Raw genomic sequence first — 57,671 nt, forward strand, 5'->3', positions numbered from 1 at the left:
AAAGGCTTCTCAATTAGTGCTGAAGCACGCTTACTGGATGCGGATACCGGCAGTAATACATTGCTGGGTAGTCTGAATCCTGAGCGTCAGCTATCGCCAGCGTCTGTCACCAAAGCCTATATGTCTGCTGCGGCACTCAATCGTTTTGGGCCCCAGCATCGCTTTACTAGCCAGCTTGTCAGCACAGGTAGTGTGGAAAATGGTGTATTGCGTGGCGACTTGGTATTTGAAGGTGGGGGCGATCCAGGCCTTACAACTGAAGACCTTTGGCGGTTAGTGCAACGTCTGCAGCTGGCTGGTGTGCGCGAAGTGGATGGCGCGCTGGTGGTCAGTCAGTGGCGCTTTGGCCCTGTTGAGTGTATTACCACGGACCGCTGTAATGCGCGTACCCGAGTCACCAATGCTTACAGTGCGCCGCTCACCTCGGCAGGTGTCAATTTTGGTAGCTGGTGCGCCAATATAGCCCCTGCTGCGGCAGCGGGAGAGCCTGCCCGTGTGGGGTTATGCGATAGCCAGGCGCCGTTAATTGCTATTGATAACCAAGTTATCACGCGCCCAGCTAATAGTGGCACTGACATCAGTGCAGAACGGATTACCGATGAGCGCGGTGATGTTCTGCGTCTTACCGGGCAAATTTCAACCAATGCCGCGGCTCGTGATGTTTACCGTGGCGCTGGTGATGCGGCAGAGAAAACGGCTCAAGTATTGTTAAGCATGCTAAATCAGGCGGGTGTCAGCGTGCGAGATCCCTGGCGGGTTAGCTCCACGCGTCCGCCCAGTAGTGCACAGCGTTTGGCAGCCGTTGACAGCAAGCCGCTGCAGGAGCTGCTGCTGCGTACCATGAATTACTCCAATAATTACATGGCTGATGTGCTGGCGCTGAACCTGGTGGAAACACCCCAAGCGCAATTGCGCCAAGCGGGGGAGGCGATAGAAGCCTATGTGAACAGCTTGTCGGGCCATGGTCCGTTAACCTTATACAGCGGCAGCGGACTGACGACTGATAACCGTACCTCCGCCCACGGCGTCAATGTGATGTTGGAGGATATGTTCCGCCAGAGCGCCTTGTTCCCCAGTTTTGTCGCCTCTTTCCAGTCGCCTGCCAATGGGGTCATGCGCTTTATTCGCCGTGGTTCTCCAACGTTTCAAAATAACGTGATGCTGAAAACAGGCACGCTCAATCAGCCGTTTGCTGTTCGCGCCGCGGCGGGCTATTTCCGTACCGCCCAGGGGCGCTGGGGCGTTTTTAGTGTGCTGGTTAACGGCACTGGCAGTACGCCTTATCTTAGCTGGCCCGAGGTATTAGATCCGCTGTCGCTGGATTTAGATGCGATGATATTGGCTAATTAATCTTAATCTTACCGCTGAGGCAACAGGCATGAAGCCAGGACATACGGGGTTAACCCATTTAATGCACTCAACGCGCTATTCATGGAAAGGGCTAAAAGCCGCTTTTAGAAATGAAGCTGCGTTTCGCCAAGAAGTGGGTATTACAGCGGTGTTGCTGCCGCTGGCTTGGTGGATTGGAGAAGGGCCCATTAGCTGGTTGCTGCTGGTTGGCAGCCTGTGCCTTGTGCTGATTGTGGAACTGCTTAATAGCGCTATAGAGAACGTTGTTGATCGTATTGGCACCGAGCATCACGAGCTCTCAGGGCGTGCTAAAGATATTGGCTCGGCGGCGGTTATGCTGTCATTGATCATGGCAGGCTTAACCTGGGGGCTGTTAGGCTGGCAAAAATTGGTGGGCTAAATTGCTTTTATTCAGCTCATGCAGCGACCCGCTTTATCAACAAACATAATAGACGCTTGGCAGAGAGGTGGTTATGCAGTTAGACGACGCGTTTTTCCCCCAAGTTGGGCTGCCAACAGCGCTTAAGCCCGCCGCTCAGCGCGCCTGGCAGCGATTAAGTGAAGCGCTTAGCCAAGCTGATAATATTGCCTCAATGACCCAGCAGTCGTTGCCTTCCAGTAGTTGGGAGGCACTTTCTGATGCGCGTCGTGAAGCGTTAGCCAACGTCGTAACCGTCTCAAGCTTCGCTCTAGATACCTTGGCACGCTTTCCACACTGGCTGATTGATTTAGATGTAGCTGGCGAGCTGGATGCGATAGCAAGTAAGGAGTCGCAAGCGAGTTGGTTAGATGATGCGCTGGAAAATGCCGATGATGAAGAGGCAATGCATCGCGCTATTCGCCGTTTCCGCCGTGCCCGCATGCTCGGGATTGTGTGGCGCGATCTTAATCGTCCTGATGGCTACACCATGTGGGACACTGCTCAGGCAGTCTCGTGGCTGGCGGAAGTCTGTATTGAAGCCGCGCTCAGCTGGCTTGAGCGTTTTTACGCCCCACGCTGGGGATTACCTGCGGCCCGCAGAGATGGCTCGTCCCAGCGGTTGGTGGTGCTGGGTATGGGTAAGCTCGGCGCGGGTGAGCTGAATCTTTCCTCAGATATTGACCTGATCTTCGCCTTCCCTGAAAAAGGTGAAACCGAAGGCGGGCGTAAGCCCCTTGAGCACCAAGAGTACTTCACCAAACTAGGTCAGAAACTGATCGCCGCTTTAGATGCCATGACGGCCGACGGTTTCGTATTTCGCGTTGATATGCGGCTGCGCCCACTGGGTGATGGTGGCCCACTGGTGGGCAGTTTCTCGATGCTCTCCAGTTACTATCAGGATCAGGGTCGTGAGTGGGAGCGTTATGCCATGCTCAAAGCGCGTCCCGTCGCAGGAGATATCGATGGTGGGCATGAATTGCTCGCAAGTCTCAGGCCGTTTGTTTACCGCCGCTACCTGGATTTTGGTGCGATTGAGTCGCTGCGTGAGCTAAAGGCGATGATCAATCGCGAGGTGAAGCGCAAGGGCATGCAAAGCAATATCAAGTTAGGGCCTGGTGGAATCCGGGAGGTTGAGTTCGTTGTCCAGGCATTTCAGCTGATTCGCGGTGGACGTGATACCGAGCTTCAAGTGACCTCACTCAAGACCGCCCTTCATCGATTGCCTGAACTGGGGCTGTTGCCTCAAGCGGTTGTCGATGAGCTGCTACCCGACTATGCGTATCTTCGTGACATGGAACACGCTATTCAGGCGCTAGAAGACCGTCAAACCCAAACGCTACCCGTTGATGATGAAGATCGGGAACGGGTAGCGTTTGCTTTGGGACATGAAGATTGGCCTGGGCTTATCGCGCGGCTGGAGGAAGTGCGCGAACGCGTTCGTCAGCACTTTGATGCGGTGATCGCTGACCCCGAAGAGGATAGCGATGCAGAGAGTAGCGACGATAACCTTGGCCTGTCTCAGTGGCGGTTATTATGGCGCGGCGAGCTAGAGCAGGAAGAGGCGGCAGCACTGCTAACTGATGCTGGTTTTATAGAACCAGAGAAAGCGCTTAAACGTCTGCAGAGCCTTTACCATTCTCGCCAAGTGCAAAGCATGCAGCGTATCGGCTTTGAACGGCTGGATGCGCTGATGCCGCTACTACTGGTTGCCGTTGCCGAAAGTGAATTGCCGGATAACGCGCTTAGTGGTGTCCAGCCGCTGATCGAGTCGGTGCTTAGGCGAACCGCTTACCTTGCGCTGCTGCGTGAAAATCCACAGGCGCTTGAGCACCTAATGAAGCTGTGCTCGTCCAGTCACTGGATTGCAGAGCAACTTGCGCGTTACCCGATACTGCTGGATGAGCTACTAACGCCGGATACGCTTTACACCCCCGCTGACAAGTCACGCTTGGCAGACGAGCTACGCCAAACATTGAGCCGCTTGCCAGAAGATGATGATGAGGCGCAGTTGGAAGCGCTTCGCGTGTTTAAGCATGCGCAGATGCTTCACGTTGCTGCATCGGATATCGCTGGAACACGCCACTTGATGAAGGTGAGCGACTACTTAACGTATATCGCTGAAGTCATTCTAGATGCCGTGCTAGCGATGGCCTGGAAACATGTCACGCGGAAACATGGTGTTCCAGAAGGCCTCAATACACGAGAGCCAGCGTTTTTGATTGTGGGGTACGGCAAGCTGGGGGGCATTGAACTTGGTTATGGCTCTGATTTGGACTTGGTGTTCCTTCATGATAGCGACGGAAAAGGCACTACCGATGGTGCTCGGCCCATCGATACAGCGGTCTTTTTTACCCGTCTAGGCCAGCGCATTATCCACCTCTTAACCGCAGTAACGCCTGCCGGCAGCCTTTACGAGGTTGATATGCGCCTTCGCCCTTCGGGCAATGCAGGCCTGTTGGTGACCTCTTTAGATGCTTTTGCGGATTATCAACGCCAAAACGCCTGGACCTGGGAGCACCAAGCGCTGGTACGCGCGCGCGTTGTCGCCGGTAGTAACGCGCTGGCGAGTAAATTTGATGCGATCCGTGGTGAGATGCTGTGTCGCGAGCGTGACCCGCAAGCCTTAAGAGACGACGTTGTCAGCATGCGTCATAAAATGCGTGATCACCTTGGTTCTAAAGGGCAGGGTTCAAAAGGGACGGCCTCTAAAGGGCAGCCAGGTAGTGCGGACGGAGAGGTGTTTAGTCTAAAGCACGATGTGGGTGGCATGGTCGATATTGAGTTTCTTTGCCAATACGCGGTGTTATCACTAGCTCATGACACGCCTGCATTAATCACGTATAGCGATAATATCCGCATTTTAGAAACCCTCGCCAAGAGTGGTCATATTACCGAATCAGAAGCGGAGCAACTGCGGGAAGCGTATCTCGCTTATCGTAGCCGTACCCATCGTGCGGCATTAACCGGGGAAAAAACTGTCGTTGATGCACAGGCATTCAAAGCCCATCGCGATGTGGTTATTGCACTTTGGCAGCGTTTTCTTGAACCTTGATTGGCGAGATGAGTGTTTTTAAGTAGCATCGATAGGGAAGATAGCCTGATAACAATAAGGAAAAGCTCCCTATGCATGCAACAGTTTGTCTCTGCGCCCGCCGCTTGGCGGAGGGCGTATGATCGGTCATATTCTCGCAACGCTGTTACCCGTGTTCTTAATTGCTGGCTGTGGTGCGGTTTACGGGCGTTATCGAAACCCTGATATTCGCAGCCTTAACACGCTCAATATGGAGCTATTTGTTCCACTACTGGTATTTGCCGTGTTGGCTGATCGCCAAGCGCCTTTGGCGGACTATGCGTGGCTTGCCACTGCGGCGGTGGCCGTCGTGCTAGGGTCTGGTCTTGTGCTTTGGCCGGTTGCTAAATGGCTATCGCTGGACACAAAAGTGTTCTTGCCGCCGATGATGTTCAATAACTCTGGCAATATGGGGGTACCGCTACTGGTGCTCGCCTTTGGACCAGAGGCCCTGCCGGCTGCAGTGGTCGTGTTTATTGTTGAAATGCTGCTGCATTTCTCAGTAGGTCTTTATATGTTGGACCCGCGCACGTCACTTTGGCGACTGTTACGAATGCCCATCGTAGCTGCGAGCCTAGCAGGGCTAGTCATCAACGTTGGAAATGTACCGTTGCCGAGCTGGCTGTTAGAAGCAATGCACATGTTAGGGGGAATCTGTATTCCACTGATGCTCTTTGCATTAGGTGTTCGATTGCTGGAAATTGATTTTAATGACTGGCGAGCAGGCTTGTTGGGAGCGCTCCTCTGCCCACTTTCTGGCTTAGTGATCGCACTACCGCTCATGTGGTTACTACCATTGAATCCGCTACAGACAGCCGTGCTACTGGTATTTGCTGCACTGCCGCCTGCGGTATTGAACTACTTAGTGGCCGAGCAGTATAAACTGGCACCTCAGAAAGTCGCTTCGTTGGTGCTCATCGGCAATTTAGGGAGCTTAGTCGTTATGCCACTGACGTTAGCAGCAGCGTTCGCCTGGATTCAAGCGCCGCTTTAACAGCGGCGGTAGTCAGCAACTGATTAAGACCGGTGGTGGTCGTCTTTCACTTCGTAACTACCTTCTATTGCGTCGTGCTGGCTCGTAGAGGTATCCCTGTAAGCATAACCGCCACCAACATCCTGAGCGTTGTCAGCGCGCATCTGCTCCATGCGTTTTTTCATTTTATGGCGGACAAAGGGCATCATTGCCCAGCCAATGAGCAGGAAAAAAAGTCCGAGTACAACACCGACGATCATCAGTGCACCAAACGCTAACCACGTCAGTAGCAGTTTAATACTGCCCATCAGGCCGGTCGGCTGGGTCTGGGCTGCCCGAGCACGCCACTGGTTAGCAGCTTGCCACGCGGCATTGCGTTGATCACGATTCATTTGCGGCATGAAAGCCTCCATCGTTCATATGCGTTCCATTGGAACACAGGCTGGGTATCAAGTTCCTGCTCAGAGTTAACATTTCTTCATTCTGGCCGTGAAGCAGTTTTGTACGAATATGTTAGGTTAAAAATCATGCCGTTTAATGTTCAGTACAAGATCTGGATTTCAAAAAAACTGCATTTATCGGTACATTTTACGCTGTTACACACAATGCTCATTTAACAGGATGGTTATATGGCAAATCATGGCGGTAAGTCGGTATTTGTCGCCTCTGCGGTGATTATATTCGGCTTGGTTGTTATTGGCGCTGCATTCCCAGAAGGCTTTGGTAATGCAGCCCAAGCAGCGCTCACATCAATTACGGAACTGTTTGGCTGGTTCTACTTATTTTCAGTGTTTGGCTTTGTAGTTTTTCTGGTTGGCTTAGCATTGAGTAAGTATGGAAAAGTGCGCCTTGGCCCTCAGGACAGTACGCCCAGCTACAGTTTTTTCTCGTGGATTAGCATGCTGCTGGCGGCTGGGTTCGGCGTTGGGCTGGTGTTCTACGGTATGGCTGAACCAATGACGCACTATATCAACCCTCCCTATGGTGACGTGCCTGCTGAAACTGACGCTGCTGCGCGCTATGCAATCCAATACAGTTACTTTAACTGGGGCATCCACCAGTGGGCAGCATTTTCTGTTGTGGGCTTAATTATTGCCTACTTTCAATTTCGGAAAGGGCAAGCAGGGCTGGTGTCTTCAGTACTCTCTTCAGTGACGGCTAAGCATCCCCGGGTCCGTCCTTACGCATCATGGCTAGATGTTTTTGCTGTGGTCGCCACCGTTATGGGGGTTGCCACCTCGCTTGGCTTAGGTGTGCTGCAAATGAACGGTGGGCTTAATGCGGTGTTTGGTTTGCCGGAAAATGGCTTTTGGCAGTTTGTCATTCTGTTTGTCATGTTTTGTGCTTACATGGCATCGACATGGTCAGGCTTGGATAAAGGCATTAAGCGGTTATCAAACCTAAACATGATTTTATGTATTGGCTTGATGCTCTACGTATTAATCACCGGCCCTACTATTGCTATTTTAGAGACTATTACCCTGGGTCTTGGCGATTACCTGCAAAACTTTATCGGTATGAGCCTACGTATTTCGCCCTATAGCGATAATGAATGGGCGAGTAGCTGGACCATTTTTTATTGGGCATGGGTCATTGCCTGGTCGCCGTTTGTGGGTACCTTTGTGGCGCGTGTTTCCCGCGGCCGCACGATCAAAGAGTATGTCTTTGGTGTGTTGTTTGTGCCACCCCTATTAGCCTGTTTATGGATAGGTGTTTTTGGCGGTGCCGCGCTTAATTTGGAAATGTCGAGCAGTGATGCTGGATTGGCTGCCGCCACTGAAGCCAATATTACCGTAGCGTTGTTTGAGATGTTCGAGCTGATGCCCTTTACCGGTGCATTATCGGTAGTTGCTATGTTGCTCATCTTCATTTTCCTGGTGACGTCGGCAGATTCTGCTTCCTACATCGTGGCGCAAATGACCGACAATGGCTCCATCAATCCGCCACTTTATAAGCGTATTATTTGGGGAGTATTGATCGCCGCCATTTGTTTAACACTGATTGTGGCGGGTGGACTTTCTGGCCTGCAGTCAGCGGCGGTGCTTTCGGCATTACCGTTTACCTTTATTTTGTATATGATGATTGTAGTGCTGGTTCGTGAGCTGCGTGTTGACCGTAAGGCGATGCTAACGCAGCTATATCGTCGCCACGGGGAAACGCCGGTTGGTGCTGATGCATTTGAAGCTGAGCAGTTAGGCGAGGAAGAACGCCTACGCCGTGCTCCAAGTGTCGTCAATCGCCGCATTAATAGTTAAATTATTCGCTGATTTATGGGGAATGCACACATGGATAAGGCGTGCTGATGGCCCGGCAAGGACACCACGGCGCCACGCGAAAACAGCCCAAAAGGGACGTTTTTGATCGCTGGCTGGATCGCCTCGTCACCATCGCTGTTATAACAGCGATGGTGGTGGGTATTGCGGCAGTGGTAGCGCACTGGTTGCTATGAATCAGAACGCCAAGGATGGCAAAAGCAATAATGTTCAGCGTTTCACGCTCGGCTATGCCGAGCGTTTGCTTTTTTAAGGTCCCGTCTGCGGTTAAGCCGCTTTACTGAATAATCACCTGCCCTATTATCGTCATGAATTAGCTGTCCTTAATAGGGTAATGACGCTACTACACACTTTTTTGAGAGAGCCTGCATGCTGCCTGCTAACCCCGCCAAGGTTGCTCCCACCTACGCATCGCGACGTGAAATATTTGGTTGGGCAATGTTTGACTTTGCCAACCAGGCTTACACCTTGCTCATCATCACGGTCGTGTTTGGAGAACTGTTCACGACGGTAATCGTAGGTGATCGAGGTGATGGCTTTCGCCTAGCGAATTTTTTGTGGAGTCTCGCGCTAGCATTGAGCTATCTAATGGTCGTATTAACTGCCCCGCTCTGCGGTGCCGTAATGGATTATCGAGCAGAAAAAAAGCGCTTTTTATTGATCAGTTATCTCGCCACTGTGGCGACAACCGCCATGCTTTACTTTGTCGAGCCTGGTTACGTAGTCGCGGGACTGCTGTTAATTATACTTTCAAACTATGCTTACTCGATGGGCGAGTCGTTTATTGCCGCTTTTTTACCGGAGTTAGGCCCCCCTAATGCGCTGGGTAAAATTTCTGGGTTTGGCTGGGCGCTTGGCTATATTGGTGGCCTCTTTGCCGCTGGTTTTACGCTGATGGTGCTAGGGGAGGCGACCGCCGATAACTTTGAGCGCATACGTTGGGTAGGTCCTTTTGCGGCTGGCTTTTTCTTAGTAGCGGCGCTTCCCACCTTCCTATGGATGAAAGAGCGAGGTATGCCTCAACCCCATGCTGTTTCCTATCGACGTATTGCTTTACAGCGTGTTCGCTCAACATTTACTGAGCTGCGCTACTTTAAAGACTTAACTGTCTTTTTAGTGTCGCTGTTATTCTCAATGGCAGGTGTCTACATCATTATTGCGTTTGCTTTTATTTATGGCGCTCAGGTGATTGGTTGGGATGAGAGCGTGCGCAATATTATGTTTATTATTGTTCAAATAACGGCAGCGGCAGGCGCATTGGGCTTTGGTTTTTTACAGGATAAATTGGGCGCCAAGCGCACGTATCAAATGACACTAGCGTTGTGGGTCATCGCTATTGTATCGATATGGGCGACGCCAGAGCTGACTGACTGGGTTAACAGCCATTACGCCGTGCAGTGGCAAGCACAGTACGTTTTTCTGGTGGTCGGCTGTCTGGCGGGTCTTAGTCTAGGGTCTAGCCAATCAGCTAGCCGAGCGCTGGTCGGCGTATTTTCACCACTGGAGAAGTCAGCTGAATTTTTTGGCTTCTGGGGGCTCGCCAACAAATTGGCAGGCGTATTCGGCATTGTCATGCTGGGCATTTTGCAAACGTTAATTGGTTTGCAAGCGTCTATCCTATTATGTGTAGCACTGTTTGTTATCGCGATGTTGATATGCGCTGGCGTGAATGAACAGCGTGGGCGTGATGCTGCACTTGCCTGGAAAAGGAGCGCTTAGTTCGGAGGTGGCGTATGAAAACCCTCGCTACGCAACGAGGTGGTATTGTCATAATGCTACTCTTTTGGGTGCTGCTATTGGCTGCTGGCACATGGCTGTTGGATGGTGGTTTCGAGAAGGTAATGACGCCGAATGCCCATGTGATGTACGCCTCCGCCGATGACGGATCTGTCAATTTGACGCGTAATCGTGCTGGCCATTTTGAAGCACCTGGGAAAATTAACGGGAAGCCGGTGACCTTTTTGTTAGATACCGGGGCGACTTATGTTGCAGTACCGCGCAATTTAGCTAGCGAGTTGGGGCTAAAGCCGGGACGCAGTGCTTGGTTTAACACCGCGAATGGTCGCGCAGAGGGCACGTTGACACAGCTAGATGAAGTTGTGTTAGGCAACATACGTATGAATGGCGTGCAAGGGTCTATAAGCCCTGGTATGGAAAACGATACCGTACTACTTGGCATGAGTTTTCTTAATTTATTGGTGATTGAAATACGTGGCGGGGAAATGGTGCTGAGCCTGCCTGCGGAGTGAATGTTACTTGTCTGCATCGAAGCAGTGTGCTTAGCTAAAAATTCATGGAAGCAAACACGCTAAGGAGTAGTTATGGGTATTGAAGTAGGTGGACTGCTAGGGCTTATCTGGCTCATCATTGTTGTCTGGGCCATTGTTAAAGTTGCTAAGAGTTCAGCCGGTGGGCTGGCAAAGCTGTTATGGATCTTGGCACTATTATTTTTCCCGTTAGTTGGACTGATCGCGTGGTTTCTATTTGGCCCTAAAGGGTAGCGGGCAACACACTATTTCTAAAAAATAAAAGGCGGGCCACCTCTGTGGTCTGCCTTTTTAGTAATCTAGCGATCGGGTTACCTAAGCGTCGTGAAGCGGCTAATAGCGTGAACCGTTTTATTCTCTTGGTGGCGCTTTGTAATGCCCAGGAATCGTCAGCTTCTCTCCATTAGGCAGATCGCGCACTTGAGTGGGTACGTAAACGCGCTTGATAACACTTTTTGTTTTGCTGTTTCCCATAATGTCCTCCTTCTGCCAGATTATCGACAGTTAGCGAAGTCACATTAGCGTTTGGCGGTGCGAGAATCAAGGTGTCTAGCAGGCAAACCATTACATAGGGTATGGGGAAAGAAGTAAGGGGGGCAGGCGTTTGAACGGTTTTGAGGTATCCTGGAAGATATTGCAACCTGCGGTTACATAGGGTGAGCGGGTGATAACACAAACTGCCTAAGCGGAGTGAATATAAAGGATGGTAGACCACTTGGAACAGCAATTTCAGGCGCTTGGGGCTCAAGACGCCGCCACACTTGGCTATCCCGATCAAGATCATGTGTTGATTATTGAAGATGACCAGCGCTTGGCAGAGCTGACCCGCGAATATCTGGAGGCAAATGGCTTTCAAGTGACGCTAGAGGCGGATGGTGCAAAAGGCGTGGATCGTATTTTAACACTTCAGCCTGACCTGGTGATTTTGGACTTAATGTTACCAGGCGAGGATGGTTTGGCTATCTGCCGTCGTGTTAGGCCCAACTTTGCTGGTCCTATCATGATGCTGACGGCCCGCACTGATGATCTTGACCAGGTGCTGGGTTTGGAAATGGGGGCCGATGACTATGTTCCAAAACCGGTTCAACCCCGCGTCCTATTAGCACGTATGCGTGCGTTACTTCGTCGTGCCGATGCACCAGCGCCTGGTGGTGAGATGCGCCTGCGCTTTGAAAATCTAGAGATAGATAACGCAACACGTGAAGCCTGGCTTTCCGGCGAGCGTATTGATCTCACCAGCGCGGAGTTTGATCTGCTGTGGCTGTTGGCGAGCAACGCAGGGCGTGTATTAACCAGAGAAGAAATTTTTAATGAGCTGCGTGGCATTAAATACGATGGACAGGATCGTTCAATTGATGTGCGGGTCTCGCGTATTCGTCCCAAGGTAGGCGACGACCCTAACCAACCGCACCGGATAAAAACAGTGCGGAGCAAAGGCTATCTTTTTGTCAAAGACAGTTAACTAACAGAGGTTAACCGCATGCGGCGAGTGCTGGGCCACGGTTCTTTTTTAAGGTTTTATCTTCTGCTAGGGCTAGCACTATGCGTGGTATTTTTTATTGCATTGGGCGGGCGTTCTTTTATCGAGCAGATTCGTCGTGAAGATTATCGTGAACAGCTCGCCGCATTGCCTATGTCGCTAATGACGCAGCAGTTAGCGTCAAGTCCGGTGGCTGAAAGAGAAGCCATGCTTGCTCGCTTCTCGGAACGGCTGGGTATGCAGCTCTCACTTAAGCGCATTGAGAGTGTGGGGCTTAACTACTTTGAACAAGCTCGTATTGAGCGAGGCACGGTATTAGTTGCCGAAGAGCCCTGGCGGTTACGGCAACGCATACCCAACGATGAGTGGATGCTGGAAGCAACGTTCGCCGTCTGGAGCGAGCGTCAGTGGCAGGGCAGCATGATACTACTCGGAGAGTGGCTTGCTAGCATGCCTCATGAGGCGAGGGCCGATGCCATCGCCTTGCTAGACGCGGGTAGCTGGCCACTTGTCCTGCTTTCAACGCCGCCCTCTGACCTTACTCCAGAACAGCAATTTCAACTCGCTCAGGGAGGCGTGCTGACTCGGCTAGTGTCGGATAAGCTCTCACTGATGCTGCTTTACCGGGTGCCTGGTGATAATCAGTGGTTGCAAGCGGGGCCGACCTCTCGTGGTGATACGCTGCCGGTTAATTTGCACCTACCTTTGTTGGTAGGCTTGATGGTGGTGCTTAGCCTGATTATTTACTTAATTATGCGCAGCATTGAAGCGCGTATGGCGCGTTTAGAGCTTGCTGCGACTAGAATCGCCAGCGGGCGCTTAGAAACCCGGGTGAAAGTGGAAAGCGGAGACTTTTTAGGTCGCCTGGGCATGGCATTCAATGGGATGGCGAATCAAGTTCAGAGCTTGCTAAGAGGCCAGCAAGAGATGATTCGCGCGGTCTCTCATGAATTACGCACGCCAGTTGCCCGTATACGGTTTGCGGTGCAAATGGTCGAAGATATGACCGACCAACCTGCGATTCGCCGTCAGCTTCAGGGTATTGATGCTGATATTTCTGAACTAGATGAATTGGTAGACGAAATTCTCACCTATGCCCGCTTGGGGGGGGAGTCGATCAATGGCGTTGAATTAGAAATGGCGTTGGTTGAGTGCCGAGCAATGGCTGAGCGAGTCATCGACACGCTGTCACCGTTGCACCAAAGCCTATCGTTAACGCTGGATGGTAGTGCTGAAGTTGAGCTGTACGCCGAACCCCGCTATTTACAACGAGCGTTGCAGAACCTTGTTAGCAATGCCTGTCGCTATGGCAAGTCGCAAGTAGTGATTCGCCTATGGGATGAGCCTCACCTTGTACGTATTGATATTGAGGATGATGGGCCCGGCATACCACCCGAGGCGCGTAGTGATATCTTCAAGCCGTTTGCCAGGCTTGACGACAGTCGAGCACGTAGCTCTGGGGGCTACGGGCTAGGCTTATCCATTGTGCAAAAAATTATGGCAGGCCATGGCGGTAGCGTCACTGTTGATACCAGTCCTACATTGGGCGGCGCGCGCTTTACGCTGCTGATTCCTCGTCGCGAGTTGCCGGTTTAATACCTGACAGCACCGCAAATGACGTCTCTTTAGCGGTGCGCAAAAAATCCTGCATCCAAGGCGCTTCTATATTTTCCTCCCGAATGGCAGCATAAAGTGTGCTCCAAATGCCGTTCTCGCCCAGTTTTACGGCGCTAACGTAATCCCGCTCTAAATACTCGGTGAGTGCCCAGTTGGGTAGCGCGCAGACGCCTCTACCGCTGGCAACAAGCTGCATCATCATGATGGTCAGCTCTGCGGTGCGAATTTCCTGTGGTCGTACATTGGCGGGAGACAAAAACTGGGTAAACACATCTAGCCGAGAGTGTTCGACCGGATAGGTAATTAGCGTCTCCTCGGCTAACGCTTGTGGTTCGATAAATGGCCGGCCAGCAAAGGCATGCTGTCGAGCAACTGCCAGCAGTCCCTCATAACGAAACAGCGGCACGTAGTGAACCCCTTCCAGTGGCTGAGGGTCGGCGGTAATCACCAAGTCTAACTGCTCTCTAGCAAGTGCAGGGAGTGGATCGAAGTGGTGACCACTGGGGATATCAATTTCCACCTCTGGCCAATGGTCGCGAAAATAATCCACCGTTGGCATCAGCCACTGGAAACAGCTGTGGCACTCGATAGCCATATGTAATCGCCCCTGTTCGGTACCTGCCAAGCGAGCTAAGTCGCGCTCAGCTTTACGTACCTCGGGCAAAATCTCATCTGCCAGGGCCAATAGGCGAAGCCCCGCCCGAGTGAATTCTACTGGGCGCGTTTTACGTACAAACAGTGCGCTGTCAACGCGGCCTTCCAAGTCTTTTAACTGATGGGAAAGTGCCGACTGCGTTAGGTGAACCCGCTCAGCAGCCTCCACTAAAGAGCCAGTTTCCCGGAGGGCGAGCAGCGTGCGCAGGTGGCGTAATTCAATCATTGTGAGTATTTTTCATGGTTAACATTAAAAACTTTAGTTTGATTCATCTTTATGGGGTGAGCAGACTGTGCGAAATCATTCACGTTGAAAGGTTTCATCATGACAGTTTCTCATATTCTCGGCTATCCCCGAATTGGCGCTCAGCGCGAACTTAAAAAAGCCACCGAAGCCTATTGGAAAGGAGATATATCACGGGGAGACCTTGAAGCAACAGGTCAGGCGCTCAGGCTTTCTCATTGGCAGATCCAACAAAATGCAGGACTCGACTTTATCAGTGTTGGCGATTTTGCATTTTATGACCAGGTACTTAATGTTTCCGTCATGCTGGGAGCGGTGCCCGCGCGTTTTAATGCTCAGCACGAAATTAGCGCAGGCAACGTTGATTTGGATACCGCGTTTCGCATGGCCCGTGGCCGTGCCCCTAGCGGGACCCCCGCAGTTGCTTGCGAAATGACCAAGTACTTTGATACTAACTATCACTACTTAGTGCCTGAGCTGCATGAGGGGCAGACGTTTACGCTAGCGTCTGACCGCTTATTTAATGAAGTAGATGAAGCTTTACAGGCAGGCTTTACGCCGAAAGTGACGCTAACCGGCCCACTTACTTGGCTATGGCTGGGTAAGGCTAAAGGTAGTGAGTTTGACCGGCTGAGCCTGCTAGACAGTGTAGTAGATGTGTATAGCGAAATTCTGGCACGCTTAGCCACTCAAGGTATTGAGTGGGTGCAGCTTGACGAGCCTGCTTTGGTGCAAGACTTGCCGTTGGCATGGCAGCAAGCGTATGAGCGCGCCTATCATCGCCTGCAATCGGCGCCGCTGAAGTTACTCGTTGCCACTTACTTTGGTGCGCTGGGTGATAACCTTTCGCTAACCACTCGCCTGCCAGTGGCTGGGTTGCATATTGATGCTGTGCGTGCGCCGGGCCAGGTAGAGAGCGTGATTGATCGTTTAAGCCCTCATCAAGTGCTTTCAATTGGCTTAGTCGATGGCCGTAATATTTGGCGTGCTGATTTGGCAGCCCTACGTGAGCGTTTGCTGCCCTTAAAAGTGCGTTTAGGGCAGCGGTTATGGCTGGCGCCCAGCTGTTCGTTGCTGCACGTGCCGGTAGACTTGTCCCAAGAAACCGAGCTAGATAGCGAGCTGGTGGGCTGGCTAGCATTTGCTCGGCAAAAACTAGATGAGGTGGTGACCCTCGCTCGGCTCATTGATAACCGAACAACGCCCATTGATGAGCAGCGGGTGAGCGAGGCAACATATGCTCTGGATAAGCGTCGGGAATCAACCCGAATTCATCAGCCTGCTGTCAGCTCACGTCTAGCAGCAATAACGCCTCAAGAGAGCCAGCGCCAATCACCTTATGTTGCCCGCGCAGCAACACAGCGCAGAGCGCTTGTGTTACCGCTGTTTCCCACCACCACCATTGGCTCTTTTCCACAAACAGATGAGATACGCGCTGCTCGTCGGGCATTTAAAGCCGGTGAACTGAGCCAAACGGATTATGAAGCCCGCATGCGTGAAGAAATTGCCTTCGTCGTAGAGCGCCAGCAAGCACTAGGGCTTGATGTGCCTGTCCATGGTGAGGCTGAACGTAATGACATGGTGGAGTACTTTGGTGAGCAGTTAGAAGGCTTTGCCTTTACGCGCTTTGGCTGGGTACAAAGTTATGGCTCTCGTTGTGTGAAACCACCGATTATTTTTGGTGATGTCACCCGACCAGTACCAATGACAGTGAAGTGGAGCGAATATGCCCAATCGCTCACGGATAAGCCCATGAAAGGCATGCTGACAGGGCCAGTGACGATTTTGCAGTGGTCGTTTGTGCGTGATGATCAACCTCGCGCAACCACCTGCCGCCAGATCGCCCTGGCGCTGCGTGACGAAGTATTGGATTTGGAAAAAGCCGGTATTCGGATCATTCAAATTGACGAGCCTGCGCTACGTGAAGGCTTACCACTGCGCCAGCACGAGTGGCAAGACTATTTAGCTTGGGCGGTGGAAAGCTTCCAGCTAAGCGCTGCTGGCGTTAAAGATAGCACCCAAATTCATACCCATATGTGCTATTCGGAGTTTAACGACATCATTGGTGCCATTGCTGCGCTAGACGCGGATGTGATTACTATTGAAACCTCACGCTCCGATATGGAGTTGCTGTACGCTTTCCAGGATTTTGCATACCCGAACGAAATTGGGCCAGGGGTTTATGATATCCACACACCCAACATTCCGGATGTTGCGTGGATGGTGGCGCTGATGGAAAAAGCGCTAGAGAAAATCCCTGCCGAGCGGCTATGGGTGAACCCTGATTGTGGTCTGAAAACCCGTGGCTGGGCAGAAGTGGAGCCTGCGTTGGCGAATATGGTGGAAGCTGCCAATCAACTGCGTCAGCGTTATGGGTAAAACAAGAGTAATAAAAAGATAGGGGCTATATTAATTGGCCGCTCACTAGAGATGTCTGTGTTGGCACTATCTAACGCAGGCCTCTCTATCTAATTTAGACCCCTCTAGAGTTTTTAAATTAAGCCTCGTTGTGTAATGAACTGCCCTTTAATAGCAGGGTGGTTTGCTCAGTTGATGCTCAAGGCCTGCGTCCATGGCACAGGACTCAGGCTTTTTAGTTTATTGATGCACTCAAAGTGGTAATAAAAGATGTAATCCCCAGCCCTTGCTGCAACTACTCGCTATTCTCTTATTAAGCTCTGCTGTTGAACCTTAAAGGTTGACAGTTACATATGGTTTCGTGTCAGGTTCAAGGACTCAGGGGATTTTATATTATAAGATAAGCATCTATTATCGCCGCTGGTGAGCTAATCGAAAACTCGATCGCTTCCAAATAACAAAAGGGAACATGCGATATGGGAGCTGGATTTTGGAAAGGTCTAGCGAGCATCAAAAGCGACCGATTTTGCTTACACTCGCTGGCGCCTATTGGAGTGGAGCCAAAAAAGGGTGGCTTCAACTCCGCCACTGTGACCGGTACTTTACTCGTTGACATTCTGTTCGGCACAAACATCTTGCCGCAGATCTGGTTAATCGTCTTTATCTTTCTTTTATTCGCCATTGGCCGTTCGGTGCAGGCTATAGTCCGAGGCTACGTTCAGGAATATCAAACATCTAAAGAGGTGAGGCAATGATTCTGGCTGCTTTCGGCCGCAGGCTCTTGAAGGGTGGGGAAGGTTGCTCGCTTCTTCCTAGGTTAGCAACCTTTCTGACACCAATGATACTTGCGGGGTGCTCTATGCATGCGCATTCGCCAACAATGTCCCTGTACGGATCGTTCTTCCCAGTCTGGCTGATTGCAGCCCTGCTCGGTGTTATTTGCTCGGTCATCCTACGGCTGCTGTTCATTCGAGTTGGGCTGCACGAGCACCTACCGATGTCGCCGTTGACCTACCTTAGCGCAGCAATTTTTAGCGGTATCATGATCTGGGCGCTCTGGACTGGAGCACTGACAATATGAGTAACCAGAACGATAAAAGTAACCCGAGCGATATGAATAACCCGAAAGACATACCGGTTCAACGCGAACCGGGTATGCGGATATTTGTCGCGCGGGCCATTGGCTTCGCGCTGATTGCTAGTGCCATTGTTGCTATCGTCTTTGCGGCCATGCAGCGTGGCACCAACTTGCGTACTGACCATGCTGCGGTGAGTGCCACGATCGTGCCAATATCGACCAACGTGCCGGGGCCTGTCGTAGAGGTGTTTGTCGAGGATAACGTCTTCGTAGAAGCTGGAGATTTACTGTTTCGTATTGATCCAGAGCCTTATGAGCTTCGTGTGGAACAGGCGCGCGCGATGCTACGCACTGCCGAAGCCGAACTCGAGACGGGGGGGCGTTTGCTCTCCGTCCAGCAGACCAACGCTGAGATTGCCAGTCGTCAGATTGATCGCGCCCGCAATCACGTTGACCTCACCCGTCAGTCGCTTCAGCGACTTGAAAACCTGCTACCACGTGGCATGGTGACCGCCCAGCAAGTTGATACTGCGCGCACGGTTCACGGGGATGCTTTGATCTCGCTCGACGAGTCATTAAGTCAGCAACTGGCGGCGCAAACGATGATAGGGACCCTCGATGCCCCTGAGTCCCAAGTGGATCTAGCACGAACCAATCTGGCGCTGGCCGAACGCGAATTACGAAGGACCGAAGTGCGAGCCCCCATCTCGGGCCGCATCACTGGGCTTGACCTAGGTGTTGGTACGTATGTGGTGACCGGTGTTTCGCTGTTCTCGCTCATCGATACCGAAGACTGGGTGGTCACGGCCCTGTTTCGTGAAACCGAATTACCACGCATCCGGGTCGGTGCGCCCGTCGATGTCTTTGTAATGTCGGCGCCGACGCAGCGGCTGAGTGGTCGTATCCAGAGCCTTGGCTACGGGGTTCGAACCACTGATACTATCAGTGTTCTCGGGCTACCGATTATAGATAGCTCAGTAGACTGGGTTCGGGTCGCGCAGCGCTTCCCTGTGACCATCCGTCTCGAAGAGCCACCCGAAGAGCTTATGCGCGTTGGTGCCTCCGCTTCCGTCATTATCCATTCGGCTGAAGAGCATGAGTAGCCACGCCAGCATGTTGCGGGCGGTTATCGACGACCTGCGCCCCTATGATGGGCGTTTGGAGATGACGCTGCACATTGCTTTGCTGTGCGGACTGACAGCGGTTGTTGCAATGACCCTGCAGGTGCCATTGGCGTTGCTCTCCTGCTATCTGATTTTCCTGATGTATCGAGACAATGCGGGCGAGAACATCGGCATTGGTGTCGGCCTGATCCTTGCGGCGACCGTCATCATAGCTTTGAGCATCCTGCTTATGATGTTCGTTGCCGATGCGCCTGCATTGCGGTTAGCGATGATGGGCGCGGTCACTTTCGGCTTTATGTGGCTGGCTCGGGCTAGCAAGCTGGGTGAACCCGCCGGTCTACTAGGGTTCATTATCGTATTTATCCTGACGTTCTACGACTACATATCTATGCCAGAATTGGTACTGCGTGGCCTGGCCTGGGTATGGATGGTGGTCTTCGTGCCGATGGTACTGCTGGTGGCTCTTAACGTGTTTGTTGGCCGCAGCCCACTGCGATTGGTGCGTGAGCGGGTGCGCGAACTGCTACGCGAGACGGCGCGCCTCTCCGAAGGAGGAGATCCTACCCCGACCGACCGATTACTACGGGAAGGCAACGAAGTGGCGGAAAAGCATGCTGGTATGGCACGCCTGCTTGCTCTGGTGTCGAAAGAGGAACACGACCGACTCGTCGCGGAGCTAGCGGCGAGCTTCAATTTGCTCGCTACAGCCCAGGCGGCGACTGCCGCAGGCCGACCCGAGCCCGAACTGGCTCCCTTGCTGCGCCGGTTGGCTGAAGAGGGCTCGTCGCCGCCCTTGCCTGAGGGTGGTGGTTTAGTTGCCGATGCCGTCCGTACCTTCGTTGCCGCTCGAAATGTCGCTACTGTAACTGTACCCACATCATCTGAGGCTAAGAGTGGATTTTTGAAGCCAGATGCTTTCGAGAATCCTATTTATATCCAGTTTGCGCTCAAGGTGTTGCTTGCTGTCTTTCTGACCTATGCCTTGTACACCAGCATCGGGTTGTTTGAGATCCACACGGCGATGGTCACCTGTTTTGTGGTAGCGCTGGGAACCTCCGGCGAAACGTTCCATAAGAGCATCTTGCGTATCATTGGCTGCCTGATTGGGGCAGCGATGGGAGCCTTCGCCGTTGTCTTCGTGATGCCACACTTGGATGATCCGGGTCACCTTTTCCTGCTCATCGCCGCGGGTAGCCTGATCGCTGGTTGGGTAGCGACGGGGTCGTACCGAGTGCAGTATGCTGGCTTTCAGATGGCACTCGCCTTTTTCATCTGCGTGCTGCCCGGATCACCACTGGACTTTGGACCGAACTACAATCTCTCAGACGCGGGCTATCGCGTACTTGGCATTCTCGTGGGCATCGGCATCATGGGGCTGGTGTTTTCGTTGGTCTGGCCGGAGAGTGCAAAAGATACCCGTGATAGCGAGGTCGACGCCGCGCTTGTGGTAATGGCCGAGGTACTACGCGGCGAGGATCGTCTTGATGACATGTACCGACATATTGGTGCTGCACACCATGCTCAGGAAGTTATGCGATTCGAGTGGGCTGGGCCAATTGCCAGGGAACAGGGCGAAGGTGTCCGGCGACTTGCGGCAATCGATGAATTAGCACGACTATTGCCATTGATTAGCGTGAAGAATGCAGCTCCACTCGCGGCCGCTTTAGAGGCAACCACTGAACACACGTCGGCAGTTTTAGATTTAAATGATGCAGGTGATAACGTCTACAAACGCGCACGAGTTCTGGTAGGGATACTGACAGGGGAAAGTGAATGAGAGTTGAACTTCATCGAATAGTGCTTGCCGCGATCTGTGCTGCGACAGCGGGCTGCGCACAGCATCCACCCCATGCAACATCACCCGACGCCTCGACACCCCTGGGGTTGGCGCAAACGGCAACCGGTGCCATGGATTTTTCCCTACCCGCCGATCTATCGCGGGCAGATGATCAGGTATCCACCCTCGTCAGTCAGCAGCTCACGGACGAACTGTCTGTCGCTATCGACTCGGAGCGAATTTACACCTTACCGGAGCTGATCGACATCGCCCAGCGTACCAAGCCCGCTACCCGCGCTGCTTGGCTGCGTGCCCGTGAAGCGGCTCTTGCCGTGAATGTTGTCGAGGCCTCCTATTTGCCACAGCTGTCAGCCAATGTGCTAGCGGGTTACGAAACGGTATCACGTCCCGAACAGGCAATTCCCGAGCTTGGAATCGGAACAGGGCGTCTGACAGCGACAGGTTACCATGTGATACCTAACCTTACCGTAGAATGGCTGCTGTTCGACTTCGGTGCGCGAGATGCCGCTATGGAGATTGCTGAGCAGGTAGCCATCGGTGGCAATATCGCTTTCCACGGTGCCCACCAAAGGGTCATCTTCGAAGTCAGCGAGGCCTATTTTCAATACTCTGCAGCACGTGCGGAAACACGCATCGACCGAGAGCGGGTGGAGGACGCCCGAACTTTGCGCAGAGTTGCTGAAGGCAGACTTCGAGAAGGCTTGGCTATCAGGGCTGAAGTCGCCCAGGCACGACAGATCGAGGCTCGAGCCCAGTTCGATTTGACGCTGGCCGAGAGTCGAGAGGAAAACAAGCGGACGGCGTTGATGCACGCCATGGGCCTCTCACCAGCAACCACAATAGGGGTAGCGGAGCTCTCAGATAGGCAACTGCCGGAAGAGGTGCCTATGCCGCTCGACGAGCTGATCGAGAAATCACTGGCTCAGCGGCCCGATATTCAGGCAGCGTTGGCTCGGGTCCGAGCAGCCCGTTCAGAAGTGAACCTAGTGGCAGCGTCATCTAGGCCAAAGATCGCGGCGGTGGCTGAAGTTGGGCGAGCAATTGGGGGAGTGAGCCTCAGTGATAGTCGCTTCGACGGGAGTGCCTCAATGAATAGGACGCTTGACGAGGCCGTAGCTGGCGTTGTTTTCACCATGCCCCTTTTTGACGGCGGACTACGCCAGACTCAGAAGCGGCAGGCCCGCATGCAGGCTGAAGCTGCTGAACAGGATCTTCTTGAGATCCGCAATTTGGCTGCACAGGAGATCGTTGAAGCCTACAGTCTGCTGCACAGCAGCCTAGCTGCCTACACGGCCTCCGGTCCACTGCTTGAGGCTGGGCGAGAAACCTATGAAACTGCGCTTGGACTTTACGAAAATGGCCTCGCGTCGCTGTCTGAAGTCAGTCAGTCAAAAATCGGTCTAAACGACGTCCGTTTAATCCATGAGCAAGCCTTTGCCGACACCTTCGCTGCCGCGACAGCTCTTGCCTTTGCGACCGGTCGTCTCACTAACAGCGATGTTCCGGCCGGATTGTGACGTGAATCAAATGCAACGGCGCCCACCCGCCTTGTACTTTCATCTATGCCTTCATCTCAGGCAATAGAGGTCGATACGGATGACCTCATATCTATCATGCCAAAAATAAAAAAATTCATCGGTAAAGGCATAATAGCTGTACGCCATGACAACACCCATTGCACTAACGCCGAAAGCGGCAGTTTCATCATATCGAGATGATTGTCTGTAGAACCTAATATGTTGACAGGTTTGTAGCAGTGTGATTAGTTGACCGAAGCCTAAGGTGAGTTTGTTTCAAGAGCGAGGGAGCGACATGCGCAACTCTTCTTTTTTGCTAAGTGCCTCAATAAGCGCCAGATTTAGTGTGCTTTTGGTCGCTGGACTACTCGCCTTAGGCATTGCCACGCACGCGCAAGCTGAGGGAGCAGGAACAGCAGAGAGCGGAACCCTACGAACCTTTGAGCAGGCGAGTGAGCGGGCCCTCGGCAGCGTCTTCGAATTCATCGAGCCGGTAACGGAGCGTGGTATCGAAGGTGTCTTTGCCTTCCTTGACGCGCAGCAATGGGTATTTATTTTGCTTGCGCTTGCCATCGGATATCCTCTCGGGCGACTCAAGTTCGGTCCTATTTCTCTTGGTTCAACTGCCAGCACGCTACTTGTCGCCGTCGTGATCTCGATGACGGCGCAAATCGCTTTTAATATGACTTATGCGATCCCGGGCATCGTCGCGACCATCTTCCTGTCGCTCTTCATGTATGCACTGGGGCTCGGGGTAGGCCCCAAATTCTTTGCTGGTCTGAAATCCGGTGGTTTGGCGGCGATTGTTTGCGGGGTGATTATCTGGGCACTGAACTGGGTGATTTGCGTTGGCGGCGCGCATCTTGTCGGGCTTGAATCAGGCTTTGCGGCTGGCCTGATTTCGGGCAGTTACACGATTACAGCCGTCCTTGGTGTCGCGGAATCAGCCGTGCAAAGCGGCTCGGCAACGGTACCTCCGGGCATGACCGCCGATGAGATTGGGGCCAATATGGCGGCGGGCTATGCCGTCAGCTATATCTTGTCGAGCGTCGGAATCATCTTGCTAATGCGCTATCTGCCCGCGATGTTTGGGCACGACCCTGCCGCAGATGCGAAAAAGGCTGAAGACGCCTTTGCTGGTTCAGGCACCCATCCGCTTCCGGGCACACCGCATGCGTTCCTGCTCGGCTACATGCCGTTCGATATCCGTGCCTATAAGGTCGAGAACGAAAACCTAGTCGGAAAGAGCGTTAATGAGCTTTTTGAGGCCCATCCTCAGGCCCCAATTCTTCGTGTAGAGCGTGATGGTCAGGTAATCGATGCGCTCAATAACCCGACAATTCGCAAAGGCGACATCGTAACTGTGCGCGCGGATGTGCACGACATGATTCTACACGGCAACGAGGTCGGTCCAGAGGTAGACGATCCGGTTGCTCGAGATATAACCATTGAGTCTGCAGATATCGCAGTATCGTCCTCCGAGATTGCTGGCAAGACTATTGAGGAGCTTGCAAGGACCTCGCTGGCCTATGGTCTTCGTCTGATCGCGATTTTTCGGGCGGGGCAAGAGATTCCTATCGGGCCGCAAACCGATATTCGCGTGGGTGATGTAGTGCGCCTTACCGGGCCAGACAGTTGTATCGAACGGGCGGGAAAGGCCCTGGGCAGCAGGGTTATTACAGAGCAGACCCTTGCGACGACTGAAGTCATGTATATGGCGATCGCCATGGTAGTCGGCTTCATCGCAGGGACGTTGAGTGTCACGATCGCAGGCATTCCCTTCGCACTCGGCACTTCGGCTGGCTGCCTACTTGCCGGTATCATCGTTGCATATTTACGTAGTCGCAACCCGCAATTTGGCGGGCCGGTATCTGAAGGTGCGCGCAGTTTTTTGCAGGATATCGGCCTTAATGTATTCGTCGCCGTGCTGGGCGCGAATACTGGGCCGAAAATAATTTCGGCGCTAGGCGGCGACACGGTCATCTGGCTCGCCCTGATAGGTACCATAGCGGCCCTTCTGCCGGTAGTGGTAGCCTTTTTCGTTGCTGACAAATTCTTCAAACTGAACTCTGTGATCAACGCAGGCGCATGCGCGGGCGGGCGCAACTCGACGCCAAGCTTGAATGCGGTGCTTGAACAGTCTAAAAGCCAAGTGGCTGCGGTGCCTTTCCCTGTATCCTACGCCATAACGACGGTGCTTGCCCTTGTCGGTGGCTACATCGCGCAGATCTTGTCTTGACATGTCTACTATACGTAATTCGCGGGAACGGCCGAGACAACCGAGCTATCCGTGCGGATAGTGGCTCATCTCATGAACTATGTTGACTGCCTCGCAGCATCACTCTCGATTATCCCGGCTAAGAGGGCAGTTATTCGGAGCTGCGCTTAGCGAACTCGATCCCCTGTTGAGCAATCAAGTGAAACCCTGGAGAAAGGCAAAACCTGCCTGATTTTGCCTGCGCCGAGCGACGCCGGAGGCGTGGCCACTACCATAGAGTGGAGATGAGCAATGACAAATCGTTCCCGAAACATGAATGATGAAATCTACGGATCCAGCACGTTGGCGAAGCCACTTCCCAAATCCGGGTTCCCCGATGATGAGCAAGCACCACGCTGGGTCTGCGCTGCCGTGCGCGACGAATTGATGCTGGACGGTAATGCACGCCAGAACCTCGCGACCTTCTGCCAGACTTGGGAGGAGCCCGAAGTGCATGAGCTGATGGATGCCTGCATCGATAAGAATATGATCGACAAGGACGAATATCCACAGACTGCCGAGATTGAAGCACGCTGCGTACGTATGTTGGCTGATCTCTGGAATGCGCCCGAAGGGCCTGCGACGGGGTGTTCGACGACAGGCTCTAGCGAAGCCGCAATGCTAGGTGGGCTAGCCATGAAACGCCGCTGGGAGGCCAGGCGCCGTGCGGATGGTAAGCCAACTGACAAGCCCAACCTCGTGACTGGCCCAGTACAAGTTTGCTGGCACAAATTTACCCGCTACTGGGATGTCGAACATCGTGAGATCCCGATGGAGCAGGGACGGCTGCTGATGACCCCCGAGGAAGTTCTGAAATACTGCGACGAGAACACAATTGGCGTGGTTCCGACCCTCGGTGTGACCTTTACAGGCGAGTATGAGCCTGTAAAAGCTGTCAGCGACGCGCTCGATCAGTTGGAGCGCGATACCGGTCTTGATATCCCAATTCATGTGGATGGTGCCAGCGGAGGATTTTTAGCGCCATTCTGCGCACCGGATCTTGAATGGGATTTTCGCCTTCCGCGGGTGCGCTCGATCAACGCGTCAGGCCACAAGTTCGGCCTAGCGCCGCTCGGTGTCGGATGGGTACTATGGCGCCAGGAAAGCGACCTGCCTGAGGAAATGATCTTTTGGGTCAATTATCTGGGCGGTAACATGAAGGACATTGCGCTTAATTTCTCGCGGCCTGGTGGTCAGATTGTTTGCCAATACTACAACTTTGTCCGGCTCGGCCGCGAAGGCTACGAAAAGGTGCACGGAGCCTGTTATGACAGCGCGGCGTTCCTCGCCGCTGAGATCGCCGCATTGGGGCCGTTCGAGATTGTTTTCGACGGAGAACGCAGCCGTGGTATCCCTGCGGTCTCATGGAAGCTGAAGGACGGCAGTGATCCTGGCTTTACACTTTTTGATCTTGCCGACCGTTTGCGGGTACGTGGCTGGCAGGTGCCAGCTTATACACTGCCAACCCATTGTGAAGATCAGGCGATTCAGCGAATTCTTGTGCGCAACGGCGTCAGCGGGGATTTATGCGCGCTACTTATTGATGATATGAAAGCAGCATTGTCGCATATTGCGGCCCATCCCAAAAAGGTTCCTTTGGCAGAAGAGGATGCTTCAGGGTTCCATCACTGAATGCACCATTCTATAGCTCTGGTGCTTTGTGCTGCTGTCGAAGCCTGCTAATTATTGAATACACTATCTATGATGCGGACCGCAGATGTTCTGCGGATCCGCTTCAGCGTAAAACCTGGCATGCAGGTGACTGAAAAAGAGCATTCAGTAGACCCATGTTGAAGACCTGCATGTCTTCAACGGCATGCCAAGCTTGATGGTCTACTGTTTAGCCTGTGTTGCAGCTGCAATTAGCTGCCTTTCGCGCTCGATAGTGAGAAATTTCAATGTGCCGGTGTCGACGAATTTGTCGCTTACTTCGCCAGCAATGCCACACTCGACAGTTAGTTCATTCACGAGGTCTAGCTTCAGCTGGGGGGCTCCCTCGGCTAGGTTGAGGTCACTCAGGTCTACCCAGACAATGTTGGGGCGGGTGGTCGATTCGAAGACGTAGCGCCGATTAGTTAGGTCGGTGACAGTCTGCCAAAGCGTCTGGGATGCATCAGGTTTGCCGGGATCTGGGATACGGAACGGTTGGGCGACATTGCGGATGACACTAAACATAGCCGCGATGGCCTGTAGCTGCGTCTGGGGCTGATCGAGACGGCTCACGTAGTATGCAGCACGAGCGAATCTGTCGCTTGCTAGTGTCGACCCAGGAATGGGCTGGTCGCCGCCAAGTCCGCTGATGGTTTGGACTAGCTCGAGTTGCTGGTCGTACGTGGGTGAGTTTGTCATCACTCGGTAATCGCGGCTATGGTAAACCTTGGGTTTCCCCTCGCTATACTCGATGATGCACGAATCGCCGGTGGCGTCATCGAGTGCTAGGTGGATTGCCGGCGGTGCCCCTCCGGTAGGATCCATCATCTGGACGACTTGAACGTCTGAAGTTTCAATCCACTCGACGGCTTCTGCGACGGTGGCGTAGTTGTCGAGGAAGTACTGCATCCAGATGGCCTGACTCAGCTGAGTGCGACTGTCTTCTGGGTTGCCGTAGTCTGACTCTGCAAGCCATAGTACGTGACCAGCCAAGCCAGCCTCATTCAGACCGTCGACTGAAATCATGTCGAAGGCTGTCGCAACGACGCTCCCGTACTTCGATGTCCATGTCAGCGCTCCCTGCACCCCGTCGTCGCGTGTGATGCCTTTCGGCTGCGTCCATAGGTTGGTCATCAGGTCTTTGTGAAAGTCCATGTTACGGCCAACGATGACGGCTCCGTTGGCGTCCGGCCAAACTACTCGCGTGCACATACGGCTCTCCTTTCGCTAAGTTGCAACCAACATACTGCCAGAATAGGTCTGACATTATTCTCTTCGTATATCAGCAGTATAAATCACTTTCTGGCCGCTTAGTTCAAAGGATCGGCCCCAGCATCGCGACGGTATTATTGATTAATCGGCGGTGGCGGGGCCAGTTTGCAACCTCATTGGGGTCAACGCGCACCGAGCTGTTGAGGTAGTGCTGCTGACGTTGGTGGATCTGTTGGGCCAGCTCTGAGTCGTAGGCCAGGATATTGTTCTCATAGTTGAGTTCGAAGCTGCGCCGGTCCATGTTGGCGGAGCCGATAAGACTGATCTCACCATCCAGGGTGAGCGACTTGGTGTGCAACAGGCCACCGACATACTCATAAATTTTTACGCCGGCGGTGAGTAGTTCGGCGTAGTAGCTGCGGCTAGCAGCGGCTACTATGCGGCTGTCATTGCGTTGAGGAAAGATAATAAGAGTCTCCACGCCGCGACGTGCGCTGGCGCAGAGCGCGGCCTGTAGAGGTTCGTCCGGCACATAGTAGGGTGTAGTGATAACTAGGCTTCGGCGGGCGCTGTAAATCAAGGCCTCGAACATCTCAGGCATGGCCGAGTAGCGCACGGTGGGGCCGGTGCCGATTACCTGTGTACATATGCCAGGCCGAGTGGCGGGGAGGGGGCGGTGCAGCAGGGCACGGATATCGTCGTTGACATGCGACATCCAGTCGCTGATGAACAGATGCTGATTTTGGCGTGCGATTGGCCCTTCAAAGCGAATCATAAGATCGACCCAGGGCGCATACTTCGCCTTGACCCGAAACTCAGGATCAGCGCAATTCTGGCTACCGCAGTAGGTAATGTGGTCATCAATGACGACAATTTTGCGGTGGTTGCGCAAATCGATACGGCCGCCAAGCATGCGCAAGATCGGATTGCCAATAGGCAGGGCGCGTGCAAGTTGGACGCCAGCAGCTTGCATCGCCCGCCAGTGCTTGGAGTGGATCATGGCGCGCGCACCAAGGTCATCTGCCATCGCTCGGCAGGCAACGCCGCGCGTGGCTGCTCGCATCAGCGCCTGGGCAACTTTGAGGCCGTTGTTATCGGTCAACCAGATGTAAAATAGTAGATGGACGTGATCTTGTGCAGCGTCAATATCGGCAACAAGTGCATCAATGACGGCGTTGGAGTCTTTTAGTACTTTTGCGTGGTTGCCACCGACCGGCTCGAACCCGCTGATGGAATAGCCCACCTGAAACAAGTGCTGATAGTGCGCCGGAATCTGCGGTGCGAGGTTGGTTGAATCAACACCAAGAGTGGTCTCTGGTGTTGATGTTTGCGCAAGTACCTCACGCATCCGTTTGGCGCGTTTGTTGCCGATGTTAGTCTCACCGAGTAGTAAATAGGTAATGATGCCAACGATAGGTAGGGCGATGATGACCACTATCCAGGTCAGTCTGGCCCTAGGGTCGCGGTGCGGTTTAAGTAGAACGCGGATGATCAGCAGCCACTGAATCACCAGGTGCAATGCAGCGCTGAGCGCAGTGAGAACGGTAGAGTCGCTAATGCCATTCATTAAAAGTGTGCTTCCTCATGCTGATACGGCAGGTCAATCATGGCTAACCGTCCCCAACCCTCCTTTCTACTCAGCTAGCTTTTTGATGCGTAGGCATAGAGCAGTGTTTCCTGAGCGCTGATCGCGTCGCCATTGCCAGGATCCTGGAGGTGATAACTACCGTCGCTTTTTAGTAACCAGCTTTGGCAGTTATCGACGAGGTAGGTCTCTAAATCTTTACGTACCCGCGTGGCAAGCTTTTTATCCAATAGCGGGAAGCAGGTTTCTACGCGATGGAACATATTGCGTGACATAAAATCAGCGCTTGAGCACCATGTTTCTGGTTTGCCGTCATTGTGAAAATGGAAAACGCGGGTATGTTCTAAAAAACGCCCAATAATCGACCGGACGCGGATATTTTCTGAAACACCCTCGATACCGGGTTTCAAACAGCACATGCCGCGAATGATTAGGTCGCACTCTACGCCTGCTTGCGAGGCGCGATAAAGCGCTTTGATAAGCTTGGGCTCTGTTAGCGAATTGCACTTAATAATGATGTGCCCGCGCTTACCTTTAAGCGCCACCTGAGCTTCACGGTCAATCATTTCGACTAAGCGCTCGTGAAGCGTAAAGGGGGCGTGGAGCAACGTGTCGATCTTGCGCGCGCGGCCCATGCCAGAAAGCTGCTGGAACACCTTGTGCACGTCCGCGCATAGTGCTGTATTGGCAGTTAGCAGGCTGTAATCGGTATATAGTTTCGCTGTTTTAGAGTGGTAGTTGCCGGTGCCTAAATGTGCGTAGTGGCGCAGCTCGCCCTTCTCACGTCGTACGATATGTAGCATTTTGGCATGGGTTTTATAGGCCATGATGCCGTAAATCACGATGGCGCCGGCTTCTTGCAGGCGTGATGCTAACTGAAGATTGTCGGCCTCATCGAAACGCGCCCGCAGCTCGATAACAACGGTGACTTCTTTGCCTTGGCTGGCGGCATCGACCAGAGCACTCACTATCGTTGAATCTGCGCCCGTGCGGTACAGAGTCTGCTTGATTGCCAGTACGTCCGGATCGCGTGCGGCCTCGCGTAGTAGGTCTTCAATAGGTGAAAAAGACTGGAATGGGTGATGAAGCAGGATATCGCTTTTGGCAATAGCGCTAAATAGGCTGCCACCCTTTAATGCTTTTGGCACGCTAGGCGAATAGGGGCGATAGAGCAGTTCCGGTCGGTCAACATCACCGAGTACAGCCATCATGCGGGTCAAATTTACCGGCCCTTGAACACGGTATAAGTCGCTGCTTTCTAGCTCAAACTGGCGCAGCAAGAAACTGATCAAGTCATCTGGACAATTATCAGCGACTTCAAGGCGAACACCACTGCCATAACGGCGGGCTAATAGCTCGCCACGTAGCGCTGAGGCCAAGTCTGAGACCTCTTCTGGGTCGACGGTCATATCGGCATTGCGAGTCAGCCGGAACTGATAACAACCGCGCACACGCATACCGGGGAAGAGTTCCTCTGCATGAGCGTGAATCATCGATGACAAGAAAATATACTCAGAGAAACCTTCTGCACACAGAGCTTTAGGCAGTGCCATCAAGCGAGGCAGTGAGCGAGGCGCTGGCAGTATTGCCATGCCACCAGCCCGACCAAAGGCGTCCTTTCCCTCTAGTTCAACAATGAAGTTGAGGCTTTTATTAACCAAACGTGGAAACGGGTGGGAAGGGTCTAAGCCAATGGGGCTGATGACCGGCATGATTTCGTTATCAAAAAAACCTTTAACCCACGCTTTTTGCTCGTCGGTCCACTGATCGCGACGACGAAAGCGTAGCCCCTGAGCTTCCAGCGCGGGCAGCAGTGTTTCGTTCAATATTTGATATTGGCGGGCAATTTGCTGATGCGCGATATCCGAGATTTCTGCCAGCACAGCCTTAGGTAAGCGGCCGTCGGCGGCGGTGGTATCGTCACCTAATGCCATTTGGTGTTTAAGCCCAGCAACTCTTATCTCAAAAAACTCATCCATGTTGGATGAAAATATCAGCAGAAACATCAGCCGGTTAAGTAGCGGATGTGCATCGTCTAGGGCTTGTTCAAGCACCCGGATATTGAATTGCAGATGAGAAAGCTCGCGATTGAAGTAAAGCTGCGGGTCGTCAAGATCCGCTTCCAAGTGAGCCTCTTTCGCGTGAACTCCGGTGGGGGTACGATTGATACGCAATGGCAAAGCCTCTCCCTCGCCACTTACCGTCTCGTTTGCAGCGTTCGTTGACTCGCTAGAAAATGCTGGCGTGGAATCTGCTGATTGATCGTCCATGGCTGCCCCCCGGTGGTGGTTCATACTCATCATAGCGTGATAACTACTGTTAATAGGAGTATGCCGGGAAAAGATGACAAACAAGTGTCACCGGTTTGTCATCTTTGAAGGTTTGACCCCTGAAATTAACGCTGTAACAAGCGTGCTGCTTCTAAGGCAAAATAGGTTAAAATCCCATCTGCACCTGCTCGCTTGAAGCACATCAGTGACTCAAGAATGACGGGTTCGGCCTCAAGCCAGCCGTTGTCGAAAGCGGCGCGATGCATGGCGTACTCACCGCTGACTTGATAAGCGAATGTCGGTACTTGGAGTTCGCTTTTTACACGACGTACGATATCCAAGTAAGGCATGCCAGGTTTTACCATTACCATATCAGCGCCTTCAGCGATATCCATAGCGACTTCATGCAGTGCTTCATCACTATTGGCGGGATCCATCTGATAGGTGCGTTTGTCCGCCTTGCCAAGATTGGCGGCAGAGCCGACTGCATCACGGAAAGGGCCGTAATATTTAGAGGCGTACTTAGCGCTATACGCCATAATACGCACATTATGCAGGTGTTCCTGCTCCAACACTTGGCGTATGGCGCCGATGCGGCCATCCATCATATCGGAAGGTGCCACGACATCGGCGCCTGCTTCGGCGTGGGAGAGTGCCTGTTTGAGTAGCGTATCCACTGTGCGGTCATTTTGCACATAGCCGTGCTCATCAAGAATGCCGTCCTGTCCGTGGCTAGTATAGGGGTCAAGGGCGACATCGGTAATAATGCCAAGCTCTGGTAGTGCTTCTTTTAGCGCCCGTACACTACGCTGAACCAGACCATTCGAGTTGTAAGCCTCTTCTGCTAACTCGCTTTTTTGCTCAGCGCTGACAACGGGGAAGAGAGCTAAGGCAGGAATACCCAGCGCGTAGGCCTCACGTGCCTGCTCAATCAGCAGGTCGATGGAAAGACGCTCAACACCGGGCATTGAGGCAATCGCTTCGCGCTGATTTTCGCCTTCCAGTACAAAAACCGGCAAAATCAAATCATTGGGTGTTAGCGTCGACTCCTGCATTAAGCGACGGGAGAAATCGTCGCGACGCATACGGCGAAGTCTGGTGGCAGGGAAGTGACGGGGAGCAGAGGTGTTCAACGGCTTTCTCCAAACAATCGCATAGTCAATCGAATAGTGGGTGCCCTAAAAGGCCTAACGTGAGTATATCAGTCCTGCACTGCAGCGAAAGCGGGCTTGTGATAGCTGGCTTGTAGTGGCTTTATAGACTGACTAAAGTGAGCCACTCAGCGACGCTAAGTGGCGACGATTTAACAGCGATAATAAGCGCTACGATAAGGAGATAAGCATGACCAAACAGGTAGCAATCGTATTAGCAGGCTGCGGCGTTTTTGATGGTTCTGAAATCTATGAAACAACGCTAACGCTGCTGCGCCTTGATCAGTTAGGGATTGGCTATCGCTGCTTTGCGCCGGATGTCGCTCAGCATCATGTGATTAACCACTTAACCCAAGAGCCTGTCGAGGGCGAACAGCGCAATGTACTGCAGGAGTCGGCGCGCCTTGCCCGTGGTGATATTAGCCCGATTACTGAGCTAGATGCAGATGACTTTGATGCGGTCATTGTTCCTGGTGGCTTTGGTGTCGCTAAAAACCTGTCTGATTTTGCCGACCAGGGCGATAGCATGCAGGTACTTGAGAGCGTGAAAGAAGCGCTGGTAGGCTTTAAAGAAGAGGCAAAACCCATTGGCCTGATGTGTATTGCTCCTGTTTTGGTCCCGCGCCTGCTTGGCGAAGGTGTGGCCGTGACGATTGGTCATGATCCGAGTGTTTCTGGCGCCATTAGTGCGATGGGTGGCCTGCATCGCAGCTGTGGCGTAGAAGACATTGTGGTAGATCATGAGCATCGGGTGGTAACGACGCCTGCTTACATGCTGGCGACCCGTATCAGTGAGGCCGCAACAGGTATCTTTAAGTTGGTAGACCGCATTGATGAAATGATGGGCTAATGCTTTCTAGGTAATCGGCTATTCGTATGAAGGGCAAAAAGCCTCTCGTATGAAGAGCAAAAAGCCTCTGTCATGTTCCCATGGCAGAGGCTTTTTTTGAGCAGTGTATCGCCTTTAATAGTGCTTTTAGGTCTCTTGTTCCTCAGCGTCATCCGCCTTTGCCTTACGGCGTACCAACCGGCCAAACAATAGGCCCACCTCATAAAGTAGGTACATCGGTATCGCTAACAGGCTTTGAGAAATAATGTCGGGAGGAGTAAGCAGCATGCCCACCACAAAGCAGCCTAAAATAATGTAGGGGCGCTTTTTAGAAAGGCTTTCGACCGTGGTCGCGCCAGACAGTATTAGCAGAAATGTTGCGATGGGGATTTCAAACGCAACACCAAAGGCGAAAAATAGCTTAAGTACAAAGTTCAAATACTGATTAATATCGGTCATTACCGCCACGTTTTCCGGCCCGGTCTGGGTGAAAAACTCAAAGAGCAGCGGAAAAACCACGTAATAAGCGAAGGCCGCCCCAGCGTAAAATAGCGCTATGCTGGAGACCAGAATGGGTATCGCCAGCGCTTTTTCGTTATCGTAAAGCCCAGGTGCTACAAATGCCCATGCTTGGTGCAGGACGAAGGGGATAGCGATAAAGACGGCGACTACCAGGGTTAGTTTGAAGGGCGCCAAGAAGGGCGAGGCTACCTCGGTGGCTATCATCTGTGAGCCTTCTGGCAACAGTGCCATTAATGGCTCAGCCACAAAGCTGTAGATGTCATTAGCAAAGGCATAAAGGCCAAGAAATACGACTAATATAACCACGACCGCTTTCATAAGCCGCGAGCGTAGTTCAATCAGGTGCTCAATAAGAGGCGCTTGGCCTTGGTCTTTACGTGGCTCCTGGGAGTCGCCAGACATGCTCATTGGTGATTACTATCCTTTGTAAGATCCGCCTTTGTAAGATCCGCCTTTGTAAGATCCGCCTTTTTAGCATCGGCATTTCCCACATCCGCTTGCTTAGCATTCTTGCTAGACTCATTTTTGCCGCTAGGATTTACCGCGCGCAGTTCATCGGTAGCACGTTGATGAGGCGTTGAGGAAGAGGCTGCTGGCGTGTCTTCGCGTACTGTTTGCAGTGCATCATCTAGTCGAGCACTCGCGTTGGCAACCCGCTGCTCGGTCTCGTTTTGGGACGCTTGTGTCGAAGTGCTGGAAGAAGAGGGGGCGTCGGCAATGCTCTCAACATCCTGCTTGGCTTTTTTGAGACTGTCATCGAGCTTTTTCTGTTGCTCGTTGAGCTTTTGACGCAACTCCTCTGCTTCCAACTGAGCGCTGATCTCGCGCTGCATACCGGATACCGTACGCTTGATTTTGCCAATCCACATGCCTGCTGTGCGAGCGGCTCTAGGCAGGCGCTCTGGGCCAAGCACCAGAAGCCCGACGATACCAATCAGCATCAGTTCAAGAAAGCCGATATCCAGCATGGGTTATTTGCGCTCTTCGTTACGTTCTGTGGGGCGTTCTTCGGCGGCACGCTTCTCTTCTGCTTGAACATCATAGGTGTTACCAGCCTCTTCGTGGCTTACCTTCGCCTGAGATTGGTCAGCATCTTTTTTGTCGCCGTCTTTCTCTTCTTCGTTAATGGCCTTCTTAAAGCCTTTGACTGCACCGCCTAAGTCGGTGCCCACATTACGCAGTTTCTTGGTGCCGAAAATTAGGATGATAATGCCCAGAACAATCAGCAACTGCCAAATACTGATACCACCTAACATATGCATTTCCTCATCAGTGCAGGTTAACGTTGTGTGCGGGACGCTTTTTCGTCATGACCAGAAATACCAAACCGCCGTGCTAGCTCATCTAAAACGCGCTGATGATCCAGTTCAAGGTGCGACAGCATCACCAAACTATGAAACCACAGGTCGGCGGTTTCAGCGATCACAGCTTGATGCGCCTGCTCGCCGCCGTGCTCGGCATCTTTAGCAGCCAAAATTGTTTCGGTCGCCTCTTCGCCGACTTTTTCGAGTATCTTGTTCAAACCCTTATGATGCAAGGAGGCAACATAAGAATCTTCTGCACAAGCATGTCGACGCTGCTTTAAGACCTCCGCGAGTGCATCTAGCACTTGCGTCGTCTGGGTAGAATCAGTCATAGGCATCCTTTTATCAATCATCACAGCGCTTTCGCCAAAGATCAGTGCTTTCGCCAAGGGCGACACTGAGGCGCTTTATCTTACTGCCAGAATGTTTCATTGCCATAGCAGCAGCAACAAACCTACTCCCGCAGCTGCTAAAACAGGCCACTCTTGAGCCGATGCCCAGCTGCTCAGCGGCTGCCAAGCCAGGGCAATAGCAAGCAAAATAAGTCCGATACGCAGTCGGTAATGACGTTTATGCTGGCGCGTCAGTTGCTGCTGAACGGTACTAATGGAGTTCACTTGCTGATGACGCTGGCGGTGTTCATGCTCCATTCGGCTCAGCGCTTGATGCGCTAGCACGGGTAGCTCAGGCAACTGATGAGAAAGCTCCGGCGCTTGGCGTTTGAGCGACTCCCAAAGGCCGCCGATACCAGCGCGCTGTTTCATCCACTTTTCTAGATATGGTTTCGCAGTGCTCCACAGATCTAGTTCAGGGTAAAGCTGACGACCCAGCCCTTCGATGTTAAGCAGCGTTTTTTGCAACAATACTAACTGTGGCTGTACTTCCATATTAAAGCGTCGTGCTGTTTGAAACAGTCCTAACAGCACCTGCCCAAACGAAATATCTTTTAGCGGCTTTTCAAGAATGGGCTCGCATACGGTACGAATAGCGGCTGCAAACTCGTTAGCGCGCGTGTTTTCGCCCACCCAGCCGGACTCAATATGTAACGCCGCTACTTCGTAATAATCTTGATGGAAAAAGGCCAGTAGGTTGCGCGCTAGGTAGTCTTGATCTTCTCGGGTAAGGCTCCCCACGATGCCGCAGTCGATGGCGATATACTGTGGATCTTCAGGATCATCGCAGTTAACAAAGATATTGCCGGGGTGCATATCGGCATGGAAGAAGTTATCTCGGAAGACCTGGGTGAAGAAGATTTCTACGCCGCGTTCAGCCAGCTTCTTAAGGTTGGTTCCACGCGCAATAAGGGTATCTAAATCAGCCACTGGTACGCCGCGAATGCGCTCCTGGACCATGACATGGCGGCGGGTGTATGACCAATAGATTGTCGGCACAAACAGCAGCGGTGAGTCTTTGAAGTTACGCTTAAGTTGCGATGTGTTTGCCGCTTCTTTATAGAGATCAAGTTCGTCAAATAAGGTGGCTTCGTAATCACGAATCACTTCTACAGGGCGTAAGCGTTTTGCGTCAGGCACTTTACCCAGCAACTTAGCGATTTGATACATCAGCGCCATATCCTGACGCATAATGCGGTCGATGCCGGGGCGAATAATTTTGACGACGACATCTTCACCGCTATGCAGCGTTGCCGCATGCACCTGGGCAATCGATGCTGACGCCAAAGGCACTCGGTCAAAGGCGGCAAATGCCTCTACGAGCGACATTTCAAGCTCTTTTTCGACCCGTGCAGCGGCTAGTTCGCCGGGGAAGGGCGGCACTTGGTCTTGCAGCCGTTTTAATTCATCGGCGATGTCTTCGGGCAATAGGTCTCGACGGGTCGAGAGCATTTGGCCAAATTTAATAAAAATCGGCCCCAGCGCTTCCAGGGCCAGGCGCAGTCGCTCGCCGCGACTGCGCTGCCCTACAGGAAACAGTTTTAGAGGCGAAAGAGCCATTAAGGCACGTAGCCAGAACGGCAGCCGCTCAACGGGTATCAACGTATCTAAGCGATGGCGAGCCACTATCCAAGAGATTTTCAATAACCGCAGGCTCATCAGTGCGGCTCCTTGAGGTGTGGCTGCTTGTTTGGCGACTGACTGGCCGTCAACTGTGTCAAGCGCTTATGCAGGCGATTGAGTTTGGCTTCCAGGCGGTCGGTCGCGATCTCTAGTTCGGTCAAATGATCTCGGAGTACATCGCGCTGTTGGCGGCCGGGGAGTATGCGTGCTTCTTCAAATACATATTCAGAAACGTCTTGCAGCAGCTCATCTTTCGCTCTTAGCCCCCAGCGTGCGGCGCGCCGGATACCTTCGGCCAGTGAATGGGCCGGCATATCCCCCAGCCAGCGAGCTAGCTCGCCTTCCCAATCGATATCCAGATCAAAGAGCAGGTCGCGGGTGGCTTCCAAGAGGTGGATACGGCCACGCACAGAAAGCTTGCCATCAAACATCAACCGCTCAATGGAGGCACCACTTAACCACTCAGAGAGCGTTTCAGGGGTGAGCTCGACGATGGCGTCGACGTCAGTTTCGTCTAGATCATCGCCACGCAGCAAATCAATCCCCGCATGGTGATAGTGCAGCACCAACTGAAGGTGAGGCTTTTCAAGCCTTACCAGTAGTCGACTCCCTGCTAGCGCAGACAAGCGCGCAGGTGAGGCCGGATCACGGGCAAGCAAGGCATTCAACGTGCGTTCACATCCGGCCAGCAACAGGGTCGGGGTGACTAGCATGCTGACCTCATTGTCGGTGAGTTCATAATTTAATGCCGCGGTGAAGGGCCACGATACCGCCGGTCAGGTTGGTATATTCAACCCGATCAAGCCCTGCCGTTTCCAACATGCCTTTCAGGGTTTCCTGGTCGGGATGCATGCGAATAGATTCGGCGAGGTAGCGATAACTCTCACCGTCTCCGGCCACTAGTTCGCCCATTTTAGGTAGAAGGCGGAAGGAGTACTCATCGTAGGCTTTCGACAGCAGCGCATTATTTGGCTTTGAAAACTCAAGCACTAGCAACCGTCCGCCGGGCTTTAGCACGCGTGTCATAGAGCGCAGTGCAGCGTCTTTATCGGTGACGTTGCGCAGTCCGAAGGCAATCGTAATGCAATCAAAACTGTTGTCCGGAAATGGCAGGCACTCGGCGTTGGCTTGTACATACTCAACGTTGCCTCCGACGCCATTATCCATCAGTTTGTCGCGGCCAACGTTGAGCATGGAGGCGTTAATGTCGGCCAATACCACTTTGCCACGCGGGCCAACCAGACGAGAAAATTTGAGCGTTAAATCGCCAGTGCCGCCAGCAATATCCAGCACATGGTGCCCAGGACGAACGCCTGCGCGCTCAATAGTAAGGCGTTTCCAGACGCGATGGATACCCATGGACATCAAGTCATTCATGATGTCATAGCGTGCAGCTACCGAATGAAAGACATCGGCAACACGAGACGCTTTTTCGTCAACTGCGACTTCCTGATAACCAAAATGGGTGGTGCGTTTTTCAGTGGGGCTCATGGGGCTCTAGCTCCCGAGTTCGAGGCGGTAATAGTCGACCAAAAGGTCGTCGCAATAAATGGTTAGCGACATTGTAGCCTTCTCACCCCCAACTTGTCTGCGCTTCAACTGAGGTGAAGCGTCACAGCTGTTTGAATTGGATGCTGGCTGGTTCGCGGGAGGCGCCGGCCGCTTCTAGGCGTTGTAGGTAGTTTTGCCAATAATCTGTTTGGTGCTGAGCTAAGTCGTAAAGATAGTTCCAGCTGTAAAGTCCGCTGTCGTGGCCGTCGTCAAAGTGCAATTTCAGAGCGTAATTGCCGGCTTGGGTAATGTTTTGCAGGCCGACATCTTTTTTACCCACTTGCAGCACGGCAGTATCGCCGCCGTGGCCACGCACTTCGGCTGAAGGTGAATAAACCCGTAAAAATTCGACAGGCAGTCGAAAGCTTTCACCCGTGGCGTAGCTAAGTTCTAGCTCGCGAGCCTGCTTATGGTAGTGAACCCGCGTTGGGGTGGGGGCATTCGTAGAAGTAGGGGCATTCATGGATGACGTCACCTTTTACGATATTGAGCTAAAGCGGATTGACCGACTATTTGCGCTTTAGCAAATGCGTGAAGGCAAGCGCCACGGCTAACGTTTGATCGACAGGACGTCGATCAAGCACGAGCAACAGGGATGTTGTTATCGTGCGTAACGTTAGACGCAGCGCAGCCTGAACAGCGGCATTTGCTTGCGTAAAAAGCGGGCAAGCTGTTGCGGGCTATACCGATATAAGCGCGTTTACAAAATATAGCGCGATAGGTCTTCGTCTACTGCTAGCTCACCCAGTTGGGCATTGACGTAATCGGCATCGATGACCAGCGGGCTATCCATGTCGCCGCCTTTAAATGAGGCTTCTTCGAGCAGCCGTTCCAGCACTGTATGTAGACGGCGAGCACCAATATTCTCGGTGCCTTCGTTCACCTGCCAGGAAATCTCGGCAATACGCTCGATACCGTCTGGAGTGAACTCGATATCCAGCCCTTCGGTAGCCAGCAGCGCTTGGTACTGCTTGGTGAGCGAGGCGGATGGCTCGGTGAGAATCCGCTGGAAATCGCCGGGGGTCAGCGCATCCAGCTCAACACGGATCGGCAAGCGTCCTTGTAGCTCTGGAATAAGGTCCGAGGGACGCGATAGGTGGAAGGCACCCGAGGCAATAAACAGGATATGATCGGTTTTGACCATTCCGTATTTGGTTGAAACGGTAGAGCCTTCGATTAACGGCAGCAGGTCACGCTGAACGCCTTCACGGGAGACTTCGCCACCGCTAGACTGGCCGCTACCCTTGGCAACTTTGTCGATCTCATCTAAGAAGACAATCCCATGCTGTTCAACGGCTTCGACAGCGCGGGCTTTGATCTCTTCTTCATTGACCAGCTTGCTCGCTTCTTCATCGCGCAGCAGAACCAGTGCTTCTTTGACCGTTACACGGCGCTGTTCGCGCTTTTGCTGGCCCATGTTGGAGAACAGGCTCTGTAGCTGGTTGGTCATCTCCTCCATGCCTGGCGGCGTCATTATGTCGATGCCTTGCCCATGGGAAGAGATTTCGATATCGATCTCTTTATCATCCAACTGACCTTCCCGAAGCTTTTTGCGGAAGGTTTGACGCGTACCGTTATCTTCCCGAGGCTTATCTTCCTGGCCACGGGGCGGTGGTAGCAGTGCATCTAGAACGCGATCTTCAGCGGCATCTTCAGCGCGATGGCCGACTTCTTCCTTCGCGTGTTCACGAACCATTTTGATGGCGGCTTCCATCAAGTCGCGAATAATCGACTCGACGTCCCGGCCTACATAGCCGACTTCGGTAAATTTAGTGGCCTCGACCTTGATGAAGGGCGCTCTGGCTAGCTTGGCGAGGCGGCGAGCAATTTCAGTTTTACCCACGCCGGTAGGGCCAATCATCAGAATATTTTTTGGTGTCACTTCCGGGCGCAACTCATCGTCTAGTTGCATGCGACGCCAGCGGTTACGCAGGGCAATGGCCACGGCGCGCTTGGCATCTTGTTGACCAATGATGTATTGATCCAGGGCGTGGACGATTTCGCGGGGTGTCATCTGAGTCATAAAAAGGGCCTCAACGGTCGTTGATGTTCAGCTCTTCGAGCGTCACGTGGTGATTGGTAAATACGCAGATGTCGCCGGCGATTTCGAGAGACTTTTCAGTAATTTCACGAGCAGAAAGCTCGGTGTTTTCCAATAGTGCGCGGGCACTTGCCTGGGCAAAGTTGCCGCCAGAGCCAATAGCAATAATGCCGCGTTCAGGCTCAACCACATCACCGTTACCGGTAATAATCAGCGAGGCGCTGTGGTCCGCTACGGCCAGTAGTGCTTCCAGGCGGCGCAGAGCTCGATCGGTGCGCCAATCTTTGGCCAACTCAACCGCTGCTTTGGTGAGGTGTCCTTGGTATTTTTCTAACTGCGCTTCAAAACGCTCAAACAGGGTGAAGGCATCGGCGGTGCCGCCAGCAAAACCAGCGAGTACTTTGCCACGATACAGGCGGCGTACTTTGCTCGCGTTGCCTTTCATTACGGTGTTGCCCAGAGATACTTGGCCGTCGCCTGCAAGGGCAACCTGATTACCGCGGCGTACGGATACAATAGTGGTCATGGAGATAACTCCTTGGGGGAGACACATGCTCCCGATGACTGATCGGCCATTTTAAAAGACCGTATAAAAAGCGATTCACAACAAAATGCGGGCGGCTGATAAAAAATCAACCGCCCGCTAAATAAAGCTGTTAGATAAACTGTTTTTTTAACGGGGCTTATGGCGATGAAAGCCTGTCTAGCCCTTTAGTTAAAGTAGTCTGTGGTTAGACTAGTTCTGCAGTTGGATCAGCAGTGGCTCAATGCCTTGTGTGGCCATTAAGTCTTGGGCGCGGTTAAGCTCACGAGTATCTTCGTAAGGGCCTACTTGAACACGGTGCCAAGTATCGCCATTAGCCTTTACTTTGCTAACTTGGGCTAGCAGGCTTAAGTTGCGCAGACGGCCACGCAACTGCTCGGCATCGCTTAGCTCTCGAAACGACGCGGCCTGTAGCATGTAGCGGTTAGGCGTGTTACTGGCAGGCGCTTGCTGGGCAGCGGCCACTTGCTCTTCAGGGCGCATATTAGCTGCAATAACCTGAGCAATAGGGTCATCGTTCTGACGCGCACTTGCGCTGCTTGTCGTTGTTTCGTTAGCTGTCGCGTTGTTACTTGCCGTCGTTTGTTCCTGCTGTGCTGCTGCCTCGGGGCGGTTCACGGTTGATGGCAGCGACACGCCTGGAGCAATGACTTCTGTATCTGGCAGCAGCGTGTAGAACTCAAACGTTGGCATTGATGGCTCGGCGACGGTTTCTGTTTGACGCGCAGCGCTACGCTCATCGCTGTCAGCAGGCTTAGGCAAGACAGTCGCTTGGGGCGTGTCTTCCTGCTCTTGCCAAGGAGCGGTGCCATGTTGATGCTGTGCTAGGAAGAAGCCTGCCGCTAAGCCTGCTATCCCCCAAAGCCAGCCAGGAATTTTGAATCCGCCACCTGAGCTTTTGCTGGCTTTGCGCTGAGAGGTTGCCCCTCGGCGGGCGGGCTTCTCTTTTGGGCTGGCCATCGCTTACATCTCCTCTGGGGCGCTGACCCCCATAAGATCAAGGCCGTTGCGAAGCACCTGTTTGGTTGCTAGGCCAAGAGCTAAGCGTGTGTTACGCAGGGTATCGTCTTCAACCATGACTTTAACGGCGTTGTAGCACGTGTGGAAATCACCTGAAAGATCCAATAGATACTGAGCAACCTGCTGGGGCTCGCGATTTTTAGCGGCGTTTTCAACCACTTCTGGGTAGCGTGCCAAGCGATTAAGCACGGCCTTTTCCTGGTCGCTATCGAGCAGTGCGAGGTTAGCTAGAGCGACGCTGTGGTTGAATGGCTGGTCTGCATCTTCGGCTTTGCGCAGCATGCTGGATACCCGCGCATGGGCGTATTGAATGTAATACACCGGGTTATCGTTCGACTGCGAGCGCGCCAAGTCGATATCAAAGGTAAGCTGCGAATCCGCCCGGCGTGCGGCCAGGAAGAAGCGAGTAGCATCACGGCCAACTTCATCAATTAGGTCGCGCACGGTGACATAGCTGCCAGCACGTTTGGAAAGTTTTACCTCTACGCCTGAGCGGGTCACCATCACCATTTGATGCAGAACGTAGTCGGGCCAGCCTTTGGGAATGCCGACCTCCAGCGCCTGCAAGCCAGCACGAACACGGGTAACCGTGGAGTGGTGGTCAGCACCTTGCTCATTAATCACGGTTTTAAAGCCGCGTTGCCACTTATTCAGATGGTAGGCCACATCTGGCAAGAAGTAGGTGTAGCCACCTTCCCGTTTGCGCATCACGCGGTCTTTGTCATCGCCAAAGTCAGTGGTGCGCAGCCACATGGCACCGTCTTCTTCGTACGTATGGCCATTCGCAACGAGCTTCTCAACGGTTGCGTCTACTTTGCCGTCTTGATAAAGCGATGACTCAAGGAAGTAGACGTCAAACTCAACGCCAAACGCTTTCAGGTCTAAATCCTGTTCTCGGCGCAGCCAAGCGACAGCGAAGGCCTGAATGGCATCTAGGTCATTGGCATCTGCTTTAGCGGTGACTTCACGGTCATCGGCTGCCACCGTTCTGCCTGCCATGTAGTCGTTGGCCACATCAATGATGTATTCGCCGCGATAGCCGTCTTCTGGCCAACTGGGGTCATCTGGCCCAAGGCCCTTGGCGCGAGCTTGAACAGAAAGCGCCAGATTTTTGATCTGGGCGCCGGCATCGTTGTAATAAAATTCGCGCGTCACATCGTAGCCGGTGGCTTCTAACAGGCGGCAAATACAGTCGCCTATTGCTGCGCCACGGCCATGGCCAACATGAAGAGGTCCTGTCGGGTTGGCAGAAACAAACTCCACCTGGACTTTCTCGCCCTTGCCAATCAGGCTGCGGCCAAAAGCATCGCCGCTATCGAGCACCTGAGCAACAATTTGAGCGGCCGCATCCGTGGCAGCAAAAAAATTAATAAAGCCGGGGCCAGCAATCTCGGTTTTTTGAATTGCATCGCTCGCGGGGAGGGCGGCGACCAGTAGATCGGCTAGCTCGCGCGGCTTCTTTGCTGCGGGCTTCGCCAGCATAAGCGCTAGGTTGGTGGCGTAGTCGCCGTGCGCTTTATCTTTAGTGGGGTCAACTTTAATCGTCGGCTGTAAATCGTCGGGCAGCACGCCTTGGTGCTTAAGCGCGTCAATCGCGCCTTCCAGCAAAGTAACAATTGTGTCTTTCATTTAAATATCCGAATGTCGTCAGTGGCGGCGTGTGCATGCGCTCATGTTAGGCAGCGGCAAAGCGGTCATTATCGGCAATTGGCGCGCAGTTTCAAAGCCGTATTACGTTACAGGGCGAGCCAATGACCCACGATATGTCTATCTCTACGCGAGACTCTACGCGAGAGTTTGCGGGTCAATGTCGATTGACCATCGGACTTTGCGCGCCTCACGATTGGCTTCTAACCACTGTACCAGCCAGTTAGCAGCGGTATGGCGCTGGCTACGTTTGTCTGCTGCCAGCATGATGTGCACATGATAACGGTTTTGACGGCGCTCCATGGGAGCTGGGACGGGGCCTAAGCAGCGCACCGGTAGTTTTACCATTGTTAACCATTGTTGAAGTGCTTGAGCAGCCTGCTGGCCCAAAGCAGTGGCAGCTTCTTCATGAGGGCTTTCAATGCGTAGCAATGCCATAAAACAAAAAGGCGGCAGCATAGCGAGGCGGCGCTCTTCCAAAAGGCTACGAGCGAGTGCGCCATAACCATGCTCTGCAAGTTGGCCCAAGTGCGGGTCATCTGGGTGCAGCGTTTGTACCAGTACTCGCCCAGGATGAGCGGCACGTCCTGCGCGACCGGCGACCTGCTCCAGCAACTGCGCGCTGTGTTCCAACGCGCGAAAATCAGCAGCGTAAAGCCCACCGTCGGCATTAACGACGACGACCAGCGTGACATGGGGTAGGTGGTGGCCTTTCGCCAGCATCTGGGTACCGACGAGCAAGCATGGCTCGCCTCGCTGGATCTCTTTGAGTATCTGCTCAAAGCTCTCTTTTTTACGCGTACTGTCGCGGTCAATACGGTGAACGGTGACGTTTGGGAACAATCCCTGCAACGTTTCTTCAGTTCGTTCGGTACCGCTGCCCAGGGCGCGTAGGTCACCGCTGCCACACTCGGGGCAAGCGTCTGGTAGCGCGCGCCGACTATCGCAATGGTGGCAGGCCAAAAGGGGAGGCTGGCGGTGTAGCGTCATGCGCGAGTCGCACTGTCCGCACTCGGCGATCCACCCACAGCTATGGCAAGCCAGCGTTGGCGCGAATCCCCGTCGGTTAATAAAAACGAGCGCCTGCTTGCCTGACGCTAAGGTGTTTTTGATAGCGGTGATGGCGCCGGGCAGAAGCCCCCCCTGGCGTCGCTGATGACGTAGGTCAATCAATTCAAGCTTGGCTGGTGGGTGTCGACTGGGACGTTGGGTGAGGCGCAGATGGCGATAGTGGCCGGAAAGTGCTTGCTGCAAACTCTCAAAAGAAGGCGTGGCGCTGCCTAACAGCAGGGGGATATTGTGGTAATGAGCCCTGGCAACGGCTAAGTCCCGGGCGTGGTAGCGAAGCCCGTCGTGCTGTTTATAGGAGCCATCATGCTCTTCGTCGACGATAATGGCCCCTGGGTTTTTGAGTGGCGTAAAAATAGCCGAACGGGTGCCGATAATGACTAGCGCGCGGCCATTGGCAGCGGCTTCCCATACATCCAGGCGCTCCAGGTCGGTAAGCCCCGAGTGTAGCGCCACTACCGGTACCCTAAAGCGGCTCTTAAAGCGCGCCAGGGTTTGAGGCGTGAGGCCTATTTCAGGCACCAGTATCAGAGACTGCTTGCCCTTAGCGGCGAGGGCTTCAATTAGCTGAAGATAAATTTCGGTTTTACCGCTTCCGGTCACGCCTTCAAGTAAGCAGGGATGGTAGCTTTCGAGCTTTTCATGCAATACGGCAAGTGCCGAGGCCTGCTCTCTGTTCAGCGGCAGTGATGGTGAGGCCAGCAGGTTGCCGCCAGCGGACGGTGTTGCGGTTAGCGTGGCTTCCTGGGCACGGGCGAAGCCCTTTTTTTGCAAGGCTAGCAGCTGTTCACGGGTGAAACCATGAGCAGTGATTGCTCGACCAGCCAGTCCATGTGGATGCTGACGCAGCAGGGCATATAGCTCGGCTTGTTTCGGTGCTCGCTGAAGCGGCAGGTCGTCCCCAGGTGACAGCGGCAGCCACAGGGTCTGTGTTCGTCCCCCCATCGGATGGCCCTGGCGCAGCCGGGCAGGCATGGCCAGCTGCATCGTGTCGCCTAAGCTGTGCTGATAATAACGGGCCGCGAAATGGCATAGCCACTGCCAGTCGTTGGGCAGGGGGGCGTCATCGAGCACCTCGCTAATAGCGCGTAGCTTCCCGTGAGGCAGTTCGCTGCCATTGGCAAGTTCTGCCACCACGCCGACCACTTCTCTGCGGCCAAAGGGAACGCGTACTCTAAGGCCTATCTGCCAGCCACAAGCGGGTGGTTGGCGTATTGGTAAATAGTCAAATAAACGCCGCAGTGGTGATGGTAGAGCGACTTTTAGCACTTGAAAAGGTGCTGAGGACCCGCCTTGAGGGCGTGCCTGGTTAGAAACAGAGTCGGACAATTGGCCTCCGGCGTTTAGTTTGCTAGAATGCGCGGCCGCTCTGAATCTATAGGATGGAGCGGTTAACCGGTTCGCAGTTTTTTCAAACCCGTATGCGGTGCCTGGCAACGGATCAGGTGGCGGCATACAGCTCATGAGGCTCAAGATGAAACAAGGTATCCACCCGAATTACAACACGGTCACCGCTAGCTGTTCTTGCGGTGCAAGCTTCCAGGTTGGTTCTACCTCTGGTCAGGACTTCTCTCTGGACGTGTGCTCCAACTGCCACCCGTTCTACACCGGTAAGCAGAAGCAAGCGACCACTGGTGGCCGTGTAGAACGCTTTAACAAGCGTTTCGGCGCTGCCGTTAAGCGCGGCTAATCCTAACGGATTTGCGCTGCTGCAAACACACAATGTGTTTGTAATATAAGCCCACGCTACGGCGTGGGCTTTTTATTCTCAGAGGCACGCTTTTTCCATTTTCCTTTCCCTTCCTTACCTGATAGGCCTTCTGAAGGCTTATTTTGCTTAGTAATAATGTATCCATGGATGCGTCTAGCAGATGCTTAAAATAGATACTTGCCCACAGCCGCTTCTGTAAAGGCAGGCCTGTGGAAAGGTTGGTTTTTTATGGTTTTTAATGGAATTTATTTTCATAAATTCCGTATTGCATCAATAAGCAAACCTTTATGGCTATCGTACTTATTTATAAGTTGCAGCAAATGGTGTTGAAAAGTTACGAACATGTTGGAAACGGGTTTGAAACAACTGTTTTTCTGCAAAGTTTACTACGTGCTTGAGGCGCATGGGTTTTTTCTATATTCTGGAGTGACTTTTCTACTTTAGGCTGATTGGACCTTGACCATGATGGATGCAAATAAGCAAGCGGCTTTGGATTATCACGCTAAACCGATTCCCGGTAAGCTGTCTGTGGAGTTAACCAAACCCACAGCTACCGCGCGTGATCTGGCGCTGGCGTATAGCCCTGGCGTTGCTGAGCCGGTTCGCGAAATCGCCCGTGAGGCGGAAAACGCGTATCGCTACACTGGTAAAGGGAATCTGGTCGCTGTCATTTCTGACGGAACTGCCATTCTAGGCCTTGGTAACCTTGGCCCGCTGGCCAGTAAGCCGGTTATGGAAGGTAAGGGCGTACTGTTTAAGTGCTTTGCAGGCATTAACTCAGTCGATATTGAAGTGGATGCTGAAAGCCCGCAGGCGTTTATCGATACGGTGGCGCGTATTGCGGATACCTGGGGTGGTATTAACCTGGAAGATATCAAAGCCCCCGAATGCTTTGAAATCGAAAAAGCCTTGATTGATCGCTGCAGTATTCCAGTATTTCACGATGATCAGCATGGTACGGCCATTGTGACCGCTGCCGGTATGCTTAATGCGCTGGATATTGCCAATAAGCGTATTGAAGATGTGAAGATTGTCTGTATGGGCGCGGGAGCTGCAGCGATTGCCTGCATGCGTTTGCTAGTGTCGTGTGGCGCTAATAAAAAGAATTTGGTGATGCTTGATCGTCGCGGTGTTATTCACGCTGATCGCGATGGCATTAACGAGTATAAAGCTGAATTCGCCCGCCATACCAATATGCGCACGTTAGACGATGCCATCGACGGTGCTGATGTGTTTATTGGTCTTTCAGGCCCGGGGCTGCTTTCTGCCGAGCAAGTGAAAAAAATGGCCGCAGACCCGGTTATTTTCGCCTGTACTAACCCAGATCCGGAAATTCACCCGGCTGTGGCCCGCGAGGCACGCCCTGATGTGATCATGGCCACCGGCCGTTCGGACTTCCCGAATCAGGTAAATAACGTATTGGGTTTCCCGTTTATTTTCCGAGGTGCTTTAGATGTTCGGGCGACACGCATTAATGAAGCCATGAAGCTGGCTGCTGTCCACGCTCTGAAGGATCTAGCCCGAGAGCCGGTACCCCAAGAAGTGTTAGACGCCTACGAGCGCACTGAGATGAGTTTTGGGCGTGAGTACATTATCCCGACACCGGTCGATATTCGCCTGCTAGACCGAGTCTCTTCGGCGGTGGCTCAGGCAGCCGTAGACTCAGGTGTGGCGCGTAAGCCTTATCCCGCGCACTATCCGCTCAAAACTATTAATGACGTTTACGGTGCGTAAACTTTTTAGCGCACGTTGATGTATCCTCCGACGCCCGCTGATAGCGGGCGTCGGTGTTTTTGCGCACCGGTTGATTGATGCGCTTTAGTGTTGTTGCGGGTAGCGCACCAGTCCTTCTTGAGCGGTAGAGGCCACCAAGTGCCCATCGCGTCGGTAAATATGACCGCGCGCTAAACCGCGGGCGCCGCCAGCCCAGGGAGAGTCAATCACGTAGAGTAACCAGTCATCCAGGCGGGTATCTTCGTGTAGCCACAGGGCATGGTCCAGGCTGGCGATGCGCAGTTTGGGATCGGTAAACTTGATACCGTGGGGAACCAGTCCGGTCGTTAGTAGGTTGAAGTCCGATGCGTAGGAAAGCAGGTGGCGATGCAGGGCTGGATCATCGGGCAGCGTTCCGCCCGCTAGGCGAAACCATAGGCACTGACCTGCAGGCGATGCATTGTCTGGATTGCCTTTTAAATGCAGAAACTCGATAGGATGACCTGGGAAACGCGCATGTTTTACATCTCCACTTTCGATTAACGCTTCTGGCCTAGGCACGTGGGGCATGGCGCGCTGGTGGTTAATGCTCTCTTCGGCGCTTTGAAACGAAGCGCTACAGAAGAAGATCGGGCGCCCTTTTTGAATAGCGGTAACGCGCCGAGTAGTAAAGCTACCACCATCGCGAATCGTGTCTACTTGGTAGACGACGGGGCGGTGAGGGTCGCCGGGACGCAGAAAATAGCCATGCTGTGAGTGTGGGCGGCGATCATCGGGCACGGTGCGGGCCGCAGCTGCTAATGCTTGGCCTAATACCTGGCCACCGTAGAGTTGTGGGAAGCCGAGGTCTTGGCTTTGGCCACGAAATAGCGTCTCTTCAAGTGTTTCCAGCTCTAGTAAGCTTACCAGTAACTTCAGCGCATCGTTCATTCTCGGTATCCTTAGTGCTGTCCGTTTGGCCGCTAATGTTTGCCAGGGTATCTATGCGGCTATGGCACAATTAAAACGATCGTTTTGCTACCTTAGCGGAGTTTGTCTTGATACGCAGCGACGAATTTTACATGCACCGAGCGCTTGACCAAGCACACCTTGCCTTTAAAGAGGGCGAGGTGCCGGTGGGGGCTGTAGTGGTGGATGCTCTGGGAACTATTATAGGTGCAGGGCGAAACTCACCGGTAGCTAGTTGCGACCCTAGCGGTCACGCGGAAATTCGCGCGCTGAGAGCAGCGGGACAGCAAGTAGGTAACTATCGCTTAGAGGGCTGCACACTATTTGTAACGCTTGAGCCATGCATGATGTGTGCGGGTGCCATGGTCCATGCCCGCTTAACACGCTTGGTGTATGGTGCGGCAGAGCCGCGCACGGGGATGGTCGAATCAAAAGCCAACTTGCTTGCTCAGCCGTGGTTCAATCATCAAGTAGTCGTCACCAGTGGTGTGCTGGCAGCGCCGGCAAAAAAATTGCTAAAACAGTTTTTTGCTACGAAACGCTAGCCCGCTACTATCGTCAACGAGTGGCGGTATAGAGAGTAGCAACCAATCATTATTCCATGGGTGGAATAATATCAAAGAGTAACAGAGGCTCATCGCTAACCAGTGTTTGTCCCAACTGGAAAAACTGCTGGCGACTGCGTTCGACGTACTCAATCATCTCGTAGTAGCGGCGAATGTTGCGTACATAGATCACAGGCTCACCGCCGCGTGCATAGCCATGGCGAGTTTGGCTGTGCCATTCCCGTTGCTGAAGTAAGGGCAGCGCTGCACGGACATCTTGCCAGCTGTCTGGGTTGCCGCCGCGCATTTCGGCGATCTTGCGGGCATCGTATAGGTGCCCGAGTCCAACGTTATAGGCTGCCATCGCCATGTAGAGCCGGTCATTGCCGACAATGCTCTCTGGCAGGCGATCTTTAATACTACGTAAATAGCGGGCGCCACCATCAATGCTCTGGGCAGGATTAGTGCGGTCAGCAATGCCCATCTCGCTGGCGGTTGGGTTGGTGAGCATCATTAGGCCGCGCACCCCGGTGGGAGACACTGCGTTAGGGTCCCAGTGAGATTCCTGATAGCCCACGGCGGCCAGCAGTTTCCAATCAAACCCCGTGTCTCGAGCAGCCTTTTTGAAAAGCTCGCTATAGGTTGGCAGGCGTTCATCAAGATGGGCTAAAAACGTGCGTGTTCCCACGTACTCCAAATAATCATCATGGCCAAAATAGCGGCTGACGAGCTGCTCCAGCGTGCCACTTTCCTGCAGTTCTTGAAGAAACTGATTGGCAGTTTCCAATAGCCCCAGCCCGCGCCCGCTAGGTACCGCCCAGGCTAATGACAGCGGCTCTCCCAAAAAGAAACCGCGCTCGACGTTAGGGAAAAAGAGCCGATTGAGACGAAACTGATGATCAAAAATAATTGCGGCATCCAGCGTGCCGTTTTCCACCCGAGCCAGCAGTTCTGCTACTTCAAGCTCGTGAGACTCTTTCCAGCTTAAACTTGGGTAGTCGCGCTGAAGGGCGAGGAGTGATTGGCTGGTGCCTGCTTCGCTAAGCGTGCCTAATTCCAAACCAACTAAATTTTTTGGCTCGTTTATGCCGTTCAAGCCGCGACGATAAACCACCAGTGGCTGCATCTGGATAATTGAGCGGGTGTAAAGAATGCCGGGTGAATCTGGCAGCAAGGGTAGCGCCGCAGCACCTAGGTCTCCTTGTTCTCGTACGGCAGGCAGCACGCTTTCAGGATGGTGGCTTGCATTAAGATTTAAGCTAACCCCCAAATAGTCAGCAAATCGATGCATCAGCTCATATTCAAAGCCAGTGGGGCCTTGGCGGCCTTCATAGTAAGTGGTTGGTGTGTTGCGGGTATGAATAGTAATAAATTCTTTCGCGATGATCTGAGCGAGGTGCTCACCTTGCGGTACCGGCGTGGTGGCGCGCGGAATTAACGCTAAGAAAAGCGTAACAATGACTGCAAAATAGGCGCGATAACGCGCTATAAAATGTCGGCAAATCAACGTCAGCATGGCGTCTTGTCGGCATGAAACAAGCTGCCACGATACCCAGCCTGAGAGATGCTGTCACCTTGTTGATTTCGTGTGGCCGCCGCTTTCCAGTATCATAGTGAGATTGCCGCGCTGCGGCCCACTGATTTCCCGCACGAACTCTTCCTGCTTTAGAGGCTCCCAGATATGCTCGAACTGCGAGGCGCACCTGCCCTTTCTGCCTTCCGCCATGAACGGCTGTTAACGGTGTTGCGTGAACGTGTTCCCGAGGTGGAGGCGTTGTCCGCCCATTACGTCCACTTCATAGACCACCGCGAGACACTGGATGATGCTGCCCAGGAGTGTTTGGCCAAGCTGCTTGATTATGGCAGCCACGCGAGCCAAGACATTCCTGAAAACGCCCAGCGCTTCCTGGTTGTGCCGCGTTTAGGCACCCAGTCGCCATGGTCTTCTAAAGCAACTGATATTGCTCATAACTGTGGGCTGCACCAGATTGATCGCATCGAACGTGGTGTCGATTATCGGGTAGCGCTGCGCAGTGAGCCTAGCGCTGAACAGTTAGACGCGATCAGCGCGTTACTGCACGACCGTATGACGGAGAACGTGCTGTCTGACGTTGCTGATGCGGTCAAATTGTTTGCTCATCATACCCCTGCGCCACTGGGCAGTGTCGATATCTTGGAAGGCGGCCGTGAGGCTTTGGCGACAGCCAACCGAGAATTAGGGCTGGCGCTTGCTGACGATGAAATCGACTATCTGGTGGCTGCGTTTATTGAGCTTGGTCGCAACCCTAGCGATGTCGAGCTGATGATGTTTGCCCAGGCGAACTCGGAGCACTGCCGCCACAAAATCTTTAACGCGGACTGGGTTATTGATGGCGAGGCCCAGAGTCATTCGCTGTTTAAGATGATTAAGAACACCTTTGCGACCTCGCCGGATAACGTGCTCTCGGCCTATAGCGACAACGCAGCGGTGATCAAAGGTAGCCAAGGGGGGCGTTTCTTCCCCACGCCACTGATCGGCGCTGAGGGGGAGCGGGCCAGCTACGACGCCCACCAAGAGCCCATCCACATTCTGATGAAGGTGGAAACCCACAACCACCCTACAGCGATTGCACCATTCCCAGGCGCGGCGACCGGCTCTGGTGGTGAAATTCGTGATGAGGGGGCGACCGGTATCGGCGGCAAGCCGAAGGCCGGCCTGTCGGGCTTTACCGTATCCAACCTGCGCATCCCCGAGTTTGTACAGCCCTGGGAAGCCTTTGACTACGGCAAACCAGAGCGCATGCAGTCGGCGCTGCAAATTATGCTGGACGGCCCCATCGGTGGTGCGGCGTTTAACAATGAATTTGGCCGGCCTAATCTGACGGGCTACTTCCGCACCTACGAGCAGGATACGCTGAGCGACGATGGTATCGAGCGTCGCGGCTTCCACAAGCCGATTATGTTGGCCGGTGGTTATGGCAATATTCGTGCTCACCATGTGCAAAAAGGCGAAATTCCCGTTGGTGGCAAGCTAATCGTGATGGGCGGCCCGGCCATGCTAATCGGCCTGGGTGGTGGAGCAGCGTCTAGCATGGCATCAGGCGAGTCTAGCGCGGACTTGGATTTTGCCTCGGTGCAGCGGGAAAACCCGGAAATTGAGCGTCGCGCCCAGGAGGTTATCGACCGCTGTTGGGCGCTGGGCGATAAAAACCCGATTCGCTTTATTCACGATGTAGGTGCAGGCGGGCTTTCCAACGCCTTACCGGAGCTGGTCAAAGACGGTAATCGCGGTGGTCTGTTTGACCTGCGTGCAGTGCCTAACGCTGAGCCAGGTATGAGCCCGCTGGAAATTTGGTGTAACGAAGCCCAAGAGCGTTATGTGCTGGCCGTTGCCCCCGAAGACCTGGATACCTTTGACGCACTGTGCAAGCGCGAACGCTGCCCCTATGCGGTGGTCGGCGAGGCCATGGAGCATCACCACCTGGAAGTTCGCGACGGCCATTTTGATACCAAGCCGGTCGATCTGCCGATGAGCGTGTTGTTTGGCAAACCGCCGAAGATGACGCGTTCGTTTGAACGTCAAACTTTAGAGCTTTCTGGCGTCATGCTCGACAATCTGGATCTGCGCGAAGCGATGGATCGAGTGTTGCGCCTGCCAACCGTGGCATCGAAGAGCTTTTTGATTACCATTGGCGACCGTTCAATTACCGGCCAAGTCGCCCGCGATCAGATGGTTGGCCCTTGGCAGGTACCGGTGGCCGATGTGGCCGTGACCACTGCTAGCTTCGACACCCACGCTGGTGAAGCCATGGCGATGGGCGAGCGCCCGCCAGTGGCGCTGATTAACCCCGCTGCCAGCGCCCGTCTGGCCGTTGCCGAAGCGATTACTAACTTAGCTGCGGCGCCAATTGCCAAACTGTCGGATATTAAGCTTTCAGCTAACTGGATGAGCGCTGCCGACCATCCCGGTGAAAATCAGGCGCTCTATGATGCTGTACATGCCGTAGGTATGGAGCTGTGTCCGGCACTCGGCATTGCCATTCCGGTGGGTAAGGATTCCATGTCAATGCGTACCGCTTGGCAGGAAGGCGACAGTTCGGACGAAAACAGTGCCGACGAAAAGAGCATCACATCGCCGCTTTCGCTGGTGGTGACGGGGTTTGCGCCAGTGACCGATGCAATGGCGACGCTGACACCGCAAATCAACCTGGAGCAGGACGAATCAGACCTGATTCTGATCGACTTGGGTAATGGCCAAAACCGCTTAGGTGGTTCTGCGCTGGCGCAAGTCTATGGTCAAGTCGGTAACGAGTGTCCCGATGTGGATGACCCAGAAGACCTGAAGGCGTTTTTTGAGGTCATTCAGGGGCTCAACCGCGATGGTAAGCTGCTGGCCTACCACGACCGTAGCGATGGTGGCCTGCTGGTCACGCTGTTGGAAATGGCCTTTGCTGCCCATGCGGGCCTTGAGATTAAGCTGGACTGGCTGATTGATGAGCCGGTGGAAGCGTTCAATGCGCTGTTCTCTGAAGAGCTGGGTGCGGTGATTCAGGTGAGCCGTGAGCACACTGAAGAAGTGCTCACCCAGTTTGCCGTGGCAGGTATCGAAACATGCGGTGTTATTGCGCGTCCCCGTTATGACGACCAGGTGCGGGTAACGCTGTTTGAAGAGCCTCTGCTGGAAACTACTCGCCAACTGACTCAGCGCACCTGGGCGGAAACCAGCTACCGCATGCAGGCACTGCGTGATAATCCCGAATGCGCCAAGAACGAATTCGATAGTCTGCTGGATGTTCGTGACCCTGGCCTAAGCGCCGCGCCTAGCTTTGATATCAACGATGATATCAGCGCGCCGTTTATCAACACGGCCAAGCCCGCTGTTGCCGTGCTGCGCGAACAAGGTGTTAATGGTCAGGTCGAGATGGCTTGGGCGTTCCATAAAGCGGGCTTCGACGCAGTGGATGTACACATGAGTGACATCCTGGAAGGACGTGTTTCCCTTGACGAGTTCAAAGGGCTAGTCGCCTGCGGTGGTTTCTCTTACGGCGACGTGCTGGGTGCAGGCGGCGGTTGGGCGAAATCGGTACTGTTCAATGAGCGTGCCCGTGAGCAGTTTGCCAACTTCTTCACCCGTGATGACAGCTTCTCGCTGGGTGTATGCAATGGTTGTCAGATGCTCTCGCAGCTCAAGACACTGATTCCGGGGGCTGAAAGCTGGCCTGGGTTTGAGCGTAACGAATCTGAGCAGTTCGAAGCACGTGTGGCGATGGTGCGGGTAGAGAAAAGCCCGTCGATTCTGCTGGCGGGTATGGAAGGCTCTAAGTTACCGATTGCTGTGGCCCACGGCGAAGGACGTGCTGAGTTCCGTGATACCGCGCATCTGCGCAGTATGCAGTCCAGCAGCCAGATAGCGCTGCGTTATATCGACAACTACGGTCAAGTAACAACCCGCTACCCAGCTAACCCTAACGGCTCGCCGTCAGGAATCACCGGCCTCACCACGCCGGATGGCCGCGTGACCATTATGATGCCTCACCCAGAGCGGGTGGCTCGTGCGGTTACCAACTCCTGGCGTCCGGCCGAGTGGACTGAGGATGGCGCTTGGCTGCGTTTATTCCGTAACGCCCGTGTATGGCTGGGCTGATACGCCCTGCCATGCTAAAGAAAAGCGGCCTGCGGGCCGCTTTTTTCCTGTGGTGGAGAAGTGATCTTGGCGGTGGTTGCGATAGAATGAAACGTGTGTTTGAAAATGCTTCATCTTCGCGCCACACTCAGTTCACAAGCGCTTTTATCACGTCATGAGCGCACTACTTCACAAGCTCAGCTATCGCCCATCGATGGCGAGCCAAAGGAATCTTCTGGGAGCTCGAATGCATCAAATCCTCAATGAACGTGTGACCCTAACCTTCGCTGACCACGTGGCTGAGGTCATGTTGTCGCGACCTGACCACCATAATGGCCTGGATTGGGCCATGATTGATGGTCTGTTGGCAGCCCAACAGTGCCTGACCCAGCTCGCTGGGCTGCGTGCGGTGGTCTTGAGCGGCGATGGTGACAGCTTTTGCGCGGGGCTCGATATGGCGTCGATCATGAGCGAGGCGGAGCGGCTGCCCACCCTGCTGGCGTCCGATGAAGCGGGTATCAACCCGGTTCAGCGCTTGGCTCTAGGCTGGCGCGAGGCGGGCGTTCCCGTGGTGGCTGCTCTGCACGGGCATGTTTACGGCGGCGGCTTGCAGATAGCCTTGGGCGCCGATATCCGCATTCTCCACCCCCGCGCACGTCTGGCGCTGCTTGAGATCGACTGGGGGATCATCCCTGATATGGCCATTAGCGTGACTGGAGCGGGGCTGCGTCAGGATGTACTCCAGGAATTGGCGATAAGTGGGCGCAAGGTATCAGGTGAAGAGGCCTATCAGTTGGGCTTGGGCAGCCGCCTGAGCGATACGCCCCAGGAAGCCGCCCGGGAAACCGCTGCGCTTATTGCCTCGCGCTCACCTCGTGCCGTCGCTGCGGCTCGTGAACTGTTTGCATGCAGTCCGGATTTAGCCCCTCGTGATCGACTAGCCCTCGAAGCGCATTTGCAGCAGCAGCTTTTAGCCGGTGCCGAGCAGCGTGAGGCGGTGAGTGCACGAATGGAGCGTCGCGCCCCGCGTTTCGACTGACATGCCTCAATTCAGCCCTTCCAGCGATCCCATTTCTGGCCCACCACCCCGTTTACGCCCCTACCAAACGGAGGCTGTAAAGCGCGTGGTGGGCCACTTCCGTGCCAGCAGCGCGCCTGCAGTGGTGGTATTGCCCACTGGGAGCGGTAAGTCGTTAGTGATTGCTGAGCTGGCCAGGCTAGCCCGTGGCCGTGTGCTGGTGCTGGCCCACGTGCGTGAGCTGGTTGAGCAAAATCATGCCAAGTACCAAGCCTACGGGCTTCAGGCAGATATTTTCAGTGCAGGTCTTAAGCGTAAAGAAGCCAGCCGACAAGTGGTGTTTGGCTCGGTGCAGTCGGTGGTGCGTAATCTGGAGCGCTTCAGTGACGCCAGTTTTACGTTACTGGTGATTGATGAATGCCACCGAGTATCGCTGGAAAAAGATGCCAGCTATCGCCAAGTGATTGAGCATCTGCAGCGTCAGAACCCACAGCTAAAAATTCTCGGCTTAACCGCTACGCCGTTTCGGTTAGGGCAGGGATTTATCTACCACCGCCATCACCATGGCATGGTGCGTGGCGATGAAGCGTGCTTCTTTGCCGACTGCGTCTTTGAACAGCCGCTACGATTGATGGTGAAACAAGGTTTTTTGGCGGCGCCTAAACGGCTGGATATGGCCATTGAAGGCTACGATTTTTCTGCCTTGGCCCCTGCGCCCAGTGGGTTGTTTCGTGAGGAAGAGCTCAATCGCGTTGTTGCCGGTAGCCGTGCTACGCCAAGGATTATTCAGCAGGTGGTTGAGTACGCTGAAGAACGTCAAGGGGTAATGGTTTTTGCCGCAACGGTCGCTCATGCTGAAGAAATCATCAGCTACTTACCTGCGGACCAAGCGGCGCTGATTACCGGCGCGACGGCCTCCCAAGAGCGCGCCTCTCTGATTGAGGCGTTCAAGGCGCGTGAGCTTAAGTTTCTAGTTAATGTGGCCGTGCTAACCACAGGGTTCGATGCGCCCCATGTGGATCTAATCGCTATTCTGCGGCCCACAGAATCGGTGAGCCTTTACCAGCAGATTGTTGGTCGAGGGCTGCGTTTATCACCGGATAAAACCAACTGCCTAGTGTTGGATTTCGCCGGCAATCCCTGGGATCTTTATGCGCCAGAAGTCGGCGAGCCCAAACCAGACAGCGACAGCGAACCGGTCCAGGTTGAGTGTCCAGCGTGTGGCCATGCCAATCTGTTTTGGG

Annotated in this window: 47 protein-coding genes and 1 pseudogene (2 of these 48 running past the window's edge); 25 read left to right on the forward strand and 23 right to left on the reverse strand. The window is 53.6% G+C overall.

Annotated elements, in window-relative coordinates:
• The 4 genes from dacB to JFC11_RS15005 form a co-directional block, all read left to right on the forward strand.
• A protein-coding gene (gene dacB / locus JFC11_RS14990; protein WP_198349892.1) for a D-alanyl-D-alanine carboxypeptidase/D-alanyl-D-alanine endopeptidase crosses the window boundary here: on the forward strand, positions 1–1,350 show its 3' portion. The gene continues 72 nt to the left of window position 1, outside the view; only the last 1,350 of its 1,422 coding nucleotides appear in the window; its start codon lies off the left edge, out of view; its stop codon occupies positions 1,348–1,350.
• Positions 1,351–1,378: 28 nt separating this feature from the next.
• A complete protein-coding gene (locus JFC11_RS14995; protein WP_038478183.1) occupies positions 1,379–1,750 on the forward strand; it encodes a diacylglycerol kinase in 372 nt (123 codons plus the stop codon).
• A 73-nt stretch (positions 1,751–1,823) separates the two neighbouring features.
• The gene (glnE, locus tag JFC11_RS15000) at positions 1,824–4,823 is read left to right on the forward strand and encodes a bifunctional [glutamate--ammonia ligase]-adenylyl-L-tyrosine phosphorylase/[glutamate--ammonia-ligase] adenylyltransferase (RefSeq protein ID WP_038478180.1); all 3,000 of its coding nucleotides are present in this window, start codon (positions 1,824–1,826) and stop codon (positions 4,821–4,823) included.
• Between the two features lie 118 nt (positions 4,824–4,941).
• Positions 4,942–5,835 (forward strand): AEC family transporter, encoded by an 894-nt coding sequence (locus tag JFC11_RS15005; protein WP_120386355.1) that lies wholly within the window; start codon positions 4,942–4,944, stop codon positions 5,833–5,835.
• A 23-nt stretch (positions 5,836–5,858) separates the two neighbouring features.
• Here the strand turns inward: JFC11_RS15005 and JFC11_RS15010 are convergent, their stop codons facing one another.
• A complete protein-coding gene (locus JFC11_RS15010) occupies positions 5,859–6,215 on the reverse strand; it encodes an FxsA family protein (protein ID WP_038478174.1) in 357 nt (118 codons plus the stop codon).
• A 228-nt stretch (positions 6,216–6,443) separates the two neighbouring features.
• On the opposite strand from JFC11_RS15010, the gene JFC11_RS15015 reads away from it, so the two are divergent.
• The 5 genes from JFC11_RS15015 (at position 6,444) to JFC11_RS15035 (ending at position 10,588) form a co-directional block, all read left to right on the forward strand.
• Entirely contained in the window at positions 6,444–8,069 is a 1,626-nt protein-coding gene (locus tag JFC11_RS15015) for a BCCT family transporter (protein WP_120386356.1), read from the forward strand.
• A 47-nt stretch (positions 8,070–8,116) separates the two neighbouring features.
• Positions 8,117–8,263 carry a hypothetical protein gene (locus JFC11_RS15020; RefSeq protein ID WP_167457105.1) on the forward strand — a complete coding sequence of 49 codons (147 nt, stop codon included), beginning with the start codon at positions 8,117–8,119 and terminating at the stop codon, positions 8,261–8,263.
• Positions 8,264–8,456: 193 nt separating this feature from the next.
• Complete coding sequence (locus JFC11_RS15025; protein WP_198349867.1) at positions 8,457–9,806, forward strand: MFS transporter; 1,350 nt, start codon at positions 8,457–8,459, stop codon at positions 9,804–9,806.
• A 14-nt stretch (positions 9,807–9,820) separates the two neighbouring features.
• A complete protein-coding gene (locus tag JFC11_RS15030) occupies positions 9,821–10,336 on the forward strand; it encodes a retropepsin-like aspartic protease family protein (RefSeq protein WP_198349868.1) in 516 nt (171 codons plus the stop codon).
• Positions 10,337–10,408: 72 nt separating this feature from the next.
• Entirely contained in the window at positions 10,409–10,588 is a 180-nt protein-coding gene (locus JFC11_RS15035; protein ID WP_038478161.1) for a PLDc N-terminal domain-containing protein, read from the forward strand.
• A gap of 117 nt (positions 10,589–10,705) precedes the next feature.
• On the opposite strand, the gene JFC11_RS19115 is transcribed toward JFC11_RS15035, so the two are convergent.
• Positions 10,706–10,828 (reverse strand): hypothetical protein, encoded by a 123-nt coding sequence (locus JFC11_RS19115; protein ID WP_267900561.1) that lies wholly within the window; start codon positions 10,826–10,828, stop codon positions 10,706–10,708.
• Between the two features lie 229 nt (positions 10,829–11,057).
• Here JFC11_RS19115 and JFC11_RS15040 point away from each other — a divergent pair, with 229 nt between their 5' ends.
• Together JFC11_RS15040 and JFC11_RS15045 are read left to right on the forward strand one after the other, a co-directional pair.
• A complete protein-coding gene (locus tag JFC11_RS15040; RefSeq protein WP_038478158.1) occupies positions 11,058–11,816 on the forward strand; it encodes a winged helix-turn-helix domain-containing protein in 759 nt (252 codons plus the stop codon).
• Positions 11,817–11,834: 18 nt separating this feature from the next.
• Complete coding sequence (locus JFC11_RS15045) at positions 11,835–13,430, forward strand: ATP-binding protein (RefSeq protein WP_120386357.1); 1,596 nt, start codon at positions 11,835–11,837, stop codon at positions 13,428–13,430.
• Here JFC11_RS15045 and JFC11_RS15050 read toward each other — a convergent pair.
• On the reverse strand, positions 13,393–14,331 hold the full coding sequence (locus JFC11_RS15050) for a LysR family transcriptional regulator (protein ID WP_038478154.1): 939 nt from the start codon (positions 14,329–14,331) through the stop codon (positions 13,393–13,395). The genes JFC11_RS15045 and JFC11_RS15050 overlap by 38 nt on opposite strands.
• A gap of 99 nt (positions 14,332–14,430) precedes the next feature.
• Here JFC11_RS15050 and metE point away from each other — a divergent pair, with 99 nt between their 5' ends.
• The 7 genes from metE to gad all read left to right on the forward strand — a co-directional run bounded on the left by metE (position 14,431) and on the right by gad (position 26,113).
• Positions 14,431–16,728, forward strand: a complete 2,298-nt coding sequence (gene metE / locus JFC11_RS15055; protein ID WP_198349869.1) for a 5-methyltetrahydropteroyltriglutamate--homocysteine S-methyltransferase — start codon at positions 14,431–14,433, stop codon at positions 16,726–16,728.
• Positions 16,729–17,587: 859 nt separating this feature from the next.
• Positions 17,588–17,788 carry a YtcA family lipoprotein gene (locus JFC11_RS19025; protein ID WP_231658498.1) on the forward strand — a complete coding sequence of 67 codons (201 nt, stop codon included), beginning with the start codon at positions 17,588–17,590 and terminating at the stop codon, positions 17,786–17,788.
• Positions 17,785–18,888: an HlyD family efflux transporter periplasmic adaptor subunit gene (locus tag JFC11_RS15065; RefSeq protein ID WP_095604502.1), complete on the forward strand. Its 1,104-nt coding sequence runs from the start codon at positions 17,785–17,787 to the stop codon at positions 18,886–18,888. The genes JFC11_RS19025 and JFC11_RS15065 overlap by 4 nt, the downstream gene beginning before the upstream one ends.
• A complete protein-coding gene (locus JFC11_RS15070) occupies positions 18,881–20,686 on the forward strand; it encodes an FUSC family protein (protein ID WP_198349870.1) in 1,806 nt (601 codons plus the stop codon). The genes JFC11_RS15065 and JFC11_RS15070 overlap by 8 nt, the downstream gene beginning before the upstream one ends.
• Positions 20,683–22,224, forward strand: coding sequence for a TolC family protein (locus tag JFC11_RS15075; protein ID WP_198349871.1), 1,542 nt, complete (start codon positions 20,683–20,685; stop codon positions 22,222–22,224). Before JFC11_RS15070 ends, JFC11_RS15075 begins: the two co-directional genes overlap by 4 nt.
• A gap of 295 nt (positions 22,225–22,519) precedes the next feature.
• A complete protein-coding gene (locus JFC11_RS15080) occupies positions 22,520–24,463 on the forward strand; it encodes an aspartate:alanine exchanger family transporter (protein ID WP_198349872.1) in 1,944 nt (647 codons plus the stop codon).
• Between the two features lie 270 nt (positions 24,464–24,733).
• On the forward strand, positions 24,734–26,113 hold the full coding sequence (gene gad / locus JFC11_RS15085; protein ID WP_120386361.1) for a glutamate decarboxylase: 1,380 nt from the start codon (positions 24,734–24,736) through the stop codon (positions 26,111–26,113).
• A gap of 201 nt (positions 26,114–26,314) precedes the next feature.
• On the opposite strand, the gene JFC11_RS15090 is transcribed toward gad, so the two are convergent.
• From JFC11_RS15090 to hemB, 4 genes are all read right to left on the reverse strand, one after another.
• Positions 26,315–27,343 carry a linear amide C-N hydrolase gene (locus JFC11_RS15090; protein WP_038478135.1) on the reverse strand — a complete coding sequence of 343 codons (1,029 nt, stop codon included), beginning with the start codon at positions 27,341–27,343 and terminating at the stop codon, positions 26,315–26,317.
• A 103-nt stretch (positions 27,344–27,446) separates the two neighbouring features.
• Positions 27,447–28,910 carry a cardiolipin synthase gene (cls, locus tag JFC11_RS15095; protein WP_095604507.1) on the reverse strand — a complete coding sequence of 488 codons (1,464 nt, stop codon included), beginning with the start codon at positions 28,908–28,910 and terminating at the stop codon, positions 27,447–27,449.
• A gap of 74 nt (positions 28,911–28,984) precedes the next feature.
• On the reverse strand, positions 28,985–31,198 hold the full coding sequence (ppk1, locus tag JFC11_RS15100) for a polyphosphate kinase 1 (RefSeq protein WP_038478128.1): 2,214 nt from the start codon (positions 31,196–31,198) through the stop codon (positions 28,985–28,987).
• Between the two features lie 125 nt (positions 31,199–31,323).
• Positions 31,324–32,331: a porphobilinogen synthase gene (hemB, locus tag JFC11_RS15105; protein WP_198349873.1), complete on the reverse strand. Its 1,008-nt coding sequence runs from the start codon at positions 32,329–32,331 to the stop codon at positions 31,324–31,326.
• 208 nt (positions 32,332–32,539) lie between these two features.
• Between hemB and elbB the strand changes: the two genes are divergently transcribed.
• Positions 32,540–33,199: an isoprenoid biosynthesis glyoxalase ElbB gene (elbB, locus tag JFC11_RS15110; RefSeq protein ID WP_038478122.1), complete on the forward strand. Its 660-nt coding sequence runs from the start codon at positions 32,540–32,542 to the stop codon at positions 33,197–33,199.
• 126 nt (positions 33,200–33,325) lie between these two features.
• On the opposite strand, the gene tatC is transcribed toward elbB, so the two are convergent.
• The 14 genes and pseudogenes from tatC to JFC11_RS15175 all read right to left on the reverse strand — a co-directional run bounded on the left by tatC (position 33,326) and on the right by JFC11_RS15175 (position 46,345).
• A complete protein-coding gene (gene tatC / locus JFC11_RS15115) occupies positions 33,326–34,108 on the reverse strand; it encodes a twin-arginine translocase subunit TatC (protein WP_083007012.1) in 783 nt (260 codons plus the stop codon).
• Positions 34,105–34,191 carry a pentapeptide repeat-containing protein gene (locus JFC11_RS19190; RefSeq protein WP_422822568.1) on the reverse strand — a complete coding sequence of 29 codons (87 nt, stop codon included), beginning with the start codon at positions 34,189–34,191 and terminating at the stop codon, positions 34,105–34,107. The genes tatC and JFC11_RS19190 overlap by 4 nt, the downstream gene beginning before the upstream one ends.
• A gap of 90 nt (positions 34,192–34,281) precedes the next feature.
• A pseudogene (gene tatB, locus JFC11_RS15120) lies at positions 34,282–34,668 on the reverse strand (Sec-independent protein translocase protein TatB); the annotation flags it as partial.
• Positions 34,669–34,671: 3 nt separating this feature from the next.
• Entirely contained in the window at positions 34,672–34,956 is a 285-nt protein-coding gene (gene tatA / locus JFC11_RS15125; protein WP_038478116.1) for a Sec-independent protein translocase subunit TatA, read from the reverse strand.
• A 23-nt stretch (positions 34,957–34,979) separates the two neighbouring features.
• On the reverse strand, positions 34,980–35,336 hold the full coding sequence (locus JFC11_RS15130; RefSeq protein WP_038486243.1) for a phosphoribosyl-ATP diphosphatase: 357 nt from the start codon (positions 35,334–35,336) through the stop codon (positions 34,980–34,982).
• A gap of 96 nt (positions 35,337–35,432) precedes the next feature.
• On the reverse strand, positions 35,433–37,055 hold the full coding sequence (ubiB, locus tag JFC11_RS15135; RefSeq protein ID WP_038478112.1) for a ubiquinone biosynthesis regulatory protein kinase UbiB: 1,623 nt from the start codon (positions 37,053–37,055) through the stop codon (positions 35,433–35,435).
• Positions 37,055–37,732: a ubiquinone biosynthesis accessory factor UbiJ gene (locus tag JFC11_RS15140; RefSeq protein WP_038478109.1), complete on the reverse strand. Its 678-nt coding sequence runs from the start codon at positions 37,730–37,732 to the stop codon at positions 37,055–37,057. The genes ubiB and JFC11_RS15140 overlap by 1 nt, the downstream gene beginning before the upstream one ends.
• 22 nt (positions 37,733–37,754) lie before the next feature.
• Positions 37,755–38,510 (reverse strand): bifunctional demethylmenaquinone methyltransferase/2-methoxy-6-polyprenyl-1,4-benzoquinol methylase UbiE, encoded by a 756-nt coding sequence (ubiE, locus tag JFC11_RS15145; protein WP_198349875.1) that lies wholly within the window; start codon positions 38,508–38,510, stop codon positions 37,755–37,757.
• Between the two features lie 121 nt (positions 38,511–38,631).
• Positions 38,632–39,033: a gamma-butyrobetaine hydroxylase family protein gene (locus tag JFC11_RS15150; RefSeq protein WP_038478102.1), complete on the reverse strand. Its 402-nt coding sequence runs from the start codon at positions 39,031–39,033 to the stop codon at positions 38,632–38,634.
• A 237-nt stretch (positions 39,034–39,270) separates the two neighbouring features.
• Entirely contained in the window at positions 39,271–40,593 is a 1,323-nt protein-coding gene (gene hslU, locus JFC11_RS15155) for an ATP-dependent protease ATPase subunit HslU (RefSeq protein ID WP_038478099.1), read from the reverse strand.
• Between the two features lie 10 nt (positions 40,594–40,603).
• On the reverse strand, positions 40,604–41,137 hold the full coding sequence (hslV, locus tag JFC11_RS15160; protein WP_009724832.1) for an ATP-dependent protease subunit HslV: 534 nt from the start codon (positions 41,135–41,137) through the stop codon (positions 40,604–40,606).
• Between the two features lie 210 nt (positions 41,138–41,347).
• Complete coding sequence (locus JFC11_RS15165; RefSeq protein WP_198349876.1) at positions 41,348–42,115, reverse strand: SPOR domain-containing protein; 768 nt, start codon at positions 42,113–42,115, stop codon at positions 41,348–41,350.
• Positions 42,116–42,118: 3 nt separating this feature from the next.
• A complete protein-coding gene (gene argS, locus JFC11_RS15170) occupies positions 42,119–43,804 on the reverse strand; it encodes an arginine--tRNA ligase (protein WP_198349877.1) in 1,686 nt (561 codons plus the stop codon).
• 156 nt (positions 43,805–43,960) lie between these two features.
• Positions 43,961–46,345 (reverse strand): primosomal protein N', encoded by a 2,385-nt coding sequence (locus JFC11_RS15175; protein WP_198349878.1) that lies wholly within the window; start codon positions 46,343–46,345, stop codon positions 43,961–43,963.
• 19 nt (positions 46,346–46,364) lie between these two features.
• Between JFC11_RS15175 and rpmE the strand changes: the two genes are divergently transcribed.
• Together rpmE and JFC11_RS15185 are read left to right on the forward strand one after the other, a co-directional pair.
• Positions 46,365–46,580 (forward strand): 50S ribosomal protein L31, encoded by a 216-nt coding sequence (gene rpmE, locus JFC11_RS15180; protein WP_009724828.1) that lies wholly within the window; start codon positions 46,365–46,367, stop codon positions 46,578–46,580.
• Positions 46,581–47,063: 483 nt separating this feature from the next.
• Positions 47,064–48,335 (forward strand): malic enzyme-like NAD(P)-binding protein, encoded by a 1,272-nt coding sequence (locus JFC11_RS15185; RefSeq protein WP_038478085.1) that lies wholly within the window; start codon positions 47,064–47,066, stop codon positions 48,333–48,335.
• A gap of 84 nt (positions 48,336–48,419) precedes the next feature.
• Here the strand turns inward: JFC11_RS15185 and JFC11_RS15190 are convergent, their stop codons facing one another.
• Positions 48,420–49,244 (reverse strand): acyl-CoA thioesterase, encoded by an 825-nt coding sequence (locus JFC11_RS15190; protein ID WP_198349879.1) that lies wholly within the window; start codon positions 49,242–49,244, stop codon positions 48,420–48,422.
• Between the two features lie 110 nt (positions 49,245–49,354).
• Here JFC11_RS15190 and tadA point away from each other — a divergent pair, with 110 nt between their 5' ends.
• Positions 49,355–49,807, forward strand: coding sequence for a tRNA adenosine(34) deaminase TadA (tadA, locus tag JFC11_RS15195; RefSeq protein ID WP_217181852.1), 453 nt, complete (start codon positions 49,355–49,357; stop codon positions 49,805–49,807).
• A gap of 49 nt (positions 49,808–49,856) precedes the next feature.
• On the opposite strand, the gene mltF is transcribed toward tadA, so the two are convergent.
• Entirely contained in the window at positions 49,857–51,323 is a 1,467-nt protein-coding gene (gene mltF / locus JFC11_RS15200; RefSeq protein WP_198349880.1) for a membrane-bound lytic murein transglycosylase MltF, read from the reverse strand.
• 165 nt (positions 51,324–51,488) lie between these two features.
• Here mltF and purL point away from each other — a divergent pair, with 165 nt between their 5' ends.
• The 3 genes from purL to radD all read left to right on the forward strand — a co-directional run.
• A complete protein-coding gene (gene purL / locus JFC11_RS15205) occupies positions 51,489–55,430 on the forward strand; it encodes a phosphoribosylformylglycinamidine synthase (protein ID WP_198349881.1) in 3,942 nt (1,313 codons plus the stop codon).
• A gap of 226 nt (positions 55,431–55,656) precedes the next feature.
• The gene (locus JFC11_RS15210; RefSeq protein WP_193061910.1) at positions 55,657–56,448 is read left to right on the forward strand and encodes a crotonase/enoyl-CoA hydratase family protein; all 792 of its coding nucleotides are present in this window, start codon (positions 55,657–55,659) and stop codon (positions 56,446–56,448) included.
• 1 nt (position 56,449) lies between these two features.
• Positions 56,450–57,671: the 5' portion of a DNA repair helicase RadD gene (gene radD, locus JFC11_RS15215; protein WP_198349882.1), read on the forward strand. It continues 608 nt past the right edge of the window; 1,222 of the gene's 1,830 nt are visible here — the first part of the coding sequence; the start codon lies at positions 56,450–56,452; the stop codon falls past the right edge of the window.

The organism is Vreelandella alkaliphila (assembly GCF_016107625.1).
In the GTDB taxonomy this organism is placed as follows: Bacteria; Pseudomonadota; Gammaproteobacteria; order Pseudomonadales; family Halomonadaceae; genus Vreelandella; species Vreelandella alkaliphila.

What these genes read in the sequence shown, in the direction of transcription:
- JFC11_RS14995 (WP_038478183.1), top strand. Translation starts at nt 1,379, where the DNA reads ATGAAGCCAGGACATACGGGGTTAACCCATTTAATGCACTCAACGCGC.
- glnE (WP_038478180.1), top strand. Translation starts at nt 1,824, where the DNA reads ATGCAGTTAGACGACGCGTTTTTCCCCCAAGTTGGGCTGCCAACAGCG.
- JFC11_RS15005 (WP_120386355.1), top strand. Translation starts at nt 4,942, where the DNA reads ATGATCGGTCATATTCTCGCAACGCTGTTACCCGTGTTCTTAATTGCT.
- JFC11_RS15010 (WP_038478174.1), bottom strand. Translation starts at nt 6,215, where the DNA reads ATGCCGCAAATGAATCGTGATCAACGCAATGCCGCGTGGCAAGCTGCT.
- JFC11_RS15015 (WP_120386356.1), top strand. Translation starts at nt 6,444, where the DNA reads ATGGCAAATCATGGCGGTAAGTCGGTATTTGTCGCCTCTGCGGTGATT.
- JFC11_RS15020 (WP_167457105.1), top strand. Translation starts at nt 8,117, where the DNA reads ATGGCCCGGCAAGGACACCACGGCGCCACGCGAAAACAGCCCAAAAGG.
- JFC11_RS15025 (WP_198349867.1), top strand. Translation starts at nt 8,457, where the DNA reads ATGCTGCCTGCTAACCCCGCCAAGGTTGCTCCCACCTACGCATCGCGA.
- JFC11_RS15030 (WP_198349868.1), top strand. Translation starts at nt 9,821, where the DNA reads ATGAAAACCCTCGCTACGCAACGAGGTGGTATTGTCATAATGCTACTC.
- JFC11_RS15035 (WP_038478161.1), top strand. Translation starts at nt 10,409, where the DNA reads ATGGGTATTGAAGTAGGTGGACTGCTAGGGCTTATCTGGCTCATCATT.
- JFC11_RS19115 (WP_267900561.1), bottom strand. Translation starts at nt 10,828, where the DNA reads ATGGGAAACAGCAAAACAAAAAGTGTTATCAAGCGCGTTTACGTACCC.
- JFC11_RS15040 (WP_038478158.1), top strand. Translation starts at nt 11,058, where the DNA reads ATGGTAGACCACTTGGAACAGCAATTTCAGGCGCTTGGGGCTCAAGAC.
- JFC11_RS15045 (WP_120386357.1), top strand. Translation starts at nt 11,835, where the DNA reads ATGCGGCGAGTGCTGGGCCACGGTTCTTTTTTAAGGTTTTATCTTCTG.
- JFC11_RS15050 (WP_038478154.1), bottom strand. Translation starts at nt 14,331, where the DNA reads ATGATTGAATTACGCCACCTGCGCACGCTGCTCGCCCTCCGGGAAACT.
- metE (WP_198349869.1), top strand. Translation starts at nt 14,431, where the DNA reads ATGACAGTTTCTCATATTCTCGGCTATCCCCGAATTGGCGCTCAGCGC.
- JFC11_RS19025 (WP_231658498.1), top strand. Translation starts at nt 17,588, where the DNA reads ATGTCCCTGTACGGATCGTTCTTCCCAGTCTGGCTGATTGCAGCCCTG.
- JFC11_RS15065 (WP_095604502.1), top strand. Translation starts at nt 17,785, where the DNA reads ATGAGTAACCAGAACGATAAAAGTAACCCGAGCGATATGAATAACCCG.
- JFC11_RS15070 (WP_198349870.1), top strand. Translation starts at nt 18,881, where the DNA reads ATGAGTAGCCACGCCAGCATGTTGCGGGCGGTTATCGACGACCTGCGC.
- JFC11_RS15075 (WP_198349871.1), top strand. Translation starts at nt 20,683, where the DNA reads ATGAGAGTTGAACTTCATCGAATAGTGCTTGCCGCGATCTGTGCTGCG.
- JFC11_RS15080 (WP_198349872.1), top strand. Translation starts at nt 22,520, where the DNA reads ATGCGCAACTCTTCTTTTTTGCTAAGTGCCTCAATAAGCGCCAGATTT.
- gad (WP_120386361.1), top strand. Translation starts at nt 24,734, where the DNA reads ATGACAAATCGTTCCCGAAACATGAATGATGAAATCTACGGATCCAGC.
- JFC11_RS15090 (WP_038478135.1), bottom strand. Translation starts at nt 27,343, where the DNA reads ATGTGCACGCGAGTAGTTTGGCCGGACGCCAACGGAGCCGTCATCGTT.
- cls (WP_095604507.1), bottom strand. Translation starts at nt 28,910, where the DNA reads ATGAATGGCATTAGCGACTCTACCGTTCTCACTGCGCTCAGCGCTGCA.
- ppk1 (WP_038478128.1), bottom strand. Translation starts at nt 31,198, where the DNA reads ATGGACGATCAATCAGCAGATTCCACGCCAGCATTTTCTAGCGAGTCA.
- elbB (WP_038478122.1), top strand. Translation starts at nt 32,540, where the DNA reads ATGACCAAACAGGTAGCAATCGTATTAGCAGGCTGCGGCGTTTTTGAT.
- tatC (WP_083007012.1), bottom strand. Translation starts at nt 34,108, where the DNA reads ATGAGCATGTCTGGCGACTCCCAGGAGCCACGTAAAGACCAAGGCCAA.
- tatA (WP_038478116.1), bottom strand. Translation starts at nt 34,956, where the DNA reads ATGTTAGGTGGTATCAGTATTTGGCAGTTGCTGATTGTTCTGGGCATT.
- JFC11_RS15130 (WP_038486243.1), bottom strand. Translation starts at nt 35,336, where the DNA reads ATGACTGATTCTACCCAGACGACGCAAGTGCTAGATGCACTCGCGGAG.
- ubiB (WP_038478112.1), bottom strand. Translation starts at nt 37,055, where the DNA reads ATGAGCCTGCGGTTATTGAAAATCTCTTGGATAGTGGCTCGCCATCGC.
- JFC11_RS15140 (WP_038478109.1), bottom strand. Translation starts at nt 37,732, where the DNA reads ATGCTAGTCACCCCGACCCTGTTGCTGGCCGGATGTGAACGCACGTTG.
- ubiE (WP_198349875.1), bottom strand. Translation starts at nt 38,510, where the DNA reads ATGAGCCCCACTGAAAAACGCACCACCCATTTTGGTTATCAGGAAGTC.
- JFC11_RS15150 (WP_038478102.1), bottom strand. Translation starts at nt 39,033, where the DNA reads ATGAATGCCCCTACTTCTACGAATGCCCCCACCCCAACGCGGGTTCAC.
- hslU (WP_038478099.1), bottom strand. Translation starts at nt 40,593, where the DNA reads ATGACTCAGATGACACCCCGCGAAATCGTCCACGCCCTGGATCAATAC.
- hslV (WP_009724832.1), bottom strand. Translation starts at nt 41,137, where the DNA reads ATGACCACTATTGTATCCGTACGCCGCGGTAATCAGGTTGCCCTTGCA.
- JFC11_RS15165 (WP_198349876.1), bottom strand. Translation starts at nt 42,115, where the DNA reads ATGGCCAGCCCAAAAGAGAAGCCCGCCCGCCGAGGGGCAACCTCTCAG.
- argS (WP_198349877.1), bottom strand. Translation starts at nt 43,804, where the DNA reads ATGAAAGACACAATTGTTACTTTGCTGGAAGGCGCGATTGACGCGCTT.
- JFC11_RS15175 (WP_198349878.1), bottom strand. Translation starts at nt 46,345, where the DNA reads ATGCCGCCACCTGATCCGTTGCCAGGCACCGCATACGGGTTTGAAAAA.
- rpmE (WP_009724828.1), top strand. Translation starts at nt 46,365, where the DNA reads ATGAAACAAGGTATCCACCCGAATTACAACACGGTCACCGCTAGCTGT.
- JFC11_RS15185 (WP_038478085.1), top strand. Translation starts at nt 47,064, where the DNA reads ATGATGGATGCAAATAAGCAAGCGGCTTTGGATTATCACGCTAAACCG.
- JFC11_RS15190 (WP_198349879.1), bottom strand. Translation starts at nt 49,244, where the DNA reads ATGAACGATGCGCTGAAGTTACTGGTAAGCTTACTAGAGCTGGAAACA.
- mltF (WP_198349880.1), bottom strand. Translation starts at nt 51,323, where the DNA reads ATGCTGACGTTGATTTGCCGACATTTTATAGCGCGTTATCGCGCCTAT.
- purL (WP_198349881.1), top strand. Translation starts at nt 51,489, where the DNA reads ATGCTCGAACTGCGAGGCGCACCTGCCCTTTCTGCCTTCCGCCATGAA.
- JFC11_RS15210 (WP_193061910.1), top strand. Translation starts at nt 55,657, where the DNA reads ATGCATCAAATCCTCAATGAACGTGTGACCCTAACCTTCGCTGACCAC.